This window comes from Corynebacterium sp., assembly GCF_030532325.1.
Lineage (GTDB): Bacteria > Actinomycetota > Actinomycetes > Mycobacteriales > Mycobacteriaceae > Corynebacterium.
This window is the reverse complement of sequence record NZ_JAUNLS010000016.1, coordinates 1-57,671: the sequence shown is the minus strand read 5'-3', so window position 1 is coordinate 57,671 and position 57,671 is coordinate 1. Positions and strand designations below refer to the sequence as shown.

Genomic DNA, 57,671 nt, shown 5'->3' with positions numbered 1-57,671 from the left:
GGGAGTCGATGGTGCAGAAGGCGGCTTTGGTGCCTGGGGTGCCTGAGGCGCGGATGGTGCCGCGGGGGCGGATGGCGGTTTGGGCGCGGCAGGTGACGAAGGTGCGACAGGCGCAGTTGGTGCAGGGGGCGCCGCAGGTGCAGTAGGTGCCGAGGGTGCAGCGGGTGCTGCCTTCGGGGCGCTGGGCGCTGGCGGAGCAGCTGGAGCGCTGGGTGCTGGGGGAGTAGCAGGAGCGGCTGGAGCGCTGGGCGCAGCCGGAGTGGAAGGGGCGGTTGCTGCAGGTGCCGCTGCGGGAGCTGCGGGCGGGGTAGACGGAGCGCTGGGAGCTGCCGGGGCAGACGGCGCGGAGGGGGTGGTCGGCGCTGCCGGTGCGGAAGGCGTTGCGGGAGCTGCGGGGGCTGCCAGCCAGGGGCGGTTGACGGGATCGCCGAGGAAGGCCTTTGTGCGCGGGGCGGGCAGGTTGCCGTTGGCGTCGGAAATGGAGGTGCGCAGCATCTGGGCCACGTCATGGACAACGGGTGCGGCTGCGGATCCGGCGGAGGCGGCGGTGGATGCGGCGGCGGGGGAAGCGGGGGAGCCGGCGGTGGATGCGGCGGTGGTGCCAGCCAGGGCCTTCACGCCGCCGGTCATCATGACGTTGCAGAACGGGCAACCGGTGGCGATCTCCTCGGCGCCCGTGGCCAGAGCTTGCTCCGTACGGAACTCGTTGACGCGGGTGCCCAGCTTCTCCTCCATGAACATGCGTGCACCACCGGCGCCGCAGCAGAAGGCCTCGTCGCGGTTGTGGTCCATCTCGCGCAGCTCCATACCGGTGGATTCCAAAAGCTCACGCGGCGGATCGAAGACCTTGTTGTGGCGGCCCAGGAAGCAGGGGTCGTGGTAGGTAATCGGCTTGCGATTCTCCGGGGTGCGCGGCACCGGCGTGAGCAGGCCCTCGCGCACCAGGCGGTTGAGCAGCTGCGTGTGGTGGAAGACCTCGAAGTGGCCGTCGAAGTCCGGGTACTCGTTGCGCAGCGTGTTGAAGCAATGCGGGCAAGTGGTGATGATCTTGCGCTGGCCGCGCGGGGAATCACCGAAAGTCTCATTGAGCGTGGACACGTTCTCCTGGGCCATCATCTGGAAGAGGAACTCGTTGCCTGCGCGGCGCGCCGGGTCGCCCGTGCAGCTCTCTCCAGTGGCCAACACGCCGAACTTCACGCCGGCGGTGTGCAGCAGGTCCACGACGGCGCGGGTGGTCGCCCGGCCTTTTTCGTCGTAGGCGCCGGCGCAGCCCACCCAGAACAGGTATTCCATCTCCGTGAGGTCATCCTCGCCCACGACGGGGACCTCGATGCCGTCGGCGCGGGCCTCGTCAATCCAGGCGCGGCGCTCAGAATTGTTGCGCCCCCAGGGGTTGTCCTTGGTCTCCATGTTCTTAAACAGGCCGGTCAGCTCGGAAGGGAAGTCGGACTCCGCGAGCACCTTGAAGCGGCGAAGGTCCGCCACGTGGTCGATGTGCTCGATGTCCACCGGGCACTGGTCCACGCAGGCGCCGCAGTTGGTGCAGGACCACAACACGTCGTCGTCCACGGAGCCGGCCAGGGCCAGCACGTTGACCCCGGCGTGCGGGTTGTAGTTCTCCACGGCGGAATCCCGCAGATCCATCATGAGCTTCTTCGGGCTCAGCGGCTTGCCGGTGTTCCACGCCGGGCACAGGTCCTGGCAGCGCCCGCACTCGGTACAGGTGGTGGAGTCGAGCAGCATCTTCCAGGAGCCGGGGGCGACGTCCTCGTCGAGGTCGGGGGTTTCCACGCTGCCCAGGGCCTTCTCGCCGCTGGGGTGGCGCTGGAAGAAGATGGTGAACAGCGCCATGAAGCGGTGCCACATGACACCCCAGGTGTAGTAGCGCGAGATGCAGAAGATGAAGGCCATGCCCACCAGAAGCTTGACCAGGGCAAAAAAGGAGACCAGCGCCGAGGAAGCGGGCAGCAGGGTGGCCAGGTGGATGGTGATAAAGTCCGCCCAAAGGGAGCCGCCGCCAAAGGCGGCGATCTGCGAGGCCTTGACCAGCAGCATGCCCAGGCCCTCGAAGAAGACGATGGCCTCCACCAGCAGGGCTGGGCCCTGCTGGGAGTTTTCAAAACGTCGGGGACGGCGGGCGCGGACGAGGGCGAGGAAGGTGATGCCGAGGACCGTCGCCAAGCCGAGCACCTCCTCGATGAAGTGGTAGACCGGTAGGCTGCCCAGCCAGGGCCAGCCCTTCGAGGGGGCGAAGACCTGGATGTAGGCCTCGAACCACACGAGGATGCCGAAGAGGAATCCCACCATCACCGCCCAGTGCGCGGCGTTGACAAAGGGGTGGCCTTTAAAGTGCGTATGCCCGAAGACCTCGGTGAGCACGCGGCCGAAGCGCGCGCCCAGCGAGTCAGTGCGCGGGGCGTGCGTGGGCCCGCCGGAGCGCACGAACTGATACATCCCCCAGGCCCGGTAGAGGAAGTACCCCCACACCGGCAGCGAGATTAGTACGGCAATCCATCCGAGGATCATGGCGCTCCTTTGGTTCTACGTTTCCCTTCACAGCCTAAACGGTGGGCACTTCACGACGCCCACCCGTACCCCAGGTCTCTCAAAGCTCCTCGGAGAACTGGGCCTGGTTGAGGCGGTGGTAGGCCCCGTGGGCGCGGAGAAGCTCGGCGTGGGTGCCCTGCTCGACAATGCGCCCGTCCTCCATGACGATGATGAGATCGGCGTCGCGGATGGTGGAGAGGCGGTGGGCGATGATGAAGGAGGTGCGGTCCGCGCGCAGGGCGTTCATAGCCTGCTGGACGAGCATCTCGGTGCGGGTGTCCACGGAGGAGGTGGCCTCGTCGAGGATGAGAATGCCCGGCTGGGCCAAGAAGGCGCGCGCGATGGTGATGAGCTGGCGCTCGCCGGCGGAGACGGAGCCGCCGTCTTGGTCGATGACGGTGTCGTAGCCCTCGGGCAGCGCGTGGACGAAGCGGTCCACGTAGGTGGCCTTGGCGGCGGCGATGACCTCCTCGTCGGTGGCGTCCAGGCGTCCGTAGCGGATGTTGTCCATGATGGTGCCCTTGAAGACCACCGCGTCCTGCAGCACCATGCCCATCTGGGAGCGCAGTGCGTGGCGGGGCACGGTGGCGGTGTTGACGCCGTCGACGAGGATCTGCCCGGAGTCGAGGTCGTAGAAGCGCATGAGGAGGTTGACCAGCGTGGTCTTGCCGGCGCCGGTGGGCCCGACGATGGCCACGGTCTGCCCGGGCTCCGCCCGCAGGCTTAAGCCCTGGATGAGCGGGGTGTCCGGGGAGTAGGAGAAGTCCACGTTGCGGAACTCCACGGTGCCGCGCACGCGCTCCGGGAGTGCGGCGGGGGAGGTGGGCTCCGGGGACTGCTCCTCGGCGTCGAGGAACTCGAAGACGCGCTCGGCGGAGGCCACGCCGGATTGCACCTGCTGCATCATGCCGCCGAGCTGGCCCAGCGGCTGGTTGAACTCGCGGGAGTACTGGATGAAGGCCTGGGCCTGGCCCAGGGTCATGGTGCCGCCGGCCACCTTGAGCGCGCCCAGCACGGCGATGATGACGTAGGAGAGGTAGGAGATGAACTGCATGATGGGCATCATCATGCCGGCGAGGAACTGCGCCAGGGAGGCGGAGCGATAGAGCTCCTCGTTGCGGCGGTCGAAGTCCTCGGTCATGGTGTCCATGCGGCCAAAGACGGTGGCCAGATCGTGGCCGGAGAAGGCCTCCTCCACCTGGCCGTTGAGCAGGCCGGTGGCCTTCCACTGGGCGGCGAACTGCTTCTGGGAGCGCGCGCCGATGACCCCGATGACCACGGCGGTCAGCGGCAGGGAGAGCAGGGCGACGAGCGCGAGCTGCCAGGACACGCTGAACATCATCGCGGTGATGCCGACGATCATGAGCAGGTTGTAGAAGATCTGCGAGATGGACTGCTGCAGGGCCGTCTGGATGTTATCGGCGTCGTTGGTGGTGCGCGAGAGGAGATCGCCGCGGGAATGGCTGTCAAAGTAGTTGAGCGGCAGGGCGTTGACCTTGGCCTCGATGCGCTGGCGCAGGTCAAAGACCACCCGCATGATGATGGTGTTGAGCATGTATCCCTGCCACCACTGGAAGAAAGCGGAGACCACGTACATGGCGATGACAATGCCGATGATCCGGCCGAGGCGCTCGAAGTCGATGCCCGCGCCCGGGGTGAGGTCCATGGCGGAGGCCATGTCGGCAAAGCGCTCCTCGCCGGCGGCGCGCAGGCCCTCAATGGCCTGCTCCTTGCTCCTGCCCGCCGGCAGGTTCTGGGAGATGATGCCGGAGAAGATGACGTCGGTGGCCTTGCCCATCACCTTGGGCGCGTAGACGGCCAGCACCACGCAGATGATGTTCATCGCGCCGATGAGCCACAGGTGGCCCTTGTAGGGCGCGAGCAGCCCGAAGAGGCGCGTGGCGGAGGGCCAGAAGGCCTTGGCGCGGCGCGGGGCGTTGCCGGACCACTCGTCGCCGGCGGTCTTGGACTCGAGCTCGTGGAGCTCTTCTTCAGTCATGTCGTGGGCCATTTAGCTCACCTCCGCGGTGCGTTGAGATTCGACGATTTCCTGGTAGGTCTCGGAGGTGGCGAGCAGCTCCTCGTGAGTGCCGCTGGCCACGATGCGCCCGGCCTCCATGACCAGGATGTGGTCGGCGTCCTCGATGGAGCTCACGCGTTGGGCCACGATGATGGTGGTGGCCTTCTCGGAGCGCTGCTTGAGCGCGGCGCGGAGTGCGGCGTCGGTGACCACGTCGAGGGCGGAGAAGGAATCGTCGAAGAGGTAGACCGCCGGGCGGGCCACGAGCATGCGGGCGATGGACAGGCGCTGGCGCTGCCCGCCGGAGACGTTGGTGCCGCCTTGAGAAATGGGCATGTCGAGGTCCTTCACGAAGCCGGCCTGGGCCACGCGCAGCGCCTCCCAGAGCTCTTCGTCGCTGGCCTCGGGCGCGCCCAGGCGCAGGTTGGTGGCCACCGTGCCGCTAAACAGGTAGGGCTTCTGCGGCACGAGGGAGACACGCGTGACGATGTCCTTCCGCGCCAGCGTGGCGATATCGGCGCCGTCGAGAAGCACCTGCCCCGAGGTGGGCAGGTAGAGGCGCGGGATGAGGGAGAGCAGGGTGGTCTTGCCGGAGCCGGTGGCGCCGATGATGGCGGTGGTGGTGCCGGGGCGGGCGGTGAAGGAGATGCCGTGCAGCACGGGTGCTTCCGCGCCGGAGTAGGTGAAGGTGACGTTGCGGAACTCCACCTCGCCGCGCGGCTCGCTGGCGGCGCTGGGCTGGGTGGGCTCGGTGATGGAGGGCTCGTGGGCCAGCACGTCGGTGATGCGGCGCGCGCAGATGATGGCGCGGGGCAGCATCATCGCCATGAAGGTGCCCATCATGACGGCGGTGAGGATCTGCAGGAGGTACTGCAGGAAGGCGGTGAGCGAGCCGACCTCCACGAGGCCCGCGTCCACGCGGTGGCCGCCGAACCACAGCACCGCGCCGGTGGCCACGTTGAGGATGACCACGATGATGGGGAACATGAGCACGAAGAGCTGCCCCACGCGCAGGGAGAGCTGCGTGATGTCCTGGTTGGCGGCGCGGAAGCGCTCGGTTTCGAAGTCCTCGCGCACGAAGGCGCGCACCACGCGGATGCCCGCGATCTGCTCGCGCAGGGTGCCGTTCAAGGTGTCGAGCTTTTCCTGCCAGGCGCGAAATAGCGGCAGGAGCTTGAGGATGATGGCGGAGATGATCCCCAGCAGGACGGCCACGGAGACGGCGACGAGCCAGGACATGCCGGCGTCCTCGCGCAGCGCCATGACGATGCCGCCGATGGACATGATGGGCGCGATGACCATGAAGTTGAGCATCATCATGTAGACCATCTGGATCTGCTGGACGTCGTTGGTGGCGCGGGTGATGAGGGTGGCCGGGCCGAAGTGGCTCATGTCCTCGGTGGAGAAACCGGTGACCCGGCGGAAGACCTCCGAGCGCAGGTCGCGGCCTAAGCCCATGGCGGTGCGGGAGGCGAACCACGTGGCTGCCACGGCGCTGATGACCTGCACGAAGGCGACGATGAGCATGATGCCGCCGGTGTGCCAGATGTAGTCGATGTCCACCTTGGCCACGCCATTGTCGATGATCTTGGCGTTGAGCGAGGGCAGGTAGAGCGTCGCTGCTGCGGAGAGGGCCTGGAGGAGGATGACTGCCAGGACAAAGCCCGCGTAGGGCTTCGAACGTGAGATGAGAATGCGGAGAAGTTCCACGGCACCGCCTTGTCAGGACTGCTAAGGGGGGAAGCGCCGGGGTGCTCGCGTTGGGGCGTGAGCGCGGCGCACAGTGAACGGCCTGAGTTTAGCGCGGGGGCCGTGAACTGCCATGTTGAACATGATTCCCCTCATGCATTAAGGTTAGGTGTGCCTAATACTATTAAGGTAAGCCTGCGGTAATCAACCGTAGAATTGTGAAGAGAAAGGTCACCCCCGTGCCCAAGTTCCCCCTCGCCGCCGCCAGCTGCGTGCTCGCTGCTGCCCTCGGCCTCACCGCGTGCTCCTCGGCGCCCACAGCTGATACTCAGGCGGGGCCCTCCCCGGCTGAGTCCTCCTCAGAAGAGGGCTCCTTCCACGTGGTGGACGTCGCCGGCCGCGACGTCTCCTTTGACAAGCGCCCCGAGAAGATCGTGCTGGCCGAAGGCCGCGGCGTCTTTGCCACCTCCATCCTCAACCGCGAGGACCCGCTGGCCAACGTCGTGGCCCTGGGTGAGGACCTGCACACCGCCGCGCCCAGCTTCGAGTCCAAGTTTGCCGAGGTCAACGCCCACTACCGCGATCTGCCGCGCATCGGCAATATTGCCAAGGGCGACGTCAGCGTGGAGAACCTGGTCTCCTTCACCCCGGACGTGGTGGTCATGACCCTGGACCACAAGAAGGCCGCGGAAACCACCGGCTTCCTCGACTCCATGGACAAGGCCGGCCTCAAGTACGTCTTCACCGACTTCCGTCAGAAGCCGCTGGAAAACACCCCGCGCTCGATGGAACTGCTGGGCAAGCTCTTCGACCGCGAGGACAAGGCCCAGGAGTTCAACGAGTTCTACACCGACCGCGTCACCGAGATCACCGAGCGCGCCCAGAAGCAGCCGCAGAAGCCGCGCACCCTGCTGTGGCGCGCCGCCGGCCTCAAGGATTGCTGCGCCACGGTGAAGAACTCCAACCTCGGTGACCTGGTCAACGCCGCGGGCGGCCACAACATCGGCGACGATCTCCTCGATACCGAGTCCGGGGACCTCACCGCGGAAAAGGTGGTGGCCGAGCAGCCGGAGCTCATCATCGCCACCGGCGGCTCGTGGGCCAAGGACCCGGAGAAGCCGGAGGTGCTCCCGCACGTGGAGCTGGGCTACGCCGCCACCAAGGAACAGGCCGAGACCACCCTGGCCGGCCTGCTGCGCACCCCGGGCTTTGGCACCCTGAACGCGCCGAAGGAGGGCGAGCTGCACGCCGTCTACCACCAGTTCTATGACTCGCCCTTCAACGTCTTCGCCCTCGAGCAGTTCGCCGTGTGGCTGCACCCGGAGGAGTTCAAGGACCTCGACCCGGCCGCGGACTTCGCCGACTTCCACTCCGAGCACCTGCCCTTTGAGCTCTCCGGCACCTTCTTCGCCACCGCATCATGAGCACAGTGACCATCCTGGAGACGTACAGGGCGAGGGGGCGTCGCAAAGCGCTGCTCATCGCGCTGTTCCTGCTCGGCGCCGTGGCGGCCTTCGTGGTGGCCACGGTGGTGGGCCCGGTTAACCTCACCCCAGGGGAGATGCTGCGCGGCATCCTCACCCCGGACGCGGTGAGCGAGACCACCCGCACCGTGCTCTGGGACCTGCGCCTGCCGGCCTCGGTCATGGCGGTGCTCGTGGGTGCGGCGCTTGCGCTCTCCGGCGCGCAGATGCAGACCATCCTGGATAACCCGCTGGCCGAGCCCTTCACCCTGGGTATTTCCGCAGCCGCGGCCTTCGGCGGGGCGGCCTCCATCGTGCTGGGCTGGGTGCTCATCCCGCACGCGCAGTTCAACCTCGCGGCGGTGGCATGGGCCTCGGCGCTGGTGGCGGTGCTCGTCGTGGCGGCGGCCTCCGTGTGGCGCGGGGCGAATGCGGAGACCATGATCCTGCTGGGCATCGCGCTGGTCTTCCTCTTCCAGGCGCTGCTGGCGCTCATCCAATACCGCGCCTCCACCGAGGCCCTACAGCAGATCGTCTTCTGGACCATGGGTTCCTTGCAGCGCGCCACCTGGCTGTCCAACGGCATCATCGCCGCCACTCTGCTGCTGGCGCTGCCCTTCGTGGCCTACAACGCCTGGGCGCTGACCGCCCTGCGGCTTGGCGATGACCGCGCCGCCGCCCTTGGCGTCAACGTTGCCCGCCTGCGGCTGTCCACCCTGGTGATGGCCTCCCTGCTGGCTGCTAGTGCCGTGGCCTTCGCAGGGATCATCGGCTTTGTGGGCCTGGTGGGCCCGCACGTGGCGCGGCTGACCGTGGGCGAAGACCACCGCTACTTCATCCCGGCCTCCATGGCGGTGGGCGCGATGTTGCTGGCCGGCGCCTACGCGGTGTCCATCACCATCATTCCGGGCGTGGCGGTGCCGATTGGCATCATTACCTCCCTGGTGGGCGTGCCCTTCTTCCTGGGCGTAGTGCTATCCCGACGCAAGAAAGCAGGTGCCTGATGCTCAGTCTCGATGACGTCACCATCGGCTACGGCAAGCGCTCCATCATCGAGGGGCTTAGCCTGGATCTCTGCCCGCCGGGCACGGTGACTGGGCTCATCGGCCCCAACGCGGCTGGCAAGTCCACCCTGGTCAAGGGCATTACCGGCGTGCACAGGCTGGCCGGTGGCTGCTGCGAGGTCAGCGTCGACGGCGAGGTGCTCCACGGGGCGCGGCGGCGCCACGCGGTGGGCTACGTGCCCCAAAGCGTGCTGGACTCCGCGGCGCTGACCGCCCTGGAGACCGTGGTCATGTCCTGCTCCCCGGTGTGCGAGGACGCCCCGGCCGCCGCGGTGGCCGCGTTGGACCGGCTGGGCATCGTGGAGCTTGCCCACCGCACCATGAGTGAGCTTTCCGGTGGTCAGCGGCAGCTGGTGGCCGTGGCGCAGATGCTGGCGCGCAGCCCCCGGCTGATGATCCTCGACGAGCCCACCTCGGCGCTGGACATGCGCCATCAGGTTGAGGTCCTACGGGTGCTGCGCGAGGAGGCCCGCCGCGTCGTGGGTGCCGCGCTGGTGGCCATCCACGATCTCAACCTGGCCGCGCGCTTTTGCGATCACCTCGTGGTACTGCAGCGCGGCCGCCTGCGCGCCCAGGGCACCCCGAGCGAGGTCCTCGTGCCCGAGCTCCTCCAGGACGTCTACGGCATTAAGGCCCGCGTGCTTGACGACGCCGGCGTGCCCGTCGTCTGCCCCTGCGCCTAGGCCTCCGGCAGGTGGCGCGGGCGGGGAGATAGCGAGTGCTCCCGGTGCTGCCGCCTCTCCACAAACAAAAAGCTGAACCTGGAAAGCTGAACCTCCAGGTCGCCTCTTACTCCGCAGAGAACGCTGAGCTTGGCGACGTCGAGGTTCAGCTTTCCAGGTTCAGACCTTTGGGATCAGCGGGGTCCGGGGGCCCGCCGGGATGGGGCCGCCGCGCAGCAGCGGGTAATCTCGCGGGCATGGATTCGACTGTGAACAACGCTGCCGTGAACAACGCTGCCGTGAACAATATTGCTGGACGCACGCTCTTCGTCGCCGCCGTGGACGCCGAGGCCGCGCACCTGCCTGAGGGTGCCCCCTTGCTCATTACGGGCATCGGCACGGTGCCGGCTGCCATTGAACTGACTAGCGTGCTCGCTGCGGCGCAGGCCACCGGCGGGCTGCCGGAGCGCGTGGTCAACATCGGTACTGCGGGCGCGCTGCGCGACGGGCTGGACGGCGTCTTCGAGGTGGACCGCGTGCGCAAGCACGACTTCACGCTGGAGGTCCTCACGGACGTCTCGCGCTACCTGCTTCCCGAGGTCATCGAGCTGGAGACCTCCGGGTGCCTGCCGGTGCAGTCCCTGGCCACGGGGGATGCCTTCATTTCTGATACGGCCACCCGCGACGCCCTGGCCCAGGGCTCCGGGCTGTGCGATATGGAGGGCTACGCCATCGCCGCGGCCTGCCGGCGCTTCGGCGTGCCGTGCACCCTGCTCAAGCAGGTTTCCGACACCGCCAATGAGGAATCCTTTGGCACCTGGGCCAGCGCGCTGGACCGCGCGGCCGGCCAGCTGGCGCAGGCCTGCGAGAAGCTGGGGTACCTCAGCTAGGAGCGCTGGGGCACTAGGAGTTCTGCGCCGCGCGATTCTCGCTGGCGTGGGCGCTTTCTAGGCCCTCGTAGAGCGCAATGACCTTGTCTCGCTCGGTGGTGTCATCGGTGGTGGAGCCGGTGACCAGCGCGATGTCCTCCACGGAGATCTCGCCGGCGCGCAGGCTGGCCATCTCCTGGTGGTAGCGGAAGACCACCGCGATGGTGGCCGCCACCGGCACCGCCAGGAAGGCGCCGATGATGCCGGCCAGGGTGGAGCCCACGGTCACGGCCAGCAGCACGATGGCCGCGTGCAGGCCCATGGCCTTGGACTGCAGCATCGGCTGCAGGACGTTGCCCTCAATCTGCTGCACCGCCACGACGAGCAGCAGGGCCAGCAGGGCCTTGGTCAGGCCGTGGGAGACCAGCGCGATGACCACGGCCAACGCACCGGCGGTCACAGCACCGATGACCGGGATGAAGCTGGCAAAGAAGGTCACCACGCCGATGACCAGCGCCAGCGGCACCTGCATGGCCCACAGACCGAGGCCGATGAGCAGGCCGTCGACAGCCGCGACGGCAGCCTGGGCCTGGATGAAGCCAGACAGCGTCTTCCACACGCGGTTGAAGAGCTCGGTGGCGTGCCAGCCGGCGGAGTAGCCGGTGTACTTGCGCAGCCAGGGCAGGAACCTATCGCCGTCCTTGATGATGAAGAAGGACACGAAGAGCATGATGACAATCGCCACCACGATGGAGCTGGCGGTGGAGACACCGCTGAGCACGCCGGTGGCGATGTTGGAGGCCTGGCCCTTCATGAAGCTGATGATGTCATCGAGCACGTCCTGCAGCTGCGCGGCGTCGAAGTTGAAGTCGAAGGGCAGCTTATCGGTGAGCTTGAGCAGCTCGCTGACGCCACTTTCCGCCTGCTTAGCCAGCGTGGCGCTCTGCTCGGTGACCACCGGGGCCATGGCGCTAAACACGCCGACGATGATGCCCAAAAAGCCCAGCAGGGTGGTCACCGCCGCCAGGGCGCGCGGGAACTTCTTCGAGCGCAGCCAGGCGGAGACGGGATAGAGCACCGTGCTGATAAGCAGCGCGAGGATGACCGGCAGCAGGCCCACCCAGATGAACTTGAGGATGTACCCGGCCAGGGCCAGGCCCGCCACAATCACGATGAAGATGAGGCAGACCTTGGCCAGGGTCACGGCGTCGCGGCCGAGGACGCGGGACTTATCGTCAGTCTCGGAGACGTGCAGCTCGGTCTCCTCGGGGGAATCATCCCCGTCCTGATCCTTCTCGCGGTCTTTGTCCTGGTCCTGGCCGCCCTCGGCGGCCTTGTGCTCGTTGGTGGCGGCGGCGTGCTCTTCGCTTGCCGACGCCCCCACGGTCACTGTGTCCTTCTCATCCCTATGGCTCATGGGGTTTTATCTTGCCATAGCTCCACCTAGTCGCGGATGCTGCCCACGCGGCGGATGATGCCGAAGCGGTGCATGGTCACCGAGATGGCCTGCTCCAGCAGGAAGGGCAGCAGCTCGCGGCGGCCGTCGGCCAGCACCGGTTGGTCCAGCACCACGGAGTTGGACTCCACCGCGGCCTCGTAGACGCCCTCCTCCACGGTGCCCACCGCGCGCACGCGGGCGGAGGCGAGGTCGGCGACCTCGGCGGCGAAGGCCTGGGCGGACAGCGGCTCGACGGCAAAGCCCAGCTTGTTGAGCTTGTCCGCGGTCTCGGCCTCGGCGCTCCAGCGCACCTCGGTGCCGGTGCGGGTGGCGGCGAGGTGGAGGCGGGCTACCTCGCGAAGCGCAGCGTCCGGGGCGATGCGCACCTGCAGCGGGGTGAGCAGGTTCTTGTAGCGGAAGACGTTGGCCTCGCAGACCAGGCCGGAGCGATCATGATCGCGGCCGAACTCGTCCTGCCACGCGGCCTGGTCCAGCTCAGCGGCGCGGTAGAGCCAGGCGATGTCCTCCTCGCTCAGGCCATCGCCGTCCACATCCGTCAACGCAGCGAAGGCGCGCAGCTGTGCCACCACGGGCTGAGTGATGTCCACGTCGCGCGGGCGTAGCGTGCCCTCGGACCAGGTACCGAACTGAGCCACGTAGTTGGGGCCGCCGGCCTTGGCGCCCGGGCCCATGACGGACTGCTTCCAGCCGCCGAAGGACTGGCGCTGGACAATGGCGCCGGTAATCCCGCGGTTGACGTAGGCGTTGCCCACCTCGACGTGCTCGAGCCAGTAGTCGATTTCGGCGTCGTCAAGCGTGTGAATGCCGCCGGTCAGGCCGTAGCCGGTGGAGTTCTGCCACTCGATGGCCTCCTCCAGGGTGTCGGCGTACATGATGCCCATGACCGGGCCGAAGCACTCGTTGAGGTGGAACCAGGAGCCCGGCTGGACGTTATCGCGAATGCCCGGGGACCACAGGGTGCCCTCCTCGTTGAGCTGCTGCGGCTTAATCACCCAGCTCTCGCCGGGCTCCAGCTGGGTCAGGCCGCGGGTGAGCTTCTCGCCGGGGGCCTCCACCAGGCCGTTCATCGTGGTGGTGATGTCGGTGCCGGGGCCCGGGATGAGGGTCTTGACGGAGTCGATGAGCTGGTTGCGCAGGCGCTTGGACTTGCCGGCTGCGCCGACGAAGATGACCAGCGAGGCCGCCGAGCACTTCTGGCCGGAGTGGCCGAAGGCGGAGTTGTAGAGATCTGCAATCGCCAGGTCCGGGTCCGCGGCCGGGGTGATGATGAGGGCGTTCTTGCCGGAGGTCTCCGCCATGATGTTGAGCTGCGGCTTCCAGGAGCGGAAGAGCTTGCCGGTATCGGAAGCGCCGGTGAGGATGACGGCGTCGACGTCCTCGTGGGAGACCAGCGCGCGGCCGGCCTCGCCTTCATCGGCGAGTACGAGCTGCACGAGATCCGGGTCCTCGCCCGCGGCCTCCAGGCCGGCGCGGAAAGCCTCGACCACGAGCTTGCCGCAGTGCACCACCTGCGGTGCCGGCTTGATGATGACCGCCGAGCCCGCTGCCAGCGCTGCGGCCACGCCGCCGGTGGGGATGGCGATGGGGAAGTTCCACGGCGGGGTCACCACGGTGACCTGGTGCGGGGTGAAGTCCGCGGCGTAATCCTCCAGCAGGCGCGCGGAGTGCGCGTAGTAGCCGCAGAAGTCGATGGCCTCGGAGACCTCCGGGTCCGTCTGAGTGACGGTCTTATTGGCCTCGTAGGCGGCCACGGAGATGAGCTCGCCGCGGCGATCCGCCAGCACATCACCGATGGATTCCAGCACGCGGGCGCGGTCCTCGGCGCTGCGGGCACCCCACTGGGCGCCCAGCTCCTTGGCGCGCTGCACATGCTTGTCGATGTCCTCCGGGTTGGTCACCTGCTCCACGCCGTGCTCGCCCGGGTCATTCTGTAGAGCGTCGAGCGCCCACTCGCGGTTGGCCTGCAGGGCCGGGTCGGTGTCCGGCTCGTTGGCAAAGCGGCCGGTGCGCGGCGCCTGGCGGCCCTGCTTCTCGGCGGCCTCCTGGGTGCGGTCCTGGGTGCGGCGCGGCCCGGCGAAGGTGTCCCAGCGGGTCTCCACGGCGTGGCGGAAGACCGCCTCCTGATCCTGCAGCGCGGTGGGCTGCGGGGAGAAGAGCGCGTGCAGGAAGTTTTGCGGGGCGGAGTTCTCCTCCAGGCGGCGCACCAGGTAGGACACGGCGACGTCGAAGTCCTCGGCGTGGACCACCGGGGTGTAGAGGATCTGGCGGCCCTCGTAGACCTCGCGCACGGCGGCCTGCTGGGCCGGAGACATGCCCTGCAGCATCTCGGAGTCGAGCATGTGCATCACTCCGCGGGTGGTGCCCAGCTGGTAGGCAAAGGCCGCGGTGTAGAGGTTGTGGGTGGCCACGCCGATGCGCACGGAGTCCGCGAACTTGGGGCGGATGATGTAATCGAGCAGGCGGTAGTAGTTGGCGTCCACCTGCGGCTTATCGGTGTAGGGGGCGGCGGGCCAGCCGTGGATTTCACCCTGGACGGCCTCCATGGAGAGGTTGGCGCCCTTGACAATGCGGATCTTGATCTTCGCGCCGCCGGCGGCCACGCGCTGCTGGGCAAACTCGGCCAGCTCCTCGAGGGCCTCGAAGGTGTCCGGCAGGTAGGCCTGCAGCACGATGCCCGCCTCCAGGCCGGTGAACTCCGGCTCGCTGAGCAGTTCCTTAAACAGGCGGATGGTCAGGTGGAGATCGTGGTACTCCTCCATGTCCAGGTTGATGAACACGCGCTCCGGGCGGGCCACGGCGGCCTGGTAGAGGGGGCGCAGGCGCTCCTTGAGGCGTTCGACGGAGCCGTCGATGTCCCACGGGTTGAGTTGGGCCACCATGGAGGAGGCCTTGACGGACACGTAGGTCACGCGCGGGTTGTTGATGAGGTTGAGGGTGCGCTGGGCGCGGGAGCGGGCCTCATCCTCACCGAGCACGGCCTCACCGAGCAGGTTGAGGTTAAGCTGCTCGCCGGATTCGGCGGCCTTGTCCAGGGTCTTATCCAGGGCCTCGGACTCGGCGTCGAGCACGAGGTGGCCCACCATCTGGCGCATGCGCAGGCGGGCCAGCGGCATGACCAGGTTGGGCAGGATGGGGCCGAAGAAACCGCCCAGGCCCACGAGGGAGCCGTTGATGAGGCCGAGGAAGGAGGCATCGTAGGTCGAGGTGATGGACTTGAGGGCGTCGGCGGCGACCTTATCGTCTTCGGGGCGCATAACGCGGTCGACGAAGTCCATCGTGAAGGCAACGCCATCGGAGTTGCGCAGCAGCTCAGCGAGCTGCTCGGTGGCCTTGTCCTGCTCGTCGGCGGTGGCGGCGAGCCATGCCTTGGCCTGGGCGACGGCTGCCTCGACGATGCCGTCGGCGTCGCTGGCGGTGGGTACAGGAGTGTGGGCGTTGTGAGTCATCAGTGAACAACCTTCTTGTGCGGTGGCACGCTAAAGAGCGGCCACGGTGGACCAAAAGAATAGTGAGGCCCCGCGCATCTACTGCAGGGCGCGAGTAGTGCGCAGGGGCAGAGGAGTGGCCAGAGGCGCGTGTCAGGGGCGCGTCACGAAGGCCTAGAGGCAGCCGACGGGCGGCCGATCGGAAAGGCGGCGCCGGTTCAAAAACTGAGAGTTCACCAGACTGCCTCCTTTCTACTGCGGGAATGGGGTGGGCCAGCGCCCACCCCAGGATGCGAGCTCCTCAGCGGCCATGCTGTGGTCCGCCACACAGGGAGGGAAGTTATGTAATCCGTCTCGCTAACAGAAAACTAATATGTTTCACGGGGTGAGTCAATCCCTGAGATAGCCCTTCAGCTCGGTGGCGATCTTTTGCGCGCCCAGCGGGCCCAGCCCCAGCGCCCAGGTGTCGTCGCTGACCTCGATGGCGTGGCCCTCCTTGACGGCCGGCAGCTGCTGAAATGCCTCGGTGGCCAGGGCGGTGTCCTGGCCGGTGGCAGACGGATCGCCGTAGCTGGAGTAGAAGATGTAGTCGGCGTCGGCCTCGTCCACGGTCTCCGGGGAGATCTCGGTGGCCAGCTCCTCGATGTCCTGGTTGGCGGGGCGGGAAAGGTGGGCGTCGGCAAGCACGGTGCCAATGAGGGAGAGGTTGCCGTAGAGGCGCACCTTGCCCGGCATGAAGCGCAGGATGCTCACCGTGGTCTCGGAGCCCTTGGGTAGCTTGTCGACGGTCGTGCGCAGCTCAGCAATCTTGGCATCGTAGTCCGCCATAACCTCAGCGGCGCGCTCTTCCTCGCCCAGGGCCGCACCCATGAGGCGGAAGTTCTCCTTCCACGTGTAACCGGGTCGGATGGAAAAGACGGTGGGGGCGATGGAGGAAAGCTGGTCGTAGTACTTGTCCAAGCGCAGCTGGGAGCCCACGATGAGATCCGGCTTGAGCGAGGCAATCTTTTCCAGGTTGACCTCGTTGATGGTGCCCACGGTCTCAATGTCCTTGGCCTGCTCCGCCATGTAGTCCGGGATCGGGTTCTTGCCCTTGGAGGTGGCCATGCCCACCGGGGTCATGCCCAGGGCCAGCACGGAGTCCAGCTCGCCGCTTTCCAGCACCACCACGCGCTGCGGCTTCTGCTTGATCTCGGTGGTACCGCGGGCGTGGGTGATGGTGCGGGGGAACTGGCCGGGGGCGGCGTCGCTGCCAAAGGCCTTGCTCTTCTCCCCGGCCTGGGCAAAGCCCTCGCTGCCGGTGGCCACGGAATCGTTGCCCGCGGCGGAGTTGGACTTGCCCTGGGGCTTATCCTGGGAGGCTGAAGTAGACGCGGAGCCCGAGCCTGGGCCGGTGGTGTCTGAACTGGTATTTTCCAGGCTGGCGCACCCGCTTAAGGTGAGGGCCGCGGCGAGACTGAGCGCCGCAATTTTAGAAGAATATGTCATAAAAGGTAGCCTATCCTAAGTTAACGGGCAGTAGAAGAGCGGACAGCGATGAAGGTTAAGGATCGCAACACCAGCCCCCGGCGCCGCGGGCGCGGCCGGGTGGCGCTGGTCTGCGTGCTTGGCCTGGTGGCCCTGGGCGCGCTGGCCGTGGCCTCCCTGGCGCTGGGCGCGCGCTCCATGGGCTGGGAGGAGCTGCTGACTGGCGTGCGCGGTGAGCCGGGTGTGGCATCCTCGATCATCTGGGAGCGCCGCTTGCCGCGCACCCTGGTGGCCGTGTGCGCGGGCTCCGCCCTGGCGCTGGCCGGCGCGGTCCTGCAGATCATGACCCGCAACCCGTTGGCCGATACTGGCATCTTTGGCATTAACGTCGGCGCCAGCCTGGCTGCCGCACTCGCCCTGGGCTTTCTGGGCTGGAACTCGCCTGTGGCCTTCTCGGTGGCCGCCATCGTGGGCGCGGGGGTGACCATGGCGCTGGTGACCAGCCTGGGCCGCACCAGCGTGGGCGATGTCGATCCGCTCCGCCTCATCCTGGCCGGCGTGGCCATCGGCGCGGTCTGCGAGGGTATTTCCTCCGCGCTCACCCTGCTGGATCCGCACACCTTTGCCCGCATCCGCGCCTGGGTGACCGGCTCCGTGGACGTGGCCTCCTGGCCGCCGGTGCTCATCACCGCCTGCGGCCTGGCGGCGGGCGTGGCACTGCTCGTGCTCTTTGCCCGCCACCTGCCGGCGCTCGCGCTGGGGGAGGACGCCGCCGCCAGCCTCGGCGTCAACCTGCGCGCCACCCGCCTGGGGCTCATCGCCGCGGTCACGGTGCTGGCGGCCACCGCCACCGCCGCGGCCGGGGTCATCGTCTTCGTGGGACTTATCATCCCGCACATCGTGCGCTTGTGCGGCATCTACGAGGAGCGCGCACAGCTGATAGCCTGCGCGGTGCTCGGACCGCTCTTCCTGCTGGGCGCGGACATCGTGGGCCGCTTCCTCACCGCCGCCGAGCTGCCCGCCGGGGTCACCGTGGCGCTCATCGGCGCACCCGTGCTCATTTTCTTGTCTCACCGCGCCGGAAGGAGGCTGGGCTGATGAGGGCTGAGCTGATGACTCCGCGCATCCTCAAGGCCGCGGGCGTGGGCCTGCTCGTGCTGGCCGTGGCGCTCTACGCCCTTTTCGCGCCGGGCGCGGGGCAGAGCACCGCCCAGCTTCTTAGCGCCGCCCAGCACCCCGCCAGCGCCGACTTCGCCGCCACGGTGCTGTGGCAGTGGCGCGCGCCGCGGGTGGTGGCCGCGTTGCTCGTGGGCCTGTGCCTGGGGGTCTCGGGCGCTATCTTCCAGGTGCTCACGCACAACCCGCTGGGCTCGCCGGACATCATCGGCTTCAACACCGGGGCCTACACCGGCGTCATCGTGGTCTCGCTGGCGGGCTTTAGCTCCGCGCCCAACATCGCGCTCGGTGCCCTGGCCGGGGGCGCGGTGACTGCCTGCGTCATCATGGCGCTGGCCTTTGCCGGGACGCTGAGCGGGCCGCGGCTCATCGTGGTGGGCATCGGCGTGACCTTCTTCCTCTCTGCGGTGAACAAGTGGCTCATCCTCACCGGTGAGCTCGAGCAATCCCTCGGCGCGGCCACCTGGGCGGCCGGCACGCTCTCCGGGCTGTCCTGGGCGCAGGTCATCCCGCTGGGGGCCGTGGCGCTCGTGGCCCTGGCCGCTGGCCTGCTGCTGCGCCGCTGGTGCGATGTGCTCGTGCTTGGAGACGCCCCCGCCGCCGCCCTCGGCCTTAACGTCGGCCTGGCCCGCACCGTCATGGTGGCGGTAGGCACCGTGCTCATCGCTTTGTCGACGGCCCTGGTAGGCCCCATTTCCTTCATCGCGCTGGCCGCCCCGCACATGGCCCGTCTGCTGGGCGGGGCCTCGCGCACCCCGCTGTGGCTCTCGGGCGTCATCGGCGCTCTCTTCCTGCTCGTGGCGGATACCGCCGGCCAGCGCCTCTTTGAACCGATTACGTTGCCCGCCGGGTTGATCAGCGTGTGTGCCGGTGGCCTCTACCTGGTGGGGCTCCTGCTCTGGCAATCGCGCGCGAACCGGGTGAAAGGACAATAAATGAGAAACGAAGAACAGCGCCCGCCGGGCCTGCGCGCCCGGGGGCTGAGCGTGTCTTACGGGCGCACCGCCCCGCTCATCGTGGACAACGTGGACGTGGACTTCCCGGCCGGTCAGTTCTCCGCCATCATCGGGCCCAACGGCTGCGGCAAGTCCACGCTGGTGCGCGCCTTGTCCTGGGTGGAGCCGCCGCGCTCCGGCACGGTGATGGTGGGCGAGGAGGATGCCTCGACGCTCTCGCGGCGTCGCTACGCGCAGCGCCTGGCTGTGATGTCCCAGCAGGCCACGGCCCCGGAGGGCATTAGCGTGGAGGGCCTGGTCTCCCGCGGGCGCTTTGCCCACCAGGGTTTTATGGGCTGGCGCAGCCGCGAGGACGAGCGCGTGGTGGCTGAGGCGTTGCGCACGGTGGGCGTGGACCAGCTCGCCGGCGCCGAGGTGGCCTCGCTCTCCGGCGGGCAGCGCCAGCGCGTGTGGCTGGCCATGGCCCTGGCGCAGGACACCCCGGTGCTGCTGCTCGATGAGCCCACGAGCGCGCTGGACATCGGCTACCAGCACTCCTTCATGAAGCTCATGCGAGGGCTGGTGGGTCGCAAGACCCTCGTGGCGGTCATCCACGATCTCGCCCACGTCCTGCGCTACGCCGACTACGTGGTGGCCATGGATGCCGGGCGGATCTACGCGGCGGGCGAGCCCCAGGCGGTCATCACCCCGCGGCTCATCAAGGATCTCTACGGCCTCGACGCCGAGGTGGCCAAGGTGAACGGGCAGTGGGTCATCGTGCCGCTGGACTAACGTGAGCCGTCCTTTCGGGCCTAGGCTGTGACGCTGCTCATAAAAACAACGGCGAGCGCCCATCTTTTCTGAGTGTTGGGTTAGAGTTACCGCATCGTTTTCTTACTTTTGTGTCCCGAAAGGATCGTCGTGAGCCGACACCGCCTGGTGGCGCCGCTGGTTGCCGCTGCCGTTTCCTTCTCTGCGGTTTCCGCAGTCCCCGCCCCGCAGGCCAGCGCCTACGAGGTTGACGTTGATGCTGAGACCGATCAGTGCACCATCACCTTCTCCGATACTGACCAGGCCCGCATCAACGGCGCCTACACGAAGATGTTCGTGTACGTGGCGCAGAACGCCCGCGATTCCTTTGAGAAGGAGAACGCGCAGGAGGACGCCAAGCTAGTCTGGGACTACGCCATCCAGGACACCGTGAAGAGTGCTTCTGACCTGGCCATTGGCAAGACGATTGACGGCAAGAGCGTCAGCGATGCGCAGACCCGCCTGGCCCTCGGCCCGGAGAAGGCTAAGTACTGGCAGATGGTGGCCTACCTTAACGCCTCTAAGAAGCCGGTGGTGGGCGAGGAGCCCATCGAAATGTCCCGCCGCGAGGCCAACGAGAAGGGCAGCCCGCTCTACGGCGTGGACTTTGGCTCCGCCGTGGGTGGGGCAATTGGCGGCCTCCTCTTGGGTGGCGACGTCATTCAGATCCGCGACGCCTTCCTCAACGCACTCAAGGATCGCGCCCCCGAGTTCGCCGCGCCGATCGTGGGCTACTCCACCGCCTTCAGCGCCTGCGCTAAGGGCGAGGATAAGACCAGCTCCGTGCCCGACGGCAGCTCCCTGACCACCAAGCAGCTCGCCGGTCTGGGCATCGGCGGCCTGGTGGCGCTGATCATCTCGCTCATTGGCATCGGCTTTGGTCTGCGTCCAGTGGTGGACCAGCTGCTGGCGCAGTTCCGCCGCTAAAACTGCACATCTTTGAGACCTCGAGGCGGCGCCGTGACGCCTCGGGGTTTTCTCGTTTTGTGCTCGCTGGGTGTTTGCGCTGGTAGAAGGTCCGGGAGGAAAGTTTTGGAAAAAAGTTGAGCCGATCGGGAACAACTTTGGAAGCAGTCCCGTTATAGAGGTTGAGTGACATCCACTCAGGTTTGTGTGACTGAGAGTGGGACTTCTGTTAGGGTGGCTGTGAACCGTGGCAGAAGTTGAGTCACGGACAATCAACTTCAAAGACAAACCCTAAAGTAGAAGGAGTAATCATTATGGGACGCGCAGTAGGTATTGACCTTGGTACCACCAACTCTTGTGTTTCTGTTCTCGAAGGCGGCGAGCCGGTAGTCATCGCCAACTCCGAGGGCTCCCGCACCACCCCGTCGGTCGTGGCCTTTGCCAAGAACGGCGAAATCCTCGTCGGCCAGTCCGCGAAGAACCAGGCGGTCACCAACGTTGACCGTACGGTTCGCTCCGTCAAGCGCCACATCGGCACCGACTGGACCATCGACATCGACGATAAGAAGTACACCCCGCAGGAGATTTCCGCACGCACGCTCATGAAGCTGAAGCGCGACGCGGAGGCCTACCTCGGAGACGAGGTTACCGACGCCGTCATTACCGTCCCGGCTTACTTCGAGGACTCCCAGCGTCAGGCCACCAAGGAGGCCGGCCAGATCGCAGGCCTTAACGTCCTGCGCATCGTTAACGAGCCGACCGCCGCCGCCCTGGCCTACGGCCTGGAGAAGGGCGAGCAGGAGCAGACCATCCTGGTCTTCGACCTCGGTGGCGGCACCTTCGACGTCTCCCTGCTGGAGATCGGCGACGGCGTCGTGGAGGTTCTTGCTACCGCCGGCGATAACCAGCTCGGCGGTGACGATTGGGATCAGCGCATCGTCGACTGGCTGGTGGAGAAGTTCAAGTCCGCCAACGGCATCGACCTGACCAAGGACAAGATGGCCCTGCAGCGTCTGCGTGAGGCCGCCGAGAAGGCCAAGATTGAGCTGTCCTCCTCCCAGTCCGCCAACATCAACCTGCCGTACATCACGGTGGACGCCGAGAAGAACCCGCTCTTCCTGGATGAGACCCTCTCCCGCACCGAGTTCCAGAAGACCACCCAGGACCTGCTGGACCGCACCAAGACCCCGTTCAACCAGGTCATCAAGGATGCCGGCATGTCCCTGTCCGACATCAACCACGTCGTCCTGGTGGGTGGCTCCACCCGTATGCCGGCCGTCTCCGACCTGGTTCAGGAGCTCACCGGCAAGAAGCCGAACAAGGGCGTGAACCCGGACGAGGTCGTCGCCGTCGGCGCCGCCCTGCAGGCTGGCGTTCTGCGCGGCGAGGTCAAGGACGTGCTGCTGCTCGACGTCACCCCGCTCTCCCTCGGTATCGAGACCAAGGGCGGCGTGATGACCAAGCTCATCGAGCGCAACACCACCATCCCGACCAAGAAGTCCGAGACCTTCACCACCGCGGATGACAACCAGCCCTCCGTCCAGATTCAGGTCTTCCAGGGCGAGCGCGAGATGGCTTCCGCCAACAAGCTGCTCGGCTCCTTCGAGCTCGGCGGCATCGCCCCGGCACCGCGCGGCGTTCCGCAGATTGAGGTCACCTTCGACATTGACGCCAACGGCATCGTGTCTGTCTCCGCTAAGGACAAGGGCACCGGCAAGGAGAACACCATCAAGATTCAGGATGGTTCCGGCCTGTCCCAGGAGGAGATCGACCGCATGATCAAGGACGCCGAGCAGCACGCCGAGGAGGACAAGAAGCGCCGCGAGGAGCAGGAGCTGCGCAACCAGGCTGAGTCCACCTCCTACCAGACCCGCAAGTTCCTGGATGAGAACTCCGACAAGGTCTCCGAGGACGTCAAGACCCAGGTCACCGAGGCTGCGGACGCAGTCGATGAGGCCCTCAAGGGTGAGGACATCGAGGCGATTAAGTCGGCCGTCGAGAAGCTGGGCACCGTCTCCCAGGAGATGGGCAAGCAGATCTACGAGGCTCAGGCCGCTGAGGCTGGTGCTGCTGGCGCCGAGGGTGCCACCACCACCGAGGATCCGAACGTTGTTGACGCCGAGGTAGTCGATGAGGATGACAACGGCGAGAACAAGGAGAAGTAAGAGATGACATCCCCTCAGGATCCGGGAAACCCGGACAACACTGACCCCGAGGCCACCACGGCAAACTCCGCCGAGGCCGCCGCGGAGGAGGCGCAGGCCGCCCAGGAGCTGGATCCCACTCTTGAGGAGGACCTGGAGGAGGCGCTCTCCGGCATCGACGCCGAGGCTGTCACCGACGCCGACGCCGACGCTACCGACGCCGCACCGGAGGCCGGTGACGAAGCCGCTGCCGCCGACGCCGACTCCCTGGAGGCTCAGCTGGCTGAGCGCACCGAGGATCTGCAGCGCCTCAACGCGGAGTACACCAACTACCGCCGCCGCACCGAGCGTGAGCGTGCCGCCGCGGCCGAGATGACCAAGGCCAAGGTCCTGGCAGAGTTCCTGCCTATCCTTGATGACCTGGAGCTCGCCCGCCAGCACGGCGACCTCGAGTCCGGCCCGCTCAAGGCGATTGCAGATAAGCTCTCCGGCGTGCTGAGCAAGCACAAGCTTGAGGCTTTCGGTGAGGAAGGCGATGCCTTCGACCCCGAAATCCACGAGGCCGTGCAGGACTTGTCCTCCGGCGGTGAGCAGGTGCTCGGCACCGTGCTGCGCCGCGGCTACAAGGTAGGCGAGCGCGTGGTGCGCACCGCCATGGTGATTATTTCCGACCCGTCCGAGGATTCGGGTTCGGACGCTGAAGATAGCAGCGAGGAATAAGCACCGCCGTGGCGCCAGGGTCTCGTCCTTGGCGCCACACTCTTTAGCTTTTAGTTAGACAACAAACAGACAACACTTTTTAGAACACGCACCTAACACACTCCTGAAAGGAGGAGATGCCCAGTGAGCGCTAAACCCGAATGGGCAGACAAGGATTACTATGCGGATCTGGGGGTCTCCTCATCCGCTTCCGCCGACGAGATCAAGCGCGCCTACCGCAAGCTTGCGCGCGAAAACCATCCCGATACCAACCCCGATAACCCGGCCGCCGCCGAACGCTTCAAGAAGGTGGCCGAGGCCTACGACGTGCTGTCCGACGCCTCCGAGCGCAAGGAATACGACCAGTTCAAGGCCATGCTGCGCAGCGGCGGTGGGTTTGGACGGATGGGAGGCGCCGGCTTTCCCGGCGGGTTTCGATCTACGCACATGGGTCACGGGGCGCAAGAATTCGACATCTCGGACCTCTTCGGACGCGCCACTGGAGGATCGTCTCAAGGCGGCGGTTTTGGGGATATCTTCGGTAGCGTTTTCAACCGCGGCGGTGGTGCTAGCCACGCAGCTAGGCCGTCGCGGGGGGCCGACGTCGAAACGGAAATAACCCTCGACTTCCGCGAGGCCGCCAAGGGAACCACCATCCCACTGCAGCTCAGCGGCGAGGCACCCTGCACTACCTGCCACGGCTCCGGGTCTTCCTCCGGAACCTTGAAGCAGTGCTCGACGTGCAAGGGCACCGGATTTACCTCCGAGAACCGCGGGGCTTTTGGCTTTTCCGCGCCGTGCACCGACTGCGACGGCACCGGCCAGCGCGTGGAGGATCCCTGCAAGGACTGCCGGGGCACCGGCACCGTGCACCGCACCCGCTCGATCACCGTGCGCATCCCGGCCGGAGTCATCGACGGGCAGAAAGTCCGCCTGGCCGGCCAGGGCGAGGCGGGCCCCAACGGCACGCCCTCGGGTGATCTCTTCGTGACCGTCAAGGTGAAGCCGGACAAGGTCTTTAGCCGCGAGGGCGATGACCTCCACGTGACCGTGCCGGTCTCCTTTGCGGAGCTGGCGCTGGGCGATACCATCACCGTGCCCACGCTGGATTCCCCGGTGCGCCTCAAGGTCCCGGCCGGCACGCCCGATGGGCGGACGCTGCGGGTGAAGGGCAGGGGCATCGCCAAGCGTGGCGGAAAGTCCGGCGACCTCATGGTCACCGTGCAGGTCAAGGTCCCTTCCACCCTGGACGCGGCGGCCAGCTCGGCGCTGCGCACCTACGCCCAGGCGGAAAAGGAGTCCGGCTTCAACCCCCGCGCGGGCTGGGCCGGCGACACGACGGGTGTGTAAAGGAGGCGAAGTCATGAACGCTGCATCGAAAGACTCGCCGGCCGTGTACGTCATCTCGGTGGCTGCGGAGCTCTCCGGCATGCACGCACAGACCCTGCGCACCTATGACCGCATGGGGCTGGTCTCCCCCGCACGCACGCAGGGAGGCGGGCGCCGCTACTCCGACCGCGACATCGAGCTGCTGCGCAAGATCCAAACTCTTTCGCAGGACGACGGCGTGAACCTGGCCGGCATCAAATCCATCATCGAGCTCACGGAGGAGCGCGATCAGCTCGCCGCGGAGCGCGACGCCCTCCTCGAGGAGGTCGCCCGCCTGCGCGAGGAGGCCGAGCAACGCCCGCCGCGCGGTGAGCTCGTGCACGTGCCGCGCTCGACGTCCGTGGTGATGTGGACGCCGCGACGCAACAGGCGCGGGTAGTGCCCCATCGTTCCTTCTGAAGCCCTGGCTAGCTTGTGTGGCTGGCCAGGGCTTTCTGGCGTTGTGCTGGCGTTGCGCGGGCCGCGAAGGGGGCGGCGCGCGGGGAGCTGAAAAGCTTTGTGAAGATGAAGTACCGCTGGTGCAAAGTGTGCGATAGACTTGCGGCCAATGCTGTGGCTCAGGCCACGTTGGAGCCGGAACTGTGAGCCAGAACTGTGGCTCAGGCGTGGTGCGCGCAGCTGATAATCCGTACACGCACAAGAAAGGTGTGAGCATGACCCGCTACGCAGAACCAGGTACCCCGGAGGCAATTGTCAACTACCGCGAGCGCTACGAAAATTACATCGGCGGCGAGTGGGTCGCGCCGGTGGATGGCGAGTACATGGACAACATCACCCCGGTCACCGGCGAGGTCTTCTGCCAGGTCGCCCGGGGCAAGGAGGCGGACATCAACCTGGCTATCGACGCCGCCGAGGAGGCCTTCAAGTCCTTCAGCAAGACCACCCCGGCCGAGCGTGCGCTGCTCCTGCACCGCATCGCGGACCGCATCGAGGAGAACCTGGAGAAGATCGCGGTTGCTGAGACCTGGGAGAACGGCAAGGCCGTGCGCGAGACCCTGGCGGCGGACATCCCGCTGGCCGTGGACCACTTCCGCTACTTCGCCGGCGCCATCCGCGCCCAGGAGGGCCGCCTCTCCCAAATCGATCAGGACACCGTGGCCTACCATTTCCACGAGCCACTCGGCGTGGTGGGCCAGATCATCCCATGGAACTTCCCGCTGCTCATGGCTTCCTGGAAGATCGCGCCGGCGCTGGCCGCGGGCAACACCATCGTCATGAAGCCAGCGGAGCAGACCCCGGCCTCCATCCTCCTGCTCATCGAGCTCATCGAGGATCTGCTGCCCAAGGGCGTGCTCAACATCGTCAATGGCGTGGGCGAGGAGGCCGGCGTGGCGCTGTCCAACTCGGACCGCATTGCCAAGATCGCCTTTACCGGCTCCACCCCGGTGGGCAAGATCATCAACAAGGCCGCCGCCGACAAGGTCATCCCCGTCACCCTGGAGCTGGGCGGCAAGTCCCCGTCCATCTTCTTCAAGGACATCATGGATGAGGATGACGCCTACCTGGAGAAGTGCGTGGAGGGCTTCGTGATGTTCGCGCTCAACCAGGGCGAGGTGTGCACCTGCCCCTCCCGCGCGCTCATTCACGAGGATATTGCGGACAAGTTCCTGGAGCTGGCCATCGAGCGCGTGAAGAAGATCAAGATTGGCCATCCGCTCGATACCGAGACCATGATGGGCGCGCAGGCCTCCCAGGAGCAGATGGATAAAATCACCGAGTACCTCAAGATTGGGCCCGAGGAGGGCGCGGAGACCCTGGTGGGCGGGCACGTCAACCAGGTCGAGGGCCTGGAGAACGGCTACTACATTGAGCCCACCGTGTTCAAGGGTGACAACACCATGCGCATCTTCCGCGAGGAGATCTTCGGCCCGGTGCTCTCGGTGGCCACGTTCAAGGACTTTGACGAGGCCATCCAGATTGCCAACGACACCAACTTTGGCCTGGGCGCCGGCGTGTGGTCGCGCCACCAGAACACCTGCTACCGCGCCGGCCGCGAGATTCAGGCCGGCCGCGTGTGGGTGAACCACTATCACACCTACCCGGCGCACTCCGCCTTCGGCGGCTACAAGGAGTCCGGCATCGGCCGCGAGAACCACCTCATGATGCTCAGCCACTACCAGGAGACCAAGAACATGCTGGTGTCCTACTCCGAGGAGCACGCGGGCCTGTTCTAACATCCGCTGCCCCGAGCCCGCTCGCTAGAAATCTAGCCCTGGAAGTACAGACCTCGACCTCGCCAAGTGCGAAGCCCGCGGCCTGGCCAAGCGCGACCTTGAGGTCTCGCCTTCCAGGGCTAGACTTTTGCGTTCACGCGGGCGCTGCTGTCTCCCTAAAAACACAGCCTCCCGAAAAACAAGAGGCTGAACCTGGAAGGCTGAACCCCGTGGTCGCGTCTTTCGCCGGCTGCGACGCTGAGCTTGGCGACGTCGAGGTTCAGCCATCCAGGTTCAGACTTCCAGGTACAGACTTGTGGGGGCCTGCTGGGGCAGGCTGGGGTCCTGGGGTGGCCGAAGCCGCTAGTGTAGCGCCGCGATCCTCCCCAGGCCCCGCAGGAACGCGGGGTCCTTCCAATAGCTGTTGTGGTTTCCCGGCAGGCCGTCCGCGCCAGGAACGGGCTGCGCCCCGAACTCGGGCTGGGTGGGATCCGGCCCGTGCACGCCGCCGTGCGCGCCGGTGCTTAAAGATATGGCGTCGCCGTCGTTGGTGGCCGCCCACACCCGGCCGGGGATCTCCGCGGCGCTGCGTGCGGAAGTGCCGGGGCTGCCCACGAAGACAACGTCATCGCCGATCACGGTGCCACGGGCTGCCTTGCCGACGACCACCGAACCATAGGAGTAGCCCACCACGATGCGCTGCGAGCCGGGAAAGCGCTGGCCCAGCGCACGTTGGAAGCGGCGCAGCTCCGCGGCGCCCTGCTCGGCGGGCCTTTCGTGGGTGGCGCGCGCGAGGCTTTCCGGGGCGCCGTAGCCCATCCACGCCACGGCCGGGCCGCCGGTGGCCAGGGCCGCGGCGCGCGCCCGCTCGATGCCGGTGGGCCAGGAAGAGGGATGGGCCGAACCCACCCCGCCCACAAAGGTGGTGACCTGTGCGGCCTGCGTGCCCAGGTGCTGCGGATCCACCAGCGCCACCAGCCGGCCGGGGCTGACCTCCAACAGGGTGAGGTCGGGATTCTCCTCGGCCAGGCGCTGCACCTCGGCGGGCGCGGTGGACAGCTGCACCTGGTGCAACTCGGGAAGGCTGAGGGCGCTGAAATCCTCCAGGCGCTCTGGCGGGGTGGCCATCTCCGGGGTGCACAGGGCCTCGAGCTGGCGGGCGCAGGCCCAATCGAGGGAGTTGCCAAGAGCGTCGAGGGCGTTGAGCGCGTGGCTGGCCTGGCGCGCGGCGGGCGTGCCCTCGGTGGCCTGCAGGGCGGCGATGAGGTGCTCGATCCGCTCCTGCAGTGGGGCGTAGGCGGCGAGTACCGCGGCCGCCGCGCGCATCTGCGCGGCGGGGGATTCCAGCAGGGCGGTGGTGCGGCTCAGCGCGGTCCGTGCGGCCTCGCCCGCGCCGCCGAAGAATTCTAGGCCCTGCCAATGGTGGAGTGAGTCATCGATGAAACCGCGCAGGTGAGAGCTCAAAGAATAGAGCGCGGAGGCCTGCTGATAGATCTGCATGGCCCTCATCGCGGAACCCGCCCGGAGGGAGTCAGGGAGTGGGCCAGTTGGGAATCGTGAGTATGGGCGGCACCCACAAACTGGCGCATGGAGCGCAGCTGCTCCTGCTCGCTGCGGGATGATTCGATACAGGCCTTGAACCAGGTCTCCTGCAGCCGCGCCAGGGCGGCGGCGGTGCGGGAGGAACCCGCGGGGGCGCTGCTGAGCCCGGGGTGGGCCGCGAGCGGGCCGGGGCGGCGGAGGAGCTCGTCGAGCTGGGCGGGCAGGTGCGGCGAGAACTCCAGAACGTGATCGGATGAGGTGACGGATGAGGTAGCGGTTGAGGGTTGAGTAAAGAATTCAGTCATGCCCTGAGTCTGCGGGGAGCACCCGCGGGCGCGCTAGGGTGACTTTCCCGGATTGGCCGAAACTGTGGATAACTTCCGTGCACTGCATTACGGTGGGCCGCATGAAAGTAGCAGCTGTCCAGTTTGCCAGCTCCGGGGACATCGAGGAGAACCTCGCCCACGCACTCGAGCTCATTCGCGAGGCCGCAGCCGCCGGCGCGCGGCTCATCGTGTTACCCGAGGCGACCTCGCAAAACTTCCGCTCCGGGCGCCTGGACACCCAGGCCCAGGAACTCGACGGCGCCTTCGCCACGGCCATCCACGCCGCCGCGGAGGAGCTCGGCGTGTACGTGGTGGCCGGCATGTTCGCCCCGGCGGACCCTGTGGATAAAAAAGGCAAGACCATCAACAGAGTGGCCAACACCGCGCTCATCGCCGGCCCGGGCCTCAAGAGCGGCTACGAGAAGATCCACACCTACGATGCCTTTGACTACCGCGAGTCCGATACCGTGCGCCCCGGCTCCGAGCTGGTGACCTTCGACGTGGACGGGCTGGGCGTCGGGGTTTCGATTTGCTACGACATCCGCTTCCCCGAGCAGTTCAAGGAGCTGGCCCGCCGCGGCGCGCAGCTCATCGTGGTGCCCACCAGCTGGGCGGATGGCCCGGGCAAGCTGGAGCAGTGGCGGCTGCTGAGCACCGCCCGCGCGCTGGATTCCACCTCTTACATCGTGGCGGCCGGCCAGGCCCGCCCCGGCGGCAACGAGAAGGCCGGCGAGCCTTCGGGGCCGACGGGCATCGGCCACTCGGTGATCGTGGCTCCAGACGGCACGCGTTTGGCCGAGGCCGGCTACGAGCCGGAGATCATCTACGCCGACGTGGACGCCGAGACGGTGGAGAAGGTGCGCGCCTCCCTGCCGGTGCTCGAGGGCTAGGTACTGGAGATCTAGCTACTCAGTCCGAGAGGCTCTGATTACTCAGCCCACTGGGACTTCTTCCACTCCGCCCAGGCCTCCCAGTTCTCCCAGCCGTCCAGCTCGGCGGCAGACGCCGCCCACTCGTGGCCGCGCTGCCAGCTCTCCTTGGTGATGGTCTGTGCATCCACCCCTCCAGCCAGCAGGGATGCGCGGGCCACCTCGACGCGGTCGGCGGGGCCGACGAGCACGAAGCGGCGCTGGGTGCCCGCGGCCAGCACAGGCTGCATGGGATCCTCGGCCACGATGGGCGCAAAGCCCGCGGCGGGCGGCTGCGCGCCCAGCAGCCAGGGATCCTGCGCCTCGCGCACCACCTGGGTCACGCGCAGCTGCGGGGCCAGGGCCGCCAGGTTGGCCTGGGTTTCGGTGTCGTAGTGCTTGCCGGGGGAGGGGGCCACGGTGACCAGGTGGACATCGTCAAGCGCAGCACCCCGGGCTAGCTGGTCTAAGAGCAAGGCGCGCGCGGCGGCCCAGCCCGTGCCAAAGCTGATGAGCGTGGTGCCGGGGGTAATCGCCGGCGGGGTGCCGGCCGGGGTGCCCAAGGTCCACCAATCGCCGGGCTGCGCGGTGGACAGCAGCTGCGAGCCCTCGCCGGTAATGGCCAGGTGGAACTCCATCTGCCCAGTGGGATCGGAGGGGTTAGCCGGGGTGAGCTCCCGCCACGTGCCCGGGGTGAGCTGTGAGGTCACCTGGAAGTGCTGGCCGGGCAGGTACTCAATCTGCGCGCCGGACTCCACGCGGATAACTGCGGTGCGCCGGTTGGGGCGCTCCACCGCCACCACCTGCGCGCTGTAGGCCGGGGCCTGACCTGCCACATCAGCGGCGTGGGCGGCGTCCTGCATGATGCGGCAGCACTCCTTAATGGTGCGCGCGGCGATCTGGTGCTGGTACGTGGTCAAGCCCAGGACCTCCAGCCCGGCCAGCAACGAGCGGGCAAACTCCGGATAGATCTCCGCGGGGAAGCCGTGGCGGCGGTGGCCCAGGCCCAACTCGCGCAGGCGCTCGGCCACCGCCGGGGGCAGCGAGCCCTCCTCCAGATTCTCCAGCACCCAAGCCACGGCTGGCGCTAACTGCGGGTGGGTGCTCTGCGCGGAATGGGGGAAGACCTGGCGGGCCTGGGGCACCGTGGCAAAGAAGTGCCGGTGCACCGCCGCGTTGTACTCGGCGGCGTAGTGGCGCAGATGTTCTCCCAGTTCCCTCATGGTGTCTCATCCTACTTCCGCCGCGCGCCACCCCAAGAAAGCCCAGGATTGTGAGGCCCACGGGGTGCCCAACCCCTGCTGGTGCGCCCTCACGATGAGCGCCTGATGTGGCCGGCCTCGCAGTATAAGGCGGAAATACGTAAAGAAACTGATAATATTTTCGGGGGTAGCGCCAAGTGAATGGCTGTTATGTTATGTGACGTTCTTCCCCAAGACTGGGGAACCATACCGTCTCCCGGGCATCACTCTCAGGGTCGCCTCATCTCACGGTGGCTTCCATGCGTGTGGACAGAAAGGTTGTGAATTAATGGAAGAGTTCTCTGCGTACACCCTCATGCTTGACGTGGGCTGGATTTCCCTGCTCATGGTCATTGGTAACGTGCTTCGCCACCAAGTGAAGTTCGTCTTCCAGGACCTTCTGCTCCCCGCACCGATCACCGCGGGCCTGCTCGGCCTGCTGCTGGGCCCCAACGTGCTGGGCTGGATCAACTTCTCAGATAACCTGGGCTCCTACACCACGCTGCTCATCGCCGTGGTCTTTGCCTCCATGGCCTACTCCATGGAAACCGGCGGCAACATGGGCAAGGGCGCGCGCAACATGTGGGGCTACTCCACCATGATGTTCACCGGCCAGTGGGGCCTCTTCGTGGTGCTGGGCCTGCTCTTCTTCGTGCCCGTCTTCAACACCCCGGACTGGTTTGGCATGATGCTGCCGGTGGGCTTCACCGGCGGCTTCGGCACCGCTGCCGCCGTGGGCGGCGCCCTGGAGGGCGTGGGCGCCGAGGCCGCCTCCTCCCTGGGCTTCACCTCCGCCACCATCGGCACCCTGGCCGCCATCGTCGGCGGCGTCATCGCCGGCAACTGGGGCATTCGCAAGGGCAAGGTCTCCCACGTCCCGCGCGAGCTGCCGGAGGAGGTCCGCCGCGGCTACATCTCCCGCCTGGAGGATCGCCCCTCCCTGGGCCGTGCCACCACCAACCCCTCCTCCATTGAGGCGCTGACCCTGCACGTGGGCTTCATCGTGCTCACCGTCATGATTGCCTACGGCATCACCCAGGGCATCTCCAGCGTCTGGGAGAACGTCTCCATCCCGCTCTTTGCCATGTCCATGGTGGTGGGCCTCATCATCCGCGCGGCCATGAACCTCATCGGCGCCCAGGACTACCTGGACAAGGACGCCGTGGGATCGGTCTCCGGCGCGGCCACCGATTACCTCATCGCCTTCGGTGTGGCCGCCATCGTCCCGGCCGCCATCGCCGAGTACTGGGTGGCGCTGATCATCCTCTTCGTGCTGGGCATCATCTACTGCTCGCTCTTCCTCTTCTGGTTCCCGGCGGAGTTCTTTGGCGAGCGCTGGATCGAGCGCGGCATCTTTGGCTGGGGCTGGGCCACCGCCACCGTGGCCACCGGCATTGCCATCCTCAAGATCGTCGACCCCAAGCTGGAGTCCGGCACCCTCTCCGAGTACGGCATGGCCTACATCGGCTTCGGTCCCTTTGAGATCAGCTGGACCATCATCGCCCCACTGGCCGTCATGTACGGCTTCACCGCCGGCTTTGGCTGGATCTCCCTGGCGATTGCGGTGGGCATTTACCTCATGTTTAAGTTCACCGGCATGATGCCGCCGCGCGGTACCATCTTGAAGGAAGGCATCAGTCACGTGGGCTCGCAGAAGGCCACCGAGTAGTCTCCTCGCCCCTGCCCGGCGCTCAAAGCCTGTAGCATCGTGGGATAATGATTGAATTCGACGATGTCACAGTGCGTTACCCGGGCTCGCCCTCGGCTGCGGTCGAGGGCTTTTCTTATACCCTGCGCCCCGGAGCCATCACCGCCCTGGTGGGGCCTTCCGGCTGCGGCAAGACCACGCTGCTGCGCCTGGTCAACCGCATGGTGGAGCCGAGCTCGGGCCGCGTGCTCATCGAGGAAACCCCTGTCACCGAGCGCGACCCCGTCCAGCTGCGCCGCTCCATCGGCTACGTCATGCAGAACTCCGGGCTGCTGCCGCACTGCACGGCACTAGAGAACGTCGCCGCGGTGGCCAGGCTCTCCGGGGCCAGCCGCCAGGAGGCCACCGCGGCCGCACGCCAGTGGCTGCTGCGCGTGCACGTGGGCGAGGAGCTGCACTCCCGCTACCCGGCGGAGCTCTCCGGCGGCCAAGCCCAGCGCGTCGGCGTGGCCCGCGGCCTCGTGGCCAACCCGCAGCTGGTGCTCATGGACGAGCCCTTCGGCGCGGTGGACCCGGTGGTGCGCCGCGAGCTCCAGCACGAGGTCCGCGAGCTGCAGCGCACCATGAACACCACCGTCCTGCTGGTCACCCACGACATGGACGAGGCCTTCCTGCTGGGCGATGACATTATTCTGCTAGGCGAGCGTGCCCACATCCGCCAGCACGGCGCGCCCGAGGATTTCCTCACCGCCCCGGCCTCCCCGGAGGTGGCGCACTTCGTGGGCCTGGAGTCCAAGCGGTTGCACGTGGAACATCGCGCCGGGCGCGATGTGCTGGTGGGGGAGGAGGGCACCGTCGTGGGCCTGCTAGACAGCGCCGACAATCCCAGCACCGAAGCAACCCACAATCCCCACGCCGGTGATGCGCGGTGAAGTGGTCCTGGATAGCAGAAAACAGCGCACGGCTGACGGAGCTTGCCCTCGCGCACCTCAACCTGGCCTGGCCGCCTATCCTCGCGGCCTTCCTCCTGGCCCTGCCGCTGGGCTGGGCCGCCCACCGCTACGCCCGCCTGCGCGAGATGCTCATCGGGGCCTCCAGCGTGCTCTACCTCATCCCCTCGCTGGCGCTGTTCATCCTGCTGCCGCTGGTGCTGGGCACCTCGGTGCTCTCTCCGGTCAACGTGTTGGTGGCCATGACCCTCTACGGCCTGGCCCTGCAGGTGCGCTCCACAGCTGATGCCTTTGACACCGTGCCCGAGCCCGTGCGCAACTCCGCGGTGGCCATGGGCTACGCCCCGCTGCAGCGCATCCTCGCCGTGGAGCTTCCCCTGGCCGGGCCGGGTATCCTGGCGGGCCTGCGCGTGGTGGCGGCCTCGACCATCTCGCTCATCTCCGTCGGCGCCCTGGTGGGCGTGCACTCCCTGGGCACACTGTTCACCGAGGGTTTCCAGCGCAACTTCCCCACGGAGATCATCGCCGGGCTGCTGGGCACCGTTGTTCTTGCCCTGCTTGTCGACGTCCTCCTCATCATCCTCGGCCGCCTGCTCATGCCCTGGGCGCGCCGGGTGAAGGCAAGGAGCTAAGCCATGCACTTTCTTACTGAAGCACTCTCCTTCATCTTCAGCGCCGCCGAGTGGACCGGGCCCCAGGGCATCGGCGCGCGCCTTACGGCGCACCTGGGCTATTCGGCGCTGGCGGTGCTCATCGCCGCGGCCGTGGCCCTGCCGGTGGGCATCGCCCTAGGCCACAGCGGGCGGGGGCTATCCACCGTGGTGGCCGCCGCCGGCGCCCTGCGCGCGCTGCCCTCCCTGGGGCTTTTGACCTGGCTGAGCCTCGAGCTCTCCTTCGGCGTGCGCCTGCCGGTCATTCCCGCGGTCATCGTGCTGGCGATCCTGGCCATCCCACCCATGTTGGCCGGCACGGTCACCGGCGTGGGCGCGTTGGACCGCGCGGTGGTGGACTCCGCCCGCGCCGCCGGATTCAGCGAGCCCCAGATCATCGGGAAAGTGGAACTGCCCCTGGCTGCACCCGCGATCGTGGGTGGCATCCGCTCGGCCACAGTCCAGGTGATCGCCACGGCCACCATCGTGGCCTACATCGGGCTCTCGGGCCTGGGCCGCTACCTCATCGACGGGCTTGCGCTGCGCGATTACCCGCAGATGCTGGTCGGCGCGCTGCTCGTGGCGGTGCTCGCCCTGGCCATCGACGGCGCCTTCGCCGCGGTCCAAAGGCTCGTGCGCCCGCCTGGAGTGGCCGCTGCGGGCTAGCCGCCCTGGCTAGACTGGGGCATCCGCCCGGCACGACCCGCTGGGAGCAACCTACGGAAAGAGACCCCCTTATGCGCCGTTCCCGCGCCCGCCTGTTCAGCTCGCTCGCCACCCTCGCCGCCGCGGCGGTGACACTCAGTGCGTGCACCGCCGAGGACCCCACCGCGCAGCCGGGAGCGGAGAACGGTGCTGCCGGCGGGAAGGAAGGCAGCATCGTCATCGGCACCGCCAACTTCCCGGAATCGGAGATCATCGGCCAGCTGTGGGCAGCCACGCTGGAGGCTGCAGGCTTCGACGTCGAGGTGAAGTCCGGCATCGGCAGCCGCGAGGTCTACATGAAGGCGCTGGAATCCGGCGAGGTGGACATCGTGCCGGAATACACCGGCAACCTGGCCCAGTTCTACTCCGCGGAGGTCACCCCGGGCGCGGATGCCGACGCCGTCTACTCCTCCCTCAACTCGGTGCTGCCGGAGGAACTCAAGGCGGCGAAGATGGCCCCGGCGGAGTCCAAGGACGCTTACCACGTCACCGAGGAGACGGCGCGCACGTACCAGCTGGCCACCCTGGGGGATCTGAAGAAACTCCAGGATGCCGAGGGAATCACTATCGCCGCCAACCCGGAGCTGGCCCAGCGCCCCTACGGCCCGCGGGGCCTGGCGCAGTCCTACGGCCTCAACAAGCAGGACATTAAGGTCAACGCCATCTCTGACGGCGGCGGCCCGCTGACCATCGCCGCGCTGCTCGAGGGCCAGGCCAGCGTGGCGGATGTCTACACCACCTCGCCCACCCTGGACCGCGAGGGCAAGGAGATCAACCTGGTGCGCTTGGAGGATCCGAAGAACCTCATCCCCGCGCAGAACCTGGTGCCCATCTACCGAGCCGAGAGCGTGGACTCGCAGGCCGTGGAGGCCCTCGATGAGCTCAACGCGGATCTCAGCACCGAGGACGTGGTGGCCATGAACCTGCGCAACGTGGGCGCGGAGAAGGCCGAGCCGGCCACCATCGCCCGCGAGTTCCTGAGCAAGGCCTAAGCCTCCTCTTCACGAAGTCCTCAGCGTTTCCTTAGCGTCGCGAGGTGCGTGCACTCCGGGGGCTCGCGCCGCACTGGTGCAGCCCCTCGCCGCTTTGGTGTGGCGGCATCAACAGCGTAAACTCTTTCCAGAACAAAAGGGTACTGCGCGCCTGCAGGTGCCGTGTACACAGACGTACTGAGGGAATGATGCACAACGAGGGCTTAGGGCAGCTCCGAGATTCCATCTTGGAGCCGGCTTTGCGCATGGCGGCGTCCCAAGGGGAGGACTCGATTACCGCCGAATGCGTGGCCAAGCACGCGCCGTGCACCGTCGAGGACGTTCACGCGCTCTACGGCAATCTCGATGACCTGGTGGCGGACCTTCCCACCTACATCAACCGCCGTAAGATCCAGTTTCTGCGCGACACCGTGGAGGCCACCACCCAGCCGGAGGTCGGCGCCCAGCTCATCGCGGTCTCCGAGGGCTATTACTCCTACGTGGAGACTAACCCGGAGCTCTTCCGTTACCTCTTCGAGCACAAGCTTTCCGTCACCCAGCAGCAGTGGGACGCACTGCGCCAAGGAAAGCTCAGCGGCAACGAGTCTTTGGACATGCTCTACATCGGCATGGAGGATCTCGCCGCCGAGCGCGGGGTCACCGTGGGGGAGGGCGTCTCTTCGCAGATCCTCGCGGCACTGAGCGTGCTGAGTTGGGCCACCATCCACGGCTTGGGGCACCTCAGTGTGATTGGCGTGCTGCGCCACCAGCATTCGGTGCTGCGCCGCTACAACCTCAAGGTGGTCTACGAGGCGCTCTACAATGCCATCCTGCGCATCATCGACCGCGGCGACGTCGCCGACGCCTCCGATCGCCTCGCCTCGCTGCGCCAGGCCATGGCTGCATATGACGAAGAAGTACCGCCACGGGTGTGTATGGACGGCGACCATGACCTCTCCGCGATGAGCCCGGAGGAGGCCCGCGAGTGCATGCTCGAGTGCGCCATTGAGCTGGCCGGGGAGAAGGGTGCGGACGCCGTGTGCGTGGAGGACGTGGCCCGGCATTGCGGGGCGCCGGTCTCCTTTGTCACCGAGTGGGTCAACAATGACTTCGCCCTTAGGGAGCGCATTGAGGAGCTTACCGACGCCGAATTCACCCGCCGCATGGAGTACCTCCACGAGCATTCCTCCTACTGCGCCACTGCCGCCGATCACCTTGAGTGTGTCTCCGTGGCCTTCTTCAGCTATGCGCTGAAGAACCCGCGCCGCTTCAGCGCGCTGATTTCCGCGGCCAGCCACTCCGTGGTGCCCATCCGCGAGGACGGCATTGATCAGACGGACATGGGCGAATCCCTGGCCTACCTCATGCGCATTACCCGCCAGCGCCTACACGAGCTGGGCCAGCACGATGACGACAAGCTGGTCTACATCAAGAACCTCACCCTGTGGGCCACTGCCAACGGCATGAGCCACCTGGCCTCCCTGGGCGAGCTGCGCAAGCTCGACGAGGACGATAAGTGGGAGCTCTTCTACCTGGGTACCCAGGTGATCATGGAGTCGTTTTCTTACGGCATCGAGTACTAGCCCCAGCAGCCCTGCTCGCAAAGTTGAGTCCCTTCGACTCAAAAAAATTGAAGATTTTTCAACTTGAGTGGAACAGACTCAAGTTCTGAGACGTTGTGTCCAGTGAAGGCCCACAGACCGGCCCGCAGGCCGGCTGACGCAAGCACGTCGAAACTAGGAGAAACACAACGATGAACGCTTTTAACCCCACCACCAAAACTCAGGAGGCCCTGCAGCAAGCGCTGCAGACGGCCTCCGCCAACGGTAACCCCGATATCCGCCCGGCCCACCTGCTGGCCGCCATCCTGAGCCAGGAGGACGGCATCGCCGCCCCGGTTCTTAAGGCCACCGGCGTTGACCCTGAGACCGTGCTCAAGGAAGCACGCTCCCTGGTTGATTCCTATCCCAAGGCAGAGGGGTCCGGGATGGCGAACCCCAACTTTAACCGTGACGGCCTCAACGTCCTGACCCGCGCGCAGGAGCTGGCCGGTGAGCTCGGTGACGAGTACGTCTCCACTGAGGTGCTGCTCGCCGCCATCGCTGGCTCTAAGACGGATGCCGCCGAGCTGCTTACCAGCCGCGGCGCTACCTACGAGGCGCTCAAGGGCGCTTTCCCCTCCGTGCGCGGTGCCGCCAAGGTGACCTCGGAGAACCCCGAGGAGCAATTCCAGGCCCTGGAGAAGTACGCCACGGACCTCACCGCCCGCGCCCGCGAGGGCAAGATTGACCCGGTCATCGGCCGCGATCAGGAGATCCGCCGTGTGGTCCAGGTGCTCTCCCGCCGCACGAAGAACAACCCGGTGCTCATCGGTGAGCCCGGCGTGGGTAAGACCGCCATCGTCGAGGGCCTGGCCCGCCGCATCGTCGCCGGCGACGTGCCGGAGTCCCTCAAGGGAAAGACCCTGCTGAGCCTGGATCTCGGCTCCATGGTTGCTGGCGCGAAGTACCGCGGCGAGTTCGAGGAGCGCCTCAAGGCCGTGCTCGATGAGATTAAGGCCTCCGACGGCCAGATCATCACCTTCATCGATGAGCTGCACACCATCGTCGGCGCCGGTGCCACCGGTGAAGGCTCGATGGACGCCGGCAACATGATCAAGCCCATGCTGGCCCGCGGCGAGCTGCGCCTGGTGGGCGCCACCACGCTGGATGAGTACCGCAAGTACATCGAGAAGGACGCCGCCCTGGAGCGCCGCTTCCAGCAGGTCTACGCCGCCGAGCCGAGCGTGGAGGACACCGTCGGCATCCTGCGTGGCCTCAAGGAGCGCTACGAGGTTCACCACGGCATCCGCATCCAGGACTCCGCCCTGGTGGCCGCCGCTGAGCTCTCCAACCGCTACATCACCAACCGCTTCCTGCCGGACAAGGCCATCGACTTGGTCGATGAGGCCGGCTCGCGCCTGCGCATGGAGATTGACTCCTCCCCGCAGGAAATTGACGAGCTCGAGCGCATCGTGCGCCGCATGGAGATCGAGGAGCTGGCGCTGAAGAAGGAATCGGACGCCGCCTCCAAGGATCGCCTGGCCAAGCTGCAGCAGGAGCTTGCGGATGAACGCGAGAAGCTCGGCGAGCTCAAGGCCCGCTGGGTCAATGAGAAGAAGGCCATCGACGAGGTCCAGCAGGCCAAGGAGGAGTTGGAGGATCTCAAGCGCCAGGCGGAGATCGCCGAGCGCGAGGGTGATTATGAGAAGACCTCCGAGCTGCGCTACGGCCGCATCCCTGAGTTGGAGAAGCAGCTGGCTGAGGCCGAGACCCGCGCCAACGCTCAGACCAACACCATGCTCACCGAGGAAGTCACCCCGGACACCATCGCCGAGGTGGTCTCCGCGTGGACCGGTATCCCGGCCGGCAAGATGCTGCAGGGTGAGACCGAGAAGCTGCTCAACATGGAGGCTGAGCTGGGCAAGCGCGTTGTGGGCCAGCACGAGGCAGTCAAGGCCGTTTCCGATGCCGTGCGCCGTGCCCGCGCTGGCGTGGCGGATCCGAACCGCCCTACCGGCTCCTTCCTCTTCCTCGGCCCCACGGGTGTGGGCAAGACGGAGCTGGCCAAGGCTTTGGCGGAGTTCCTCTTCGACGATGACTCCGCGATGGTGCGCATCGACATGTCTGAGTACGGCGAGAAGCACTCCGTGGCTCGCCTCGTCGGTGCCCCTCCGGGATACGTGGGCTTCGATGCCGGCGGTCAGCTTACTGAGGCCGTGCGTCGCCGTCCGTACACGCTGGTGCTTTTCGACGAAGTCGAGAAGGCCCACCCGGACGTCTTCGACGTGCTGCTGCAGGTCCTCGATGAGGGCCGGCTTACCGACGGCCAAGGGCGCACCGTGGACTTCCGCAACACGGTGATCATCCTGACCTCTAACCTGGGCGCCGGCGGCACTAAGGAGGAGGTCATGGAGGCGGTCAAGCGCAACTTCAAGCCGGAGTTCATCAACCGCCTCGATGACGTGGTGATGTTCGAGCCGCTGTCCTCCGAGCTCCTTGAGGGCATCGTGGACATCCAGCTGGCCTCCCTGCAGGAGCGCCTGAGTGGACGCCGCCTGACCCTCAAGGTCTCCGACGCTGCCAAGCTGTGGCTGGCAGATCGCGGCTACGATCCCGCCTACGGCGCCCGCCCGCTGCGCCGCCTGGTGCAGCAGGCCATCGGTGACCAGCTGGCGCGCAAGCTGCTGGCCGGCGAGATCGTGGACGGCGACACCGTGCACGTCGACGTCGCTGATGGCGGCCAGCGCCTCGAGCTGGATACCCGCGGCTAAGCGCTAGCGCTCGCTGTCACAGCGAACCCCCCACAGTGCTCCCGCTGCAGTGCACATGCCTGCAGCGGGAGCACTGTGTCATTGCAGTGGGCGCACTGGGTGATTGCCGCGGTAGCGCTGTGGGGGCGAGCGGCGGCGGAGTGCCTCCTGGGCAAAGAGCGCAACGGCGGCTACCAAGGCGACGAACGCGCACACCCACAGCACAGCGGCGTAGCTCTCGGGCACGACAGTTGTCCCGAGAAGAAGCAGGATTGCAGCGAGCAGAATGAGTGAAATCCCAGTTGAGCGTTGACGGCGCCCGCTGGGCGCCACGGGTTCCTTCTGCGTCTTTGAGTTGTTCATGTTCCCTCAAGAAAGTGAGTTGGTTGAATGAGAAAGGTTGAGGGGAGAATCGTGTACCACTGCGTGATGGTCCAGCGCTCATTCGCGTACAACTAGACCTCTGCATAGGGGCCCTGGTACCACTGGGCAGGATGTCGCACGCGCCTTTAAACTCGGATGCATGAGTATCTTGGTCTCACCACGTGAGTTGCATGACAAAATCTTCCGCGGCGATAGGACTGTCCTTCTAGCCTCCCTCTGGGCGCCCGGTGAGGGCGAATCCTATAACCAGTTCACGTCTTTGCACATCCCTACTGCCCAGTACGCTGACGCGGCCTCAGCCTTCGTCGGCGTCCCCGGCTCCCAGGTGGGCCGCAACCCGTTGCCGGACACGGACAAGCTACAGGAGTGGTTCCGCCGCTGGGGCCTGCGCGAGCACGATGAGGTTGTGGTCTATGACGAAGGCCGCGGCCTCTTTGCCGGTCGCGCGTGGTGGACCCTGCGCTGGGCGGGCGTAGACAACGTCCGCATTCTCGACGGCGGCCTGGCCAACTGGCGCGCCCACAAGCTGCCCACGCTCACCGGCCCGGGCAACCTCGGCGTGGATACCCCGGCCACTCTGGATCCGGGACACATGCCCACCGCCACCATCGAGGAGGTCAAGACGCACAACGGCCTACTCATCGATACCCGCACCCGCAACCGCTTCGCCGGCCGTCGCGAGCACCTGGACCTCAAGGCTGGCCACATCCCGGGCGCTCTCAACCTGCCGGAGCGCTCCTTCCACGATGAGGAGACCAAGACCTGGAAGTCCGCGGAGGAGATCCGCGAGATAGTCCACGCGCACGGCATCACCGAGGACAACATCAAGGACGGCATCATCTACTCCGGGTCCGGCAACCACTCGGCCCTGGCCATCGCCGCGCTGGAGTACGCCGGCTTCACGGGCCTGCGCCACTTTGTGGGCGGCTGGTCCCAGTGGTGCGCCAACCCCGCCAACCCGGTGGAGCGCGGCGACCGCGAGCACCTCTAGCGCGCCAGCCGCGCTTGGGCCCGGTAGGGGATTAGAGTCTAAAGGCGATGCCTTACCTACTCCTCCTTCTCGCCCTCGCAGTCGGCGTGGCCGGCGTGGCGCTTCTGGTCCTGGACAAGCGCCGCACCGCGGCCGACCCAGCAAGTGCCGACCCCGCAAGTTCTGCAAGCGACGCCCCTGTGAGCCACGAGCCCGCTGAGCTTGCCGGTGCTGCTGAACCTAACGCTGAGCTCGTTACCGAGCCCGTCATCGAGTCCGAGGCAGCTGCCGACGCCACGGACACTCAGGCCTCCGCGGAGCGTCCCGCACCCGAGGCCGAGTCCGACGCACCCGCGGAAGCCGAGCCGCAGCCGGAACCGCAGGTTGAACAGACTGAACAAGAAGAGCAGGAAGAGACCGCCTCTGCGCCGGAGGCGTCTGCGCTTGAGCGTGAAGCGGAACAACCTGAGCGTGAAGCAGAGCATGAGCCTGAACGTGAGCCGGAGCGCGAGCCCAACAGGAGCTACCACAGCTTCCTCCCGGGCAGCCAGCGCCGCGAGCGCCGCGCCTGGGCGGAAAAGCGCGGCTTCGAGTTCAGCAAGCAGGATTCCTACCTCGTGGATGAGTGGATGCGCGGGGCCGCCGCCCAGGGCGCAGCGCCAAAGGACATCGTTGCGGGCAACGCCCACGGCCACGAGATGCTGCTCATGGATCTGGCCGGCATCCAGGTCATGGCCATGCGCACGGGTGCTGCCTCCGACATCGTGGTGGACTTCCGCCGCGAGGAACAGCCGGTGGATAATCCCTCCGAGGACCTGGTGCGCGTGATGAGCCTGGAGGGCTTTGACATCTTCGCCACCGATGCCGGCGTGGGCCAGCGCCTGGTGGATGAGCGCGTCGTGGTCGCCCTGGCCCAGATGCCCGCGGCGGTCACCGCCCTGTGGATGGAATCGGAGTGGGTGCTCGCCCAGATGAGCAAGGACGCGCGCACCCCGCAGTGGGAGGCGCTGCTGGCACCGCTGGCCAAGCTGGCCGATGCCGCCCGCGTGCTGCCCCCGCGCTCCTCCGCCACCCAGATGTGGCGCATCGAGGACGTCGATCCCGCCCGCGAGATCCCCGCCCCGCCGCGTCCGGAGCCCACCGGCCCCACCCCGGTGCCGGATCACTTCGAGTTCGATCGGCCCAGCATCCAGCGCCCCGAGGCGCCGGTGGAGATGCCCAGCCGCACCCGCAGCGACGTGCGCGGCGCGGTAGACCACAGCGCGCTCGGCGCGGACGAGGTGGACGCCATCGCCGACGGCCGCGAGCGCCCCCAGCCGGAGGCCGGGCACGCGCGCCTGCCCCGGCGGGGCGATAAGGGCTCGTCCATCTTCGGCGATGACTAAATCCCCGCGCCCCGCGGGGTAGTGTGTCTTAAGGAAAATCCTCTAACTTCCCTCTGAATCAACTTCCCTTTGAACCTGTTGTTACTAAAGGAGTGCGTCATGGGCCTGGACCCGCAGAAGAAGTCCCGTCTGGCAGAACTAGTGAAGGAACTGGCCGTGGTGCACGGCAAGGTCACGCTGTCCTCCGGTAAGGAGGCCGATTACTATGTCGACCTGCGCCGCGCCACCCTGCAGCACGAGGCAGGCCGCCTCATCGGCGAGCTGCTGCGCGAGCTCACCGCGGACTGGGACTACGCCGCCGCCGGCGGCCTGACCATGGGCGCTGACCCGGTGGGCCTGGCCATCATGCACGCCGAGGGCCGTCCCATCGATGCCTTCGTGGTGCGCAAGGAGGCCAAGAAGCACGGCATGCAGCGCCGCATCGAGGGCTTCGACGTCGAGGGCCAGAAAGTGCTCGTGGTGGAGGACACCACCACCACCGGTAACTCCCCGCTGACCGCCGTCAAGGCCCTGCGCGAGGCCGGAGCCGAGGTCGTGGGCGTGGCCACCGTGGTGGATCGCGCCACCGGCGCGGACAAGGTCATCGCGGACGAGGGGCTGGAGTACCGCTTCCTGCTGGGCCTGGAGGATCTGGGCCTTGCCTGATCCCGCCGAGACCCCGGCGCAGCCCGCTGTCGAGGAGACCACTGCCGAGGAGGCCAAAGGCCCCACCGAGTGGAATGAGGGTCGGCACGGCGTGGGCCCCTGGCAGGGCCCGTGGCCCGAGGGCCCGGAGGCGCAGAAGTACGATCCGGAGCTGCTCGAGCACGGGGATCGCCGCAACGTGGTGGACGCCTACCGCTACTGGAGCCGCGAGGCCATCACCGCGGATATCGATACCCGCCGCCACGCGCTGCACATCGCCATCGAGAACTTCGAGAACGATTCCAACATCGGCACCGTGGTGCGCACAGCCAACGCCTTCGCCGTGGACACCGTCCACATTGTGGGCCGCAGGCGCTGGAATCGCCGCGGGGCCATGGTCACGGACCGCTACCAGCACCTGCGCCACCACGACACCGTGGAGGAGCTCATCGCCTGGGCGGCGCAGGAGGGCCTGACGGTGGTGGCCATCGATAACACCCCCGGTTGCGTGCCCTTGGAGACCGCGCAGCTGCCGGAGAGGTGCCTGCTGCTCTTCGGTCAGGAGGGCCCCGGTGTCACTGAGGCAGCCCAGCAAGCGGCGATGATGACGTGCTCGATCGCACAATTTGGGTCCACTCGCTCCATCAACGCTGGTGTGGCCGCTGGTATTGCCATGCATGCATGGATTCGCCAACACGCAGATTTGTCCAAGGCGTGGTAATCACTCGTCCCCTATGGATAGGATTTAGGTAACATTCACCCGGAAAGAGCTGATAGGTAACTGTGGAAGAGAAATGGGCACACCGCGCTGATCTCGCGGAAACCGCCATCAACGAGCGCCACGCGCAAGCCGTGTGGTCCATCCCGCGTACCAACCTTGCGGTGTGCAGTTGGCCGCCCACCACTAAAGAAAAGCTCTTCGTGCACTGGCACTACTGGTGGCAGGCGCACTACTTGGACTGCCAGGTGGACGCCGCCCTGCGCAACAACTCCAAGGCCCGGCGCACCCGCATCCATGACACCATCCGCGGCATCCAGCTGCGCAATCTCTCCGCGCTGACCAAGAACCGCTACTACGACGATAAAGCGTGGCTGGCCCTGGCCATGGGGCGCGTGTCCCAGCTGAAGAAGATGAAGAAGCCCAAGCAGCTGGCCGCCCTGCAGCGCAACATCCGCGCCGGGGTGGACTCCCAGGTGGGCGTGCTGCCCTGGCGGGAGGGGGAGACCTTCCTCAATGTTCCCTCCAATGGGCCGGGCGCCATCATGCTGGCCCGCATGGGCAAGATCGATGAGGCCCGCCACATCGTGGACTGGATCTACGACAACCTGGTGGATGATGACGGCTTCATCATGGACGGCATCCGCATGCGCATGGACGGCCACGAGGTCGTGCGCAACATCCACCCCTATTGCCAGGGCGTGGTGCTCGGCGCGTGCCTGGAGATCGCGCTGGCCCTGCGGGAAAAGACGGGTCTGGGTGCCATGGAGAGCATTGACACCGTCCAGGAGGCGGAGCTGGCCAGCGACATGATGTACTACATCACCAACATTCGCGGCCTCGTGCAGGCGGTGGCCACCGGCATGGCCACTCCCTCGGGCGTGATCAACTGGCACACTGGCGACGGCGACGGCGGCCTGTTCAAGGGCATCCTCGCGCGCTACCTCGCGGACGTGGCCGTGCGCCTGCCGGGGGATTCCCCGGCCAACCGCGCCACCAAGAAGCTGGCCGCCCGCATGGTGATCGCCTCGGCGGAGTCCGTGTGGGAGCACCGCCTGGAGGTCGATGGCCTGCCCATCTTCGGCTCTGACTGGACTGATGACGCCAAGTTGCCGCATAACTACGGCTTTGGCCCCAGCACGCTGGGGGAGAAGGTGGGCATTATCCGCGTGGCGGAGCGCGATCTCTCGGTTCAGCTCTCCGGCTGGATGCTGCTGGAGGCCTGCGCCCGGGTGACCAAATATCAGCAGTCCGGGCGCAATAATTAAGCTCACAAGAATTGGGGCGGCAGGATCCGTCACAGATTGGCATACTTGGTTGCAGGACGTGTCCGCCCGCTCACTGCGGGTGGATGCGCACGGCTAGATAACAGCAACTCCTAAGGACGGATTTTCATGCCAATTGCAACCCCTGAGGTTTATAACCAGATGCTGGACACCGCCAAGAAGGGCGGCTTCGCTTTCCCGGCTATCAACTGCACTTCCTCCGAGACCATCAACGCCGCACTGCGCGGCTTTGCTGAGGCTGAGTCTGACGGAATCATCCAGTTCTCCACCGGCGGCGCAGAGTTCGGCTCCGGCCTGTCCGTGAAGAACAAGGTTGCTGGCGCTAAGGCCCTGGCAGCGTTTGCTCATGAGGCCGCGCAGCACTACGGCATCAACGTCGCACTGCACACTGACCACTGCCAGAAGGAAGTTCTGGATGAGTACGTCCGCCCGCTGATCGCGCTGTCCCAGGAGCGTGTGGACCGCGGCGAGCTCCCGCTCTTCCAGTCCCACATGTGGGACGGCTCCGCTATCCCGATCGATGAGAACCTGGTCATCGCCCAGGAGCTGCTGGAGAAGGCCCACAACGCCAACATCATCCTCGAGGTGGAGATCGGCGTTGTCGGTGGCGAGGAGGACGGCGTCCAGGCCAAGGCCGGCGCTAACCTCTACACCACCGTGGAGGACTTTGAAAAGACCGTCGACGCCCTCGGTACCGGGGAGAAGGGCCGCTACCTGCTGGCCGCTACCTTCGGCAACGTCCACGGCGTGTACAAGCCGGGCAACGTGAAGCTGCGCCCGGAGGTCCTCCTGGAGGGCCAGAAGGCAGCCGTGGCCAAGCTCGGCCTGGAGGAGGGCGCACAGCCCTTCGACTTCGTCTTCCACGGCGGCTCCGGCTCTGAGAAGGAGAAGATCGAGGAGGCCCTGCGCTACGGCGTCATCAAGATGAACGTGGACACCGACACCCAGTACGCCTTCACCAACCCGGTCGCCCGCCACATGTTTGAGAACTACGATGGCGTGTTCAAGATCGACGGTGAAGTCGGCAACAAGAAGGTCTACGATCCCCGCTCCTACCTCAAGAAGGCAGAGCAGGGCATGTCCGAGCGCGTCGTTGAGGCCTGCCAGGACCTGCACTCCGTGGGCAAGTCGGTCTCCAAGTAAGACCCAGCCCCCGAGCTTCTTCGAAGCTCACCACTTTCGGCGCCTGTCCGCGTACACTAGCTTGAGTTATGACTCAGGCAGATAAAGGTGCAACCTCCTCGGGCTCCTCCGCTTCCGCGGCCTCGCCTAGCAAGGCGCACCGCGTGCGGCTGAGCACCCGGGAGCAGTTGCGTGTGGTGGATCGCTCGCTTAAAGCGCGCATCGCGCGCGTGCGTTACCGCCTCGTCTTCATCTTGCAGTGCACGCTCGGCGCCGGTTTGGCGTATTACGTGGCCTACGAAATCTTCGGCCACACCCAGCCCTTCTTCGCCCCGATGGCGGTCATCATCATCCTGGGCCTATCCGGTAAGGATCGCGTACGCCGCGCTTTCGAGATGGCCTTCGGCGGCATCGCCGGCGTGGCGGTGGGCACGGTCTTGGTGGATACCTTGGGCACGGGCGTGGTCCACCTCACCATCATCATTGGCTTAGCGCTGCTCATCGGCTCCTTTGTCACGAGTTCCCAGCTGGTGACCAACCAGATCGTTATCGCGGCCATTCTCATCGCCACCATCCTCCCGCCGGAGGAGATGGGCGGGCTTACTCGCGCCACGGACGCGGTGATCGGCGCGGTCATCGGTCTGGCGATGATCATGCTCATCCCCACCTCGCCCCTGCGCGCGGGCCGCGTGGAGGTCTCCAAGGTGCTCGGCGTTGCCTCTTCTGTGCTTTCCGACGTCGCCCTGGGCCTGCGCGATGACGATCCCTCCGACATCGAGGACGCCCGCGCCGCGGTGGTGGGCACCCAGAACACCATTAATTCCATGCTGGCCGCGGCCAAGGGTGGCGCGGAGACCGCGCGCCTCTCGCCCTTCCTGTGGAGCACCCAGCGCACCGTGCGCTCGCTGGAGCGCATCCTCACCCCGGTGGATAACGTCCTGCGCTCTATCCGCGTGCTCTCCCGCCGCGCGCTGGTGCTCTCCCAAGACAATGACACGGTCACCACGGAGCAGATTGAGCTTATCGACGAACTCGCGGACATCACCTACGAGCTCTCCGTGCTCTACTCCCACCAGTCGGCCAAGGAACGCCGCGTGGATGAGGCCCAGGCCATCCCCGAGCTGGTCAAGCGCCTGCGCCAGCTGGCCGCCCGCGCCACGATGGACGTGGTCAACGAGGAGTCCGTGCTCTCCGCCTACGCGCTGCTGGCGCAGACGCGCTCCATCATCGTGGATCTGCTCATGATCTGCGGCATGTCCCGCGAGTCCGCCGTGGCGCAGCTGGCGCCGACCTCGGAGAGCCCCGCCTTCCCGCCGGAGGTCTGGGAGGGCGATTAGCACCATCGGGCCAGCTCCCGCTGTGCTTTAGGACGCCCTCGCGATCTGCAAGTCCCGCAAGTGCCGGTAGAAGGTCACGCGCTTGACGGGGCGCTTGGCACTAACCCCGTCCACGATGACCCGCAGGGACGGCCCTCCCGCCTGCACCGCGCGCCCGGTGCACACGCTCTGGACGTCGAGCTGCCCTGGGGCAACCGGCGTGCGCCAGCGGGCAAAGAAGCCGCCGCGAAGGAAGCCTCCGTGGCCGCCCTGCGTGTTCTCCTCGAGCCCGATGGCCGCTGATTCCACCACCGGTGAAATCGCCTTGGCTGCCACGATGCCCGGTGCGTCCACCATGGGCACCAGGCGTGCACCATAGGTGCCCGGACCGGCCTGGCCGCTCCTCGATCGCGCGTTCCCGCTCTTCTTACTCGCGTTCCCACTCATCTGATCCACCGGTGCGCCGTGGCGCACGAGGACGTGATCGTCGACGATGATTTCTCCGGTGATCTCGGTGTTCTCCCATTCGGAGATGGTGGCCGAGCCCGCCACCGCCAGGCCCGCGTCGTTGCGGATGAGCGGCACGGGCATGACGGACGCGTTGAGCGCCACGCTGAGCGCGGATTCCACGTCACTGGGCAGCCCCCAGTTGCGCGCGGCGGTGGAGGCAGCATCCACCGGGGCGTAGCCGACCTCTGCCCACAGGTAGTCCCCGCGCATCATTCGGGTGAGCACGGCACTAAGCGCAGCATCGCTGCCGATGACCACCACGCGCAGGGCCTCCTTGAGGTGTGGCTTTTGCGGGGCAATTTCCGGGGCTCCCAGGTGGCGCACATCCGGCTGCGCGGCAATCTCATCGAGGGAGGGCGTGGGATCCTCCGGCAGGATCTCCTTGGCAAAGGCATCGAGCTGTTTAAGCTCCTTCCTAGTCGGCACCGCACTGAGCTCGAGCACCGTGGCGGCCAGCCCGGCCAGAGCCGCATCGAGGCCGCGCGCCGCGCCGGAATCGGGGGAGACACCGCATTTGAGAACCACACAAGTCATAGGTGAATCATAGGCGTTCGGGCTTGGCCTGCAGCAGCCGCGGGGCATCAACGAGCCTGCGGCGGAGGAGTGCTGGTGGCTATGTGAGCGATAGTGCGAGTGACAGCGCCTACGGCGGTGCGAGGGGGTGCACGTGGCGCCGCAACGTAACGAATGGGATACAGGACACTTCCTGCGGTGGCAGAGGTCACAGTCTCTGGGTAAGGTTTGCGATACCCCGACACTTTCCCCTAGCAAATGTTTGAGGTACGTAATGTTTCTCTCGCCTAAGACAACCATCGCATTGGTCTCCGTAGCAGGCCTGAGCTTAAGCTCCTGCAGTTTGTTTGGAGGGGACTCTGATTCCGAAGAAGCCCAGCCCACCCCCGCTGCGGTGAGCAGCGAAGCAACCACCAGCTCGGCCGCGAGCTCCACGTCGAGCGCTACCACCACAACCAGCGCAGCCGACTGCGGTGAGGACTCCGAGCTGGAAGAGACCCCGCTGGCCACCATTCTGGAGAACGGTGAGTCAGCACTCAATGGCACGGGCGAGACCTTCAAGGACATCGAGGTCGATGACGATAGTTTCGATCCCTGCGCGTTCCTGAGCTACGCGGTGCTCAAGGGCACGTTCGATGGCGATGACGCCAAGGCGTTGGTGGTGTTCAAGCAGGGCGAGATTTGGGACGAGGACATGATCTTCCTCACCGATGACTCCCTGGAGGTCACCGAAAAGGGTGAGGGCTTCGCCTTCACCTCAGAGGGAAACGACGTTCTGACCGGCGTTGAGGGTGACGTGAAGAAGCGCGAAGGCTCCGAGCAGCCCATGATGAACCAGTCCTTCTCCGGCTCGCAGGATGAAATCCTCTTCCTCCAGCTGGATGCGGATCTCTCCGCATCTTCGGCGGAGCTCGGCTCCGATGAGGAGGATATGCGTGGTGAGTCCGCGGTCAAGGCCTCGGTTGACGGGTTGGAGCTGACCTGCCTCATCAACGAGAGCTCCTCCACCATCGACTGCGGCCGCGAGGACGGTGAGACCTGGGCCTTGGAGGGCGATGTCGACATTCCCCTTGAGGACTTCGGCTTCGAGTTCATCTCCGCTGCGCCGCTGGAAGGGGACCTCTCCTTCGGAGGCTTGCCCGATGACTTCGACTCTTCCGGTGCAAAGGAACTGGAAAAGGGCCTCTACCGCATCGGCAAGGGCAACATCGAGGGGCAGCTTGCTGTCTTGGACGATGGCATCATGCTGAGCACCCCGAACACCCAGCGCGTCATTTTCGATACTGACCGGGTCATCCTCGCTGACCAAGATCGCGGCTAACGCAGCGCCGAGTAGCCGAAAGGCAGCCGAGAGACAGACAGCCGAGAAATAGGTTGCCGAAAAGCAGTAGAGAAGAAACAACGAAAGGTTCCTAATGATGCGTACCCGCGTCAGCGCCGTGGCACTTCTGTCCGCTACCGCCTTCGCCGTGAGCGCTTGCGGTTCCTCGGAGGAAGATAACGAACCCTCGATGAGCAGCGTGACCACCGTGAGTAGTGCGTCAGAGTCTGCGACGACATCCAGCTCCGCTCCCAGCACCACCAGCTCCGCTAAGAATGCTGCGTGTGACTCCGACATGGAGCTGGAGGACACACTCTTGAATGAGGTCTTGGAGAAGGAAGAAGCCAAGATTCAGGGGAGCTCCAAGAAGCTGACGGATGTCTCCATCGGGGAGGATGCTTACGATCCCTGTGCGGATCTGAGCTACGTCATCTTGGAAGGTGAATACAACGGAAGCCAGGCGGCAGCCCCGGTATTTTTCGGTGAAGGCGACCTTTTGGATCCTACGGGTGTCTTTTTGACGGCAGATGATGTGGATGTGGAGGAAACCTCTGACGGATTAACCGTTACTGCGGAGGAGACCGAGGACTTCGTCGGCGTGGAGATGGAGTTCACGGTGGAGGCAGCAACAAAGAAGATTCACCTGCACCGCTCCTTCACTGGGGGAGAAGTGGACATTCTGTACCTCGATCTCGGTGCGGGTTCGATGAGCGGTTCTTCCGATAGCGCTGACGGTGATGATTTAGGCTCCGACGAAAAGGACCTTCGTGGTGAAGATGCCTTCCACGTCGCAATATCTGGTCTGAAAATCCAGTGCGAGATTGACGGTGATGAAGCCACACTGCACTGCGTGCGTACCGATGGAAAAGCCTGGCGCCCTAAGGGGGAGCTGACAGCAATGTTTGATGCTGACGAAGCGTTCAAGGGAGTCGAAGTCCAGCAGAAGAAGGACTCTTTCACGGTTGAACCTGTTGATGATGAGTCCGGCTCTGCGTCTTCCTCAACGCCGAAAGGAAAGAACGTCGGGGAGGGGCTCTACCGCATCGGTGAGGGAGACTTTGAAGGCCAGCTCCTTGTCTCTGACGATGCCGTCATGATCAACGCCTCTAACAAGCTACGCCTCATCCTGGACGCGGATTCCTTCTTCCTTGGCGTTGAGGATGAGGCTCCAGAGACCTCACGCGACGCCTAGTGCCCTCCCCTTGAGCTCCGAAACCGCATACCGGAGCTCATCGTCACAGAAAACCGCACAATAACAACATGCACAACCGCCTACGGGTAAAGTGGGTGCGTATTTGGCTTCAATCATGAGGAAGTGACACCCAAGAATGGCTGCAATCGTCATTGTCGGCGCCCAGTGGGGCGATGAAGGAAAAGGCAAAGCCACCGACATCCTTGGTGGCAAGGTTGACTACGTCGTCAAACCCAACGGCGGCAACAACGCCGGCCACACCGTCGTGGTTGGCGGCGAGAAGTACGAGCTCAAGCTCCTGCCCGCCGGCATCCTCTCAGAGAACGCCACCCCGGTTCTGGGCAACGGCGTCGTGATTAACCTCGAGGCCCTCTTCGACGAGATCGACGGCCTTGAGGCTCGCGGTGCCAACGCGTCGCGCCTGCGCATCTCCGCCAACGCGCACCTCGTTGCCCCGTACCACCAGACCTTGGACCGCGTGCAGGAGCGCTTCCTGGGCAAGCGCGCCATTGGCACCACCGGCCGCGGTATTGGCCCAGCCTATGCGGACAAGGTTGCCCGCATTGGCATCCGTGTTCAGGACATTTTCGATGGGTCCATCCTGCGCCAGAAGGTCGAGTCCGCTCTGGACATCAAGAACCAGATGCTGGTGAAGATGTATAACCGCAAGGCCATCGATCCGGAGCAGGTGGTGGAGTACTTCCTGAGCTACCGTGACCGCCTGCGCCCGATGGTCATCGAGACCGAGCTGGAGCTCAACCGCGCGCTGGATGAGGGCAAGCACGTCCTCATGGAGGGCGGCCAGGCCACCATGCTCGACGTGGACCACGGCACCTACCCGTTCGTGACCTCCTCGAACCCGTCTGCCGGTGGCGCCTCCGTGGGCTCCGGCATCGGCCCGACCCGCATCACCACCTCCCTGGGCATCATCAAGGCTTACACCACCCGCGTGGGTGCCGGCCCGTTCCCCACGGAGCTCTTTGACAAGTGGGGCGAGTACCTGCAGACCACCGGCGGTGAGATCGGCGTGAACACCGGCCGTAAGCGCCGTTGCGGTTGGTATGACTCCGTCATCGCTCGCTACGCCACCCGCGTCAACGGCTTTACGGATTACTTCCTCACCAAGCTGGACGTACTCACCGGCATCGGTGAGATTCCGATTTGCGTGGCTTACGATGTCGACGGCAAGCGTTACGACGAAATGCCGCTCACCCAATCCGAGTTCCACCACGCTGAGCCCATCTTTGAGACCATGCCGGCCTGGGATGAGGACATCACCGAGTGCAAGACTTTTGAAGAGCTCCCGCAGAAGGCCCAGGATTACGTCCTGCGCCTTGAGGAGCTCTCCGGCTGCCGCATTTCCTACATTGGCGTCGGCCCCGGCCGCGACCAGACCATCGTGCGCCACGACGTGATGGAAGACCAGTAAAGCCAGCACTGCGTAGCTACAGCAAAAGGTAATACTGCGTAGCAGCAAACGCTTACACGTTTCAGCCCCTGTAACCCGCTCAACAAGGACGGGATGCAGGGGCTTTGCTGTTCCTTAAAGCTCTCAGCAAATCATTAGAACTGTGCGATGAATCAAAGGGGCGCTTATTGAGTATTAAGACGGGGCGACCTCAAAGGCGGTAAATGGGGACGGGCTGAAAATGGCAGAAAAATTGGCATCAACAAGTGTCTATAAAAAGCTATGACCGGCATAGTTGTTCTATTTTCATCAAAAGATGCCTGAGTAGATTGCTTAGAATTTCCTGTCAATGTGTCGATCGTCACACCTAATGGGGTGGGGTGGGAAAAATTCTATAGATGCATGTAAATGGCCATAAAGCGCACTTGCGACGATCGCTGAGGTTTAAAACTGAGAAAAACCTGAACCTTTAATTTTCATAAGTGAGAAATGAAGGTACTCTAATAGCTGAGTCTCAGTAGGACTTTCGCCTAACTCTCGTCAACATGCTTGGTGGAAACCCCTCTGACTCACTAGCGCAAAACTCTCGAAGCGCTAGTTCTCCCAGGGCCTTGTGGTCATTCCCGCCCAAGGCCGACATATTCGGGTTTTAGTGAAAGGAACTTCTTGATGTCCAAGAAGGTTATTCGTCGTGCCGGTGTAGCACGACGCCGCGGCACCACGATTGCCGCAGCTGCTCTCTCTGTGGCGCTGGTGGCGCCGTTTGTCCACCCTGTTGTTGCTCCGCAGAGCGCTCCGGTGGCATCAGCCCAAACCTCTGGCACCGTTGCCGAACTGCCGCACATTGATCCGACCAAGGTGATCGAAGCGGACGCCATCGCCAACGGTTACATCACTGGTCGTACGGGTCTTACGAACGCGTTCGCAACCCTGTCCGGCACTGTTGGTTTGATGGAGACCACCGCATCGTCTTCGCTGGCCGGTTCAATGGGCTTGAATGATGTCAAGGTCTACATGCAGTTCAAGGACTCTGACGGGGTCATTTCTCCGGTTTACACTGCGACCTCTACGCGTCTTGGTGGTGGCGACGGTACCTACGCTTTTGACCTCCGTGCCAAGGATGAAGAGGGGAACGTTCTGCAGCACCCGGACAGTCCGGTTGGTGGTAAGGAGTTCTCGTTTATTGACGTACACGGTAAGCCTCATATCTTCCGTGGCGCGGACGGTCAGCAGTACCGCATCTGGATTGATCAGCCGATCAAGAATGAGGCCACCGGCAATCTCCTTCAGTTTGCTCGTCAGGCCGGTGGCGGTGTCCCGGGTGTATGGCAGGATGCTGTCGCGGCAAATGCGAATGGCGCATGGACAACTCGCGGAACCAACGTCCAGCGTACGGGTATCTTCCTTAAGGAGACAGCGCCGGCTGCACGTGGTGAGGTTCAGATCACGGACAAGGGTGGCAGCAAGCTCGGCGATACGATCGAGATCACCATCACCGACAGGACCGCTCCGGGCATCGGTGAAGTCAAGGCTGGTGTCAAGGAAATCACCGGTACCGGTGACCGTGAAGGCGAAAAAATTACCGTTACCTTCCCGGATAACACCACCGCTGAGACCACCGTCGACGCCGACGGCAAGTGGACTGTTGCAGTTCCGGAAGGAACTGAACTGAGGAACGACGGCAAGATCGCTGCCAACGATGAGTCTGGCAATACCGCTGAGCGTCTTGTTGGTGCCACTGGCGCGGGTACCACCACCCCGTCGCAGACTCCCACCGATGCCAAGGAAGTCCCAGCTGACGGCAATGGCCACACGCTGGAAGTGAAGGTCGAGAACCCAGCGTCCGTCTCGCTCGTTAAACTGACTGACGAGAGCGGCAACCGCATTGACGGAGCGAGGGCTGAGATTGATCAGAAGACTGGCGCTATCACGGTGACCGTGCCGAAGAGCGCCGTGCCGGGTACTGCGAGCCTCAAGGTTTCTGCGGACTCATACATGGTGAGCCCAAACTTCTCGATTGACGAAGAAGGTTTTACGGGCCACGTAGACTCAAGCGCACCGAGGAACGCATACTACGGTAGCGTCTGGGATGATGCCCAGGGCGGCCCTGATCGTAATGAGGTCGGCCCCCTCTACTGGTGGGATGGTGACCTCCCGATTGAGGGCGCTATGGTCTATGCGTCTGTTCTCTCCGATGAAGGCATTGCTGAGTACGAGCGGCTCGGTATTCCGGAAATGCCCTTCCGTGAGCAGGCTGAAGCTACCAAGCACATGATCGAGAACATGCGTGCCAACGGGCAGGAGCCTATCCTCAAGACTGTCGGCGCGAAAACGAACGAAGAGGGACGCTACACGCTCCGCATGGGCGACGACGCCGGCGACCGGGTAACCAATTACACCTATCTGTGGGTTGAGGTTGACGGGAAGGTAATGAACGGCTTCAGTGGCTTCCCGACGCCCGTTTTCCAGAAGGCCGCCGCGAACAGTGGAGAGAACCCGAACCGCGACGGGCGTGTCGGCATCGTTTCGCTCGCTGGAAACCGCTGGTACAACGTTAACTTCGCGCAAGTAAAGCAGAATATTTCCCAGCTGGACATCGTTAACTACGATTCCTACTTGAACCCCGCGGATTTGCCACAAGCAGAGGAAGGAAAGCCGCTTGCTCCGGCCGAAATCAAGCTGACGGGAGATCTGCCACCGTTCCCCGGAAACAAGATCGTATGGATTGGCCCGGACGGCAAGCAGATCGGTGAAGAGTGCCCAGTGTCCACACTCGCCGATGCCAAGAACTGCGCACTTCCTGCCGAGAATTTCGAGCAGCCGGGTGCCTACATCGCTCAGCTGCAAAACGCTTATGGTGTCGTAGTTGCGCAGGATTCTTTCCTCGCAATTGACAAGACTCGTAACAACGGTGAGTTCGAGCCAGTATACGAGCCGACCAAGGCCCCCCAGGGGCAGACCACGACCGTTCCCGCACCGAAGGACGCCGCCCAGGAGCTTCCAGAGGGCACCACTTTCGAGCAGGTTGCTCAGATCACCGATCCGGATGGTAAGAAGATTGATCTACCCAACTGGATCACTGTGAATCCGGATGGCTCAATCAAGCTCACTCCTCCCTCAGACGCTGTGACGGGTGACTACGTGATTCCGGTTAGTGTGAAGTACCCGGATGGCTCCACCGAGACCGTGGATGCAAAGATCACCGTCACCGAGGATACAAAGCCTGGTGCTGACAACGAGAATTATGATCCGAAGGCTAAGGATCAGTCTGTCAAGGTTGGTAAGACTCCGAAGGCTGAGAACAGCATTGCTAATGTTGCTGATTTGCCGGAGGGCACCAAGTTTGAGTTCAAGGAGCCGGTGGATACGTCTTCGGCTGGTTCTAAGGACGCGACTGTTGTGGTGACCTATCCGGACAAGACTCAGGATGAGGTCTCCGTCAAGATCACTGTCACCGAGGATGCAAAGCCTGGTGCTGACAACGAGAATTATGATCCGAAGGCTAAGGATCAGTCTGTCAAGGTTGGTAAGACTCCGAAGGCTGAGAACAGCATTGCTAATGTTGCTGATTTGCCGGAGGGCACCAAGTTTGAGTTCAAGGAGCCGGTGGATACGTCTTCGGCTGGTTCTAAGGACGCGACTGTTGTGGTGACCTATCCGGACAAGACTCAGGATGAGGTCTCCGTCAAGATCACCGTCACCGAGGATGCAAAGCCTGAGGACCCGAAGACGGATTCGGATAAGGATGGTCTGACCGATAAGGAAGAGACCGATGGCTCCCGTAATGAGGATTACAACAATGAGCCGACTGATCCGAACAAGGCTGACACCGATGGTGATGGTCTGACTGATGGCCAGGAGATTGTTCTGGGCACCGATCCGAACAACCCGGATACCGATGGCGACGGCGTCAACGATGGCGACGAGATCAAGGACGGCACCAACCCGCTGAAGGAAGACACCGATGGTGATGGTCTGACTGATGCTGAGGAGAAGGAGCACGGCACTGATCCGCTGAACCCGGATACTGATGACGATGGCATCCTTGATGGTGCTGAGGTTGACGGTTCTGGTAACAAGTTCGACGGTAAGCCGACCGATCCGACCAAGGCTGACACTGATGGCGACGGCGTCAACGACGGCGCCGAGGTCAACAACCAGCCGGAGCCGACTGACCCGAATGACCCGAACTCTAAGCCGGGTGACAAGGGCAGTGTCGATACCGATGGTGACGGCCTGACCGATGAGGAAGAAGACGCGCTCGGTACTGATCCGAACAACGCTGACACCGATGGCGACGGCATCAATGACGGTGACGAGGTCAACGGTTCCACCAACAAGGATTGGGATGGCGACGGTAAGGGCGACCCGACCGACCCGCTGGAGCCCGATACCGATGGTGACGGCCTGAACGACGGTGACGAGATCATCGCCGGTGCCAACCCGAACGATGTTGACACCGACAAGGACGGCATCAACGATGGTGACGAGGTCTCTGGTGAGAAGAACCCGTTCGATAAGGACGGTAACCTGACCGAGGAGTCCGGTCTGCCGGGTGCGCCGACTAATCCGAACGATGCTGATACCGACAATGACGGTGTCACCGACGGCGATGAGATCAACACCATTGTTGATGAGAACGGCAACACGGTGAAGGATCCGGCGGCTACCGATGAGGTCACTGACCCCAACGATGGCCTGCGTGGCGACCTGCCGAGCGGCGGTGACAACAACAACGGTGGCGATAATGGTTCGTCCAACGGTGGTTCTTCCGACGGCAAGGTTGACCTGGGTAAGTGCATCCCGGCTGCTG

At 65.3% G+C, this 57,671-nt stretch carries 42 protein-coding genes (1 of these 42 running past the window's edge); 32 read left to right on the top strand and 10 right to left on the bottom strand.

The annotated features are described in order from the left end of the window. From Q4E25_RS09065 to Q4E25_RS09055, 3 genes are all read right to left on the bottom strand, one after another. Positions 1–2,526, bottom strand: the 5' portion of a protein-coding gene (locus tag Q4E25_RS09065; protein ID WP_303156461.1) for a (Fe-S)-binding protein. 114 nt of this gene lie to the left of the window's left edge; only the first 2,526 of its 2,640 coding nucleotides appear in the window; its start codon is at positions 2,524–2,526; its stop codon lies beyond the left edge, outside the window. A 79-nt stretch (positions 2,527–2,605) separates the two neighbouring features. Continuing rightward, positions 2,606–4,558, bottom strand: a complete 1,953-nt coding sequence (locus Q4E25_RS09060) for an ABC transporter ATP-binding protein (RefSeq protein ID WP_303156460.1) — start codon at positions 4,556–4,558, stop codon at positions 2,606–2,608. Beyond that, positions 4,559–6,277 (bottom strand): ABC transporter ATP-binding protein, encoded by a 1,719-nt coding sequence (locus Q4E25_RS09055; protein WP_303156459.1) that lies wholly within the window; start codon positions 6,275–6,277, stop codon positions 4,559–4,561. It abuts the gene before it with no gap. A 218-nt stretch (positions 6,278–6,495) separates the two neighbouring features. Here Q4E25_RS09055 and Q4E25_RS09050 point away from each other — a divergent pair, with 218 nt between their 5' ends. From Q4E25_RS09050 to Q4E25_RS09035, 4 genes are all read left to right on the top strand, one after another. After that, a complete protein-coding gene (locus Q4E25_RS09050) occupies positions 6,496–7,680 on the top strand; it encodes an ABC transporter substrate-binding protein (protein ID WP_303156458.1) in 1,185 nt (394 codons plus the stop codon). After that, positions 7,677–8,723 carry an iron ABC transporter permease gene (locus tag Q4E25_RS09045; RefSeq protein ID WP_303156457.1) on the top strand — a complete coding sequence of 349 codons (1,047 nt, stop codon included), beginning with the start codon at positions 7,677–7,679 and terminating at the stop codon, positions 8,721–8,723. The genes Q4E25_RS09050 and Q4E25_RS09045 overlap by 4 nt, the downstream gene beginning before the upstream one ends. Continuing rightward, positions 8,720–9,466, top strand: a complete 747-nt coding sequence (locus Q4E25_RS09040; RefSeq protein WP_303156469.1) for an ABC transporter ATP-binding protein — start codon at positions 8,720–8,722, stop codon at positions 9,464–9,466. Before Q4E25_RS09045 ends, Q4E25_RS09040 begins: the two co-directional genes overlap by 4 nt. A 278-nt stretch (positions 9,467–9,744) precedes the next feature. After that, positions 9,745–10,335 (top strand): nucleosidase, encoded by a 591-nt coding sequence (locus tag Q4E25_RS09035; protein ID WP_303156468.1) that lies wholly within the window; start codon positions 9,745–9,747, stop codon positions 10,333–10,335. Positions 10,336–10,348: 13 nt separating this feature from the next. On the opposite strand, the gene Q4E25_RS09030 is transcribed toward Q4E25_RS09035, so the two are convergent. The 3 genes from Q4E25_RS09030 to Q4E25_RS09020 form a co-directional block, all read right to left on the bottom strand. Further along, positions 10,349–11,731: an AI-2E family transporter gene (locus tag Q4E25_RS09030; protein WP_303156456.1), complete on the bottom strand. Its 1,383-nt coding sequence runs from the start codon at positions 11,729–11,731 to the stop codon at positions 10,349–10,351. Between the two features lie 26 nt (positions 11,732–11,757). After that, positions 11,758–15,219, bottom strand: a complete 3,462-nt coding sequence (locus Q4E25_RS09025; protein WP_303156455.1) for a bifunctional proline dehydrogenase/L-glutamate gamma-semialdehyde dehydrogenase — start codon at positions 15,217–15,219, stop codon at positions 11,758–11,760. Between the two features lie 369 nt (positions 15,220–15,588). Further along, positions 15,589–16,686 (bottom strand): ABC transporter substrate-binding protein, encoded by a 1,098-nt coding sequence (locus Q4E25_RS09020; protein ID WP_303156454.1) that lies wholly within the window; start codon positions 16,684–16,686, stop codon positions 15,589–15,591. Between the two features lie 48 nt (positions 16,687–16,734). On the opposite strand from Q4E25_RS09020, the gene Q4E25_RS09015 reads away from it, so the two are divergent. The 9 genes from Q4E25_RS09015 to Q4E25_RS08975 all read left to right on the top strand — a co-directional run bounded on the left by Q4E25_RS09015 (position 16,735) and on the right by Q4E25_RS08975 (position 26,898). Continuing rightward, positions 16,735–17,763, top strand: a complete 1,029-nt coding sequence (locus Q4E25_RS09015; RefSeq protein ID WP_303156453.1) for an iron ABC transporter permease — start codon at positions 16,735–16,737, stop codon at positions 17,761–17,763. Continuing rightward, positions 17,763–18,776 carry an iron chelate uptake ABC transporter family permease subunit gene (locus Q4E25_RS09010; protein WP_303156452.1) on the top strand — a complete coding sequence of 338 codons (1,014 nt, stop codon included), beginning with the start codon at positions 17,763–17,765 and terminating at the stop codon, positions 18,774–18,776. The genes Q4E25_RS09015 and Q4E25_RS09010 overlap by 1 nt, the downstream gene beginning before the upstream one ends. Beyond that, positions 18,777–19,568, top strand: a complete 792-nt coding sequence (locus Q4E25_RS09005; protein WP_303156451.1) for an ABC transporter ATP-binding protein — start codon at positions 18,777–18,779, stop codon at positions 19,566–19,568. It abuts the gene before it with no gap. A 129-nt stretch (positions 19,569–19,697) separates the two neighbouring features. Further along, positions 19,698–20,513: a hypothetical protein gene (locus tag Q4E25_RS09000; protein WP_303156450.1), complete on the top strand. Its 816-nt coding sequence runs from the start codon at positions 19,698–19,700 to the stop codon at positions 20,511–20,513. A gap of 293 nt (positions 20,514–20,806) precedes the next feature. Continuing rightward, positions 20,807–22,657 carry a molecular chaperone DnaK gene (dnaK, locus tag Q4E25_RS08995; RefSeq protein ID WP_303156449.1) on the top strand — a complete coding sequence of 617 codons (1,851 nt, stop codon included), beginning with the start codon at positions 20,807–20,809 and terminating at the stop codon, positions 22,655–22,657. 3 nt (positions 22,658–22,660) lie between these two features. Next, the gene (gene grpE / locus Q4E25_RS08990; protein WP_303156448.1) at positions 22,661–23,356 is read left to right on the top strand and encodes a nucleotide exchange factor GrpE; all 696 of its coding nucleotides are present in this window, start codon (positions 22,661–22,663) and stop codon (positions 23,354–23,356) included. A 123-nt stretch (positions 23,357–23,479) separates the two neighbouring features. Continuing rightward, complete coding sequence (gene dnaJ / locus Q4E25_RS08985; RefSeq protein ID WP_303156447.1) at positions 23,480–24,685, top strand: molecular chaperone DnaJ; 1,206 nt, start codon at positions 23,480–23,482, stop codon at positions 24,683–24,685. Between the two features lie 13 nt (positions 24,686–24,698). Then, positions 24,699–25,103 (top strand): heat shock protein transcriptional repressor HspR, encoded by a 405-nt coding sequence (locus Q4E25_RS08980; protein WP_303156446.1) that lies wholly within the window; start codon positions 24,699–24,701, stop codon positions 25,101–25,103. Positions 25,104–25,377: 274 nt separating this feature from the next. After that, positions 25,378–26,898 (top strand): aldehyde dehydrogenase family protein, encoded by a 1,521-nt coding sequence (locus Q4E25_RS08975; protein ID WP_303156445.1) that lies wholly within the window; start codon positions 25,378–25,380, stop codon positions 26,896–26,898. A gap of 342 nt (positions 26,899–27,240) precedes the next feature. On the opposite strand, the gene Q4E25_RS08970 is transcribed toward Q4E25_RS08975, so the two are convergent. Together Q4E25_RS08970 and Q4E25_RS08965 are read right to left on the bottom strand one after the other, a co-directional pair. Next, entirely contained in the window at positions 27,241–28,377 is a 1,137-nt protein-coding gene (locus tag Q4E25_RS08970) for an alpha/beta hydrolase (RefSeq protein WP_303156444.1), read from the bottom strand. Between the two features lie 5 nt (positions 28,378–28,382). Continuing rightward, the gene (locus Q4E25_RS08965; RefSeq protein WP_303156443.1) at positions 28,383–28,724 is read right to left on the bottom strand and encodes a hypothetical protein; all 342 of its coding nucleotides are present in this window, start codon (positions 28,722–28,724) and stop codon (positions 28,383–28,385) included. Positions 28,725–28,825: 101 nt separating this feature from the next. Between Q4E25_RS08965 and Q4E25_RS08960 the strand changes: the two genes are divergently transcribed. Then, positions 28,826–29,635, top strand: coding sequence for a carbon-nitrogen hydrolase family protein (locus Q4E25_RS08960; RefSeq protein WP_303156442.1), 810 nt, complete (start codon positions 28,826–28,828; stop codon positions 29,633–29,635). A gap of 38 nt (positions 29,636–29,673) precedes the next feature. On the opposite strand, the gene Q4E25_RS08955 is transcribed toward Q4E25_RS08960, so the two are convergent. Further along, positions 29,674–30,876, bottom strand: coding sequence for an FAD-binding oxidoreductase (locus Q4E25_RS08955; protein WP_303156441.1), 1,203 nt, complete (start codon positions 30,874–30,876; stop codon positions 29,674–29,676). A gap of 307 nt (positions 30,877–31,183) precedes the next feature. Here Q4E25_RS08955 and Q4E25_RS08950 point away from each other — a divergent pair, with 307 nt between their 5' ends. The 14 genes from Q4E25_RS08950 (at position 31,184) to Q4E25_RS08885 (ending at position 47,935) form a co-directional block, all read left to right on the top strand. Next, positions 31,184–32,563, top strand: coding sequence for a sodium/glutamate symporter (locus Q4E25_RS08950; RefSeq protein ID WP_303156440.1), 1,380 nt, complete (start codon positions 31,184–31,186; stop codon positions 32,561–32,563). Between the two features lie 47 nt (positions 32,564–32,610). After that, complete coding sequence (locus Q4E25_RS08945) at positions 32,611–33,474, top strand: ATP-binding cassette domain-containing protein (protein ID WP_303156439.1); 864 nt, start codon at positions 32,611–32,613, stop codon at positions 33,472–33,474. Further along, complete coding sequence (locus tag Q4E25_RS08940) at positions 33,471–34,124, top strand: ABC transporter permease (RefSeq protein ID WP_303156438.1); 654 nt, start codon at positions 33,471–33,473, stop codon at positions 34,122–34,124. Before Q4E25_RS08945 ends, Q4E25_RS08940 begins: the two co-directional genes overlap by 4 nt. Positions 34,125–34,127: 3 nt before the next feature. Continuing rightward, positions 34,128–34,808: an ABC transporter permease gene (locus Q4E25_RS08935; protein ID WP_303156437.1), complete on the top strand. Its 681-nt coding sequence runs from the start codon at positions 34,128–34,130 to the stop codon at positions 34,806–34,808. Positions 34,809–34,879: 71 nt separating this feature from the next. Then, the gene (locus tag Q4E25_RS08930; RefSeq protein ID WP_303156436.1) at positions 34,880–35,839 is read left to right on the top strand and encodes an ABC transporter substrate-binding protein; all 960 of its coding nucleotides are present in this window, start codon (positions 34,880–34,882) and stop codon (positions 35,837–35,839) included. 185 nt (positions 35,840–36,024) lie between these two features. After that, positions 36,025–37,401 carry a hypothetical protein gene (locus tag Q4E25_RS08925; protein ID WP_303156435.1) on the top strand — a complete coding sequence of 459 codons (1,377 nt, stop codon included), beginning with the start codon at positions 36,025–36,027 and terminating at the stop codon, positions 37,399–37,401. Positions 37,402–37,571: 170 nt separating this feature from the next. Continuing rightward, entirely contained in the window at positions 37,572–40,130 is a 2,559-nt protein-coding gene (clpB, locus tag Q4E25_RS08920; protein ID WP_303156434.1) for an ATP-dependent chaperone ClpB, read from the top strand. A 502-nt stretch (positions 40,131–40,632) separates the two neighbouring features. Further along, entirely contained in the window at positions 40,633–41,484 is an 852-nt protein-coding gene (locus Q4E25_RS08915) for a sulfurtransferase (protein WP_303156433.1), read from the top strand. 47 nt (positions 41,485–41,531) lie between these two features. Then, positions 41,532–42,848 (top strand): hypothetical protein, encoded by a 1,317-nt coding sequence (locus tag Q4E25_RS08910; protein ID WP_303156432.1) that lies wholly within the window; start codon positions 41,532–41,534, stop codon positions 42,846–42,848. A gap of 99 nt (positions 42,849–42,947) precedes the next feature. Continuing rightward, the gene (pyrE, locus tag Q4E25_RS08905) at positions 42,948–43,493 is read left to right on the top strand and encodes an orotate phosphoribosyltransferase (protein WP_303156431.1); all 546 of its coding nucleotides are present in this window, start codon (positions 42,948–42,950) and stop codon (positions 43,491–43,493) included. Further along, complete coding sequence (locus Q4E25_RS08900; RefSeq protein ID WP_303156430.1) at positions 43,486–44,193, top strand: RNA methyltransferase; 708 nt, start codon at positions 43,486–43,488, stop codon at positions 44,191–44,193. Before pyrE ends, Q4E25_RS08900 begins: the two co-directional genes overlap by 8 nt. 62 nt (positions 44,194–44,255) lie before the next feature. Continuing rightward, positions 44,256–45,458, top strand: coding sequence for a glycoside hydrolase family 76 protein (locus Q4E25_RS08895; protein WP_303156429.1), 1,203 nt, complete (start codon positions 44,256–44,258; stop codon positions 45,456–45,458). A gap of 126 nt (positions 45,459–45,584) precedes the next feature. After that, a complete protein-coding gene (gene fbaA, locus Q4E25_RS08890) occupies positions 45,585–46,619 on the top strand; it encodes a class II fructose-bisphosphate aldolase (protein WP_303156428.1) in 1,035 nt (344 codons plus the stop codon). Between the two features lie 68 nt (positions 46,620–46,687). After that, entirely contained in the window at positions 46,688–47,935 is a 1,248-nt protein-coding gene (locus tag Q4E25_RS08885) for an aromatic acid exporter family protein (RefSeq protein ID WP_303156427.1), read from the top strand. 27 nt (positions 47,936–47,962) lie between these two features. Here Q4E25_RS08885 and Q4E25_RS08880 read toward each other — a convergent pair whose 3' ends face one another. Continuing rightward, positions 47,963–48,958 carry a hypothetical protein gene (locus Q4E25_RS08880; RefSeq protein WP_303156426.1) on the bottom strand — a complete coding sequence of 332 codons (996 nt, stop codon included), beginning with the start codon at positions 48,956–48,958 and terminating at the stop codon, positions 47,963–47,965. Between the two features lie 373 nt (positions 48,959–49,331). Between Q4E25_RS08880 and Q4E25_RS08875 the strand changes: the two genes are divergently transcribed. The 4 genes from Q4E25_RS08875 to Q4E25_RS08860 all read left to right on the top strand — a co-directional run. Beyond that, entirely contained in the window at positions 49,332–50,258 is a 927-nt protein-coding gene (locus Q4E25_RS08875) for a hypothetical protein (RefSeq protein WP_303156425.1), read from the top strand. Positions 50,259–50,352: 94 nt separating this feature from the next. Then, on the top strand, positions 50,353–51,450 hold the full coding sequence (locus Q4E25_RS08870; RefSeq protein ID WP_303156424.1) for a hypothetical protein: 1,098 nt from the start codon (positions 50,353–50,355) through the stop codon (positions 51,448–51,450). A 136-nt stretch (positions 51,451–51,586) separates the two neighbouring features. Next, a complete protein-coding gene (locus tag Q4E25_RS08865; protein ID WP_303156423.1) occupies positions 51,587–52,879 on the top strand; it encodes an adenylosuccinate synthase in 1,293 nt (430 codons plus the stop codon). 648 nt (positions 52,880–53,527) lie between these two features. After that, on the top strand, positions 53,528–57,671 hold a 4,144-nt coding region (locus Q4E25_RS08860; protein WP_303156422.1), incomplete at its 3' end, for a Rib/alpha-like domain-containing protein.

What these genes read in the sequence shown, in the direction of transcription:
- Q4E25_RS09060 (WP_303156460.1), bottom strand. Translation starts at nt 4,558, where the DNA reads ATGGCCCACGACATGACTGAAGAAGAGCTCCACGAGCTCGAGTCCAAG.
- Q4E25_RS09045 (WP_303156457.1), top strand. Translation starts at nt 7,677, where the DNA reads ATGAGCACAGTGACCATCCTGGAGACGTACAGGGCGAGGGGGCGTCGC.
- Q4E25_RS09030 (WP_303156456.1), bottom strand. Translation starts at nt 11,731, where the DNA reads ATGAGCCATAGGGATGAGAAGGACACAGTGACCGTGGGGGCGTCGGCA.
- Q4E25_RS09025 (WP_303156455.1), bottom strand. Translation starts at nt 15,219, where the DNA reads ATGACTCACAACGCCCACACTCCTGTACCCACCGCCAGCGACGCCGAC.
- Q4E25_RS09020 (WP_303156454.1), bottom strand. Translation starts at nt 16,686, where the DNA reads ATGACATATTCTTCTAAAATTGCGGCGCTCAGTCTCGCCGCGGCCCTC.
- Q4E25_RS09015 (WP_303156453.1), top strand. Translation starts at nt 16,735, where the DNA reads ATGAAGGTTAAGGATCGCAACACCAGCCCCCGGCGCCGCGGGCGCGGC.
- Q4E25_RS09010 (WP_303156452.1), top strand. Translation starts at nt 17,763, where the DNA reads ATGAGGGCTGAGCTGATGACTCCGCGCATCCTCAAGGCCGCGGGCGTG.
- Q4E25_RS09005 (WP_303156451.1), top strand. Translation starts at nt 18,777, where the DNA reads ATGAGAAACGAAGAACAGCGCCCGCCGGGCCTGCGCGCCCGGGGGCTG.
- dnaK (WP_303156449.1), top strand. Translation starts at nt 20,807, where the DNA reads ATGGGACGCGCAGTAGGTATTGACCTTGGTACCACCAACTCTTGTGTT.
- grpE (WP_303156448.1), top strand. Translation starts at nt 22,661, where the DNA reads ATGACATCCCCTCAGGATCCGGGAAACCCGGACAACACTGACCCCGAG.
- Q4E25_RS08980 (WP_303156446.1), top strand. Translation starts at nt 24,699, where the DNA reads ATGAACGCTGCATCGAAAGACTCGCCGGCCGTGTACGTCATCTCGGTG.
- Q4E25_RS08975 (WP_303156445.1), top strand. Translation starts at nt 25,378, where the DNA reads ATGACCCGCTACGCAGAACCAGGTACCCCGGAGGCAATTGTCAACTAC.
- Q4E25_RS08970 (WP_303156444.1), bottom strand. Translation starts at nt 28,377, where the DNA reads ATGCAGATCTATCAGCAGGCCTCCGCGCTCTATTCTTTGAGCTCTCAC.
- Q4E25_RS08965 (WP_303156443.1), bottom strand. Translation starts at nt 28,724, where the DNA reads ATGACTGAATTCTTTACTCAACCCTCAACCGCTACCTCATCCGTCACC.
- Q4E25_RS08960 (WP_303156442.1), top strand. Translation starts at nt 28,826, where the DNA reads ATGAAAGTAGCAGCTGTCCAGTTTGCCAGCTCCGGGGACATCGAGGAG.
- Q4E25_RS08955 (WP_303156441.1), bottom strand. Translation starts at nt 30,876, where the DNA reads ATGAGGGAACTGGGAGAACATCTGCGCCACTACGCCGCCGAGTACAAC.
- Q4E25_RS08950 (WP_303156440.1), top strand. Translation starts at nt 31,184, where the DNA reads ATGGAAGAGTTCTCTGCGTACACCCTCATGCTTGACGTGGGCTGGATT.
- Q4E25_RS08945 (WP_303156439.1), top strand. Translation starts at nt 32,611, where the DNA reads ATGATTGAATTCGACGATGTCACAGTGCGTTACCCGGGCTCGCCCTCG.
- Q4E25_RS08935 (WP_303156437.1), top strand. Translation starts at nt 34,128, where the DNA reads ATGCACTTTCTTACTGAAGCACTCTCCTTCATCTTCAGCGCCGCCGAG.
- Q4E25_RS08930 (WP_303156436.1), top strand. Translation starts at nt 34,880, where the DNA reads ATGCGCCGTTCCCGCGCCCGCCTGTTCAGCTCGCTCGCCACCCTCGCC.
- Q4E25_RS08925 (WP_303156435.1), top strand. Translation starts at nt 36,025, where the DNA reads ATGATGCACAACGAGGGCTTAGGGCAGCTCCGAGATTCCATCTTGGAG.
- clpB (WP_303156434.1), top strand. Translation starts at nt 37,572, where the DNA reads ATGAACGCTTTTAACCCCACCACCAAAACTCAGGAGGCCCTGCAGCAA.
- Q4E25_RS08915 (WP_303156433.1), top strand. Translation starts at nt 40,633, where the DNA reads ATGAGTATCTTGGTCTCACCACGTGAGTTGCATGACAAAATCTTCCGC.
- Q4E25_RS08910 (WP_303156432.1), top strand. Translation starts at nt 41,532, where the DNA reads ATGCCTTACCTACTCCTCCTTCTCGCCCTCGCAGTCGGCGTGGCCGGC.
- pyrE (WP_303156431.1), top strand. Translation starts at nt 42,948, where the DNA reads ATGGGCCTGGACCCGCAGAAGAAGTCCCGTCTGGCAGAACTAGTGAAG.
- fbaA (WP_303156428.1), top strand. Translation starts at nt 45,585, where the DNA reads ATGCCAATTGCAACCCCTGAGGTTTATAACCAGATGCTGGACACCGCC.
- Q4E25_RS08885 (WP_303156427.1), top strand. Translation starts at nt 46,688, where the DNA reads ATGACTCAGGCAGATAAAGGTGCAACCTCCTCGGGCTCCTCCGCTTCC.
- Q4E25_RS08880 (WP_303156426.1), bottom strand. Translation starts at nt 48,958, where the DNA reads ATGACTTGTGTGGTTCTCAAATGCGGTGTCTCCCCCGATTCCGGCGCG.
- Q4E25_RS08870 (WP_303156424.1), top strand. Translation starts at nt 50,353, where the DNA reads ATGATGCGTACCCGCGTCAGCGCCGTGGCACTTCTGTCCGCTACCGCC.
- Q4E25_RS08865 (WP_303156423.1), top strand. Translation starts at nt 51,587, where the DNA reads ATGGCTGCAATCGTCATTGTCGGCGCCCAGTGGGGCGATGAAGGAAAA.